Origin of the sequence: Halomonas sp. Y3, assembly GCF_024137965.1 — a bacterium.
Lineage (GTDB): Bacteria > Pseudomonadota > Gammaproteobacteria > Pseudomonadales > Halomonadaceae > Halomonas > Halomonas mongoliensis.
Map to the genome: position 1 here is coordinate 2,186,348 of NZ_CP099975.1, position 57,107 is coordinate 2,243,454.

Here is a 57,107-nt window from a genome sequence, read left to right on the forward strand (position 1 = left end):
AGGGTGTTGAGACCGTGGAAGTCACCCACCACCGCCTGGGCCGGGGCGAGTACCAGCAGCAGCCAGAGACACATGGAGAGCGCCTTGCGGTTGGCCTCCACGTCACGGCCGCGCAGCAGGAACCAGGCGCTGACGCCGGCCACCACGAAGCCACCGGTCAGGAAGGAGGCCATGCCCATATGGGTAAAGCGGTACCAGAAGGAGGGATTGAAGATCGCCTCGAACCAGGAGGTGATCATGAAGCTACCGTTTACCAGCTCCACACCGGCCGGGGTCTGCATCCAGCTGTTGGCCGAGAGGATCCAGAACGACGAGATAAAGGTGCCGGTGGCCACCATGATGGCGGCGAACAGATGCACCCCCTGAGGCACCTTGCCGCGACCGAACAGCAGCACGCCGAGGAAGGCCGCTTCCAGGAAGAAGGCGGTGAGCACTTCGTAGCTGAGCACCGGGCCCAGGAAGTTGGCTGTGGCCTGGGAGAAGTTGCTCCAGTTGGTCCCGAACTGGAAGGACATCACGATGCCCGACACGACCCCCATGCCGAAGACCACGGCGAAGATCTTGGTCCAGAACAGGGCCAGACGGTCCCAGGCGGGATTCTGGGTCTTGTAGAAAAGACCGTTGAGTAGCGCTATGTAGGATGCCAGCCCGATGGTGAACACCGGAAAGATGGCGTGGAAGGAGACCACGAAGGCAAACTGCAATCGTGATAGCAGGAGAGGATCCAGTTCCATGTCGCAAGCCTCATGACAGCGATGGACTCAGAGTCGTCTCAAGGGATGCGAAGGCACCTTGGGGTGCTTGCTTGTACCTCTGGCGCCGCCGAAGCCGCACCGTGACGCATTCCACCTGGACACCAGGGACAAGGTAAGACTAGCAGCCTGGGGGCCCTGCCCTGGGCACCGCGCTTGAAGCGCATATAGAACCAGCACTGCTAAGCTTATTCAACCTTGAGCGTTAGCTTACTATTAAGGACTGCCATGATCTCGAAAAGTTGATCCAAATCAGCGTGTCTCATTGTCGCAGGCCGCCTCAGGCGGCGGCGGTCAGCACCAGACGCACCAGCCAGGCGGTATAGGCCATGAACATCGCCAGCAGCACCGCCCCTTCCAGGCGATTGATGCGTCCCGGCCGGCCCCGCCAACCCATGGCGAAGAGCGCCAGCAGCAGGGTCATGGCGGCCATCAGGCTCCAGTCGCGCAGCAGCACCTCGGCGCCCACCTGGATGGGGTGAATCACCGCAGCGAGCCCCACCACCCCTAGGGTATTGAAGAGGTTGGAGCCCACCACGTTGCCCAGTACCAGGTCGTGCTCGCGACGGCGCAGGGCGCTGATGGAGGAGGCGAGTTCGGGCAGGGAGGTCCCCACTGCCACCACCGTGAGGCCGATCACCAGGTCGCTGACGCCGAGCCCCTGGGCGATGGCGACGGCGCCCCACACCAGGAGTCTCGAGCTCACCACCAGCAGCACCAGCCCCACCGCCGTCCAGGCGAGGCCCGCCCTGAGCGACAGGGGGTGCACCGCCAGACTCTCCTCGGTGTCGGCGCCCAGCGCATCGGCGCCGTCACGGCGGGCACGCCAGACGCTGGTGCCGATGAAGAGCGCCAGCAGCACCAGCAGCAGCGCCCCTTCCAGTCGCCCGATCAGGCCTCCCCACATCAGCAGCGCCGAGAGCAGGGTCGCTCCGCCCAGTATCGGCAACTCCCGACGCACCACCGTGGAGTGCACCGTCAGGGGCGAGATCAGCGCCACCAGGCCAAGGATCAGGCCGATATTGGCGATATTGGAGCCGTAGGCGTTGCCCAGCGCCAGGGCGGGGTTGCCCTGCCCCGCTGCCAGGGCCGACACCACCAGCTCCGGTGCCGAGGTGCCAAAGCCGATCACCAGCATGCCGATCAGCAGGGGCGACAGCCCCAGCCGCGCCGAGGTGGCCGCCGCACCGTCGACGAAGCGCTCGGCGCTCCATACCAGCAGGATCAGACCTGCCACCACCGCTACCGCAGGAAGCATCATGGGGTTGCCTCAGGAACATTCATCTGTGCATGTTTGTCTATGGTGCGCCGGTCGCCGACGTGTCACACTTCCGCCCATGCGCCGACGCACTCGGCCGGGAGTGTAGGCCTCTCGGCTGCCCCGGAAAAGACGGCCCACAGGAATCCACCGCCAGCAGGAGAGAGTGCCCCCTTGGCCCAGCGCCGCTTCCCGTTCATGGAGCACCTTCCTTCGCTCCCCCGCGAGGTACCGCGAGTCGACCTCACGCCCCCGGAATCCCGGGCGCGGCGGCGCCTGCGCGCCTGCCAGGAGTGTGACTGGGTCGTCGCCCTGCCCCCGCTGCGCGGCGGCGAGAAGGCCGACTGCCCCCGCTGCGGACACACCCTGGTCAAGCGCCATCAGCGCCCGGCCCAGCGCAGCATGGCGCTGGCGCTCTCGGCGCTGATTGCCCTGGCCGTGGCGCTCTCCTTTCCCTTTATCAGCTTCAGCGTGGGAGGCGTGGGGAATCGCATCGAGCTCTCCCAGACCGCCACCACCCTGATCGGCTTCCACCAGCCGGTGGTGGCCGGCGCCGTGATTCTCACCATCATCGTACTGCCGGCGGTCTATCTGCTCGGCGTCATCTGGCTGCAGCTGGGCCTGCTGCGCGATGACCCGCTGCCCGCCAGCCGCGCCATTGCCCGCTCCCTGGCCCAGCTCAATCCCTGGATGATGGCCGACGTCTTCATCATTGGCGCCCTGGTCAGCCTGATCAAGATTGCCGGCATGGCGCAGATCGAGCTGGGCGTCTCCTTCTGGGCCTTCTGCGCCTTCGCCCTGCTGCTGCTGTTCACCACCCAGTCCATCGACGCCGACTGGATGTGGTTCTCCCTGGCCGGCGAACCCCGGGCCCCGGAGGGCACCCGTACCGGCGACACCGCCGCCCCTCAGGGGCTCGCCGGCTGCACCACCTGCGGGCTGATCAACCGGCTTGACGGCGCCGGACGGGGCCGCTGCCGGCGCTGCGGCGACCGGCTGCGTTCGCGACTGCCCCACAGCCTGCAGCGTACCTGGGCCCTGCTTGCCGCCGCCGCCATCATGTACATTCCCGCCAACGTCTATCCGATCATGACCACCACCAGCCTGGGCCATACCAGCCCCTCCACCATCATCGGCGGGGTGGTGGAGCTGATCCAGATGGGCTCCTGGCCGGTGGCCGCGGTGATCTTCGTGGCCAGCGTGATCGTGCCGGTGGGCAAGCTGGGCGCCCTGGCCTGGCTCTGCCTGGTGGTCAACCGCAGCAGCGAACTCAATGCCACCAGCCGGACGCGACTCTACCGGGTCACCGAGTTCATCGGCCGCTGGTCGATGATCGATGTCTTCGTGGTGGCGATCCTGGTGGCCCTGATCCGCGCCGGCTCGCTGATGTCGATCACCCCGGGGCCCGCCGCCCTGGCCTTCGGGGCCGTGGTGGTGATCACCATGCTGGCCGCCATGACCTTCGACCCGCGGCTGATCTGGGACACCCCGCTGCCGCGCCGGGACGCCTCCCGAGACACCCCAGGAAACCACCCACAAGGAACTCCAGGATGAGCGATGCTCCCCGCGACGAGGCGCCGCCCGAACGCGACCTGCACCGCGCCAGGCCCTCCCCCCAGGCGCGTTTCTCACCGATCTGGATCGTGCCCATCGTGGCGATCCTGATCGGGGCCTGGCTGGTCTACGACAACTACCGCAGCCGCGGCCCCCAAGTGACCCTGGTGATGGCCAATGCCGAGGGCATCGAGGCCGGCAGCACCCTGATCAAGACCCGCAACGTCCAGGTGGGGCGCGTCGAACGGGTGCAGCTCTCCGACGACCTGGGCACCGCCGTCATCACCGCACGGATGAGCCCGGATACCGAGCCCATGCTGGTGGAGGACAGCCGCTTCTGGGTGGTCAAGCCCAGGGTGGGCCGGGAGGGCATCAGCGGCCTCGGCACCGTGCTCTCCGGTGCCTTCATCCAGCTGGAGCCCGGCAGCAGCGAGGCGGCCAGCCGCGAGTTCCAGGTCAGCGACAACCCCCCGGTGGCCCCGGCGGGCGCCGCCGGCCTGCGCGTCAACCTGGTCAGCCAGCTGGGCAACTCGCTGCGCATCGGCGACCCCGTCACCTACCAGGGCTATACGGTGGGCCGCGTGGAGGATGCTACCTTTGACCCCCAGAGCCGCCGCATGCAGCATCGGGTCTTTATCGAGGCCCCCTACGATATCCTGGTCACCGACAGCACCCGCTTCTGGTCGGCCAGCGGCATCGACCTGCGCCTGGACTCCGAGGGCTTCCGGGTCAACGTGGAGTCCTTCGAGGCGCTGCTGGGCGGCGGCGTCACCTTCGGCGTTCCCGAGGACCTGCCCCTGGGCAGCCGCGTCGAACCTGACGTGACCTTCAACCTCTACCCCGACGAGGACAGCGCCCGCCAGGGCACCTTCAACCGCTACCTGGAATACGTGCTGCTGGTGGACGACTCCGTGCGCGGCCTCTCCCGGGGTGCGCCGGTGGAGTTCCGCGGGGTGCGGGTCGGCACCGTGGCCGCCGTGCCCTGGAACTTCAGCGCGCCCCAGCCCGAGGGGCGCTCGGGCTTCTCGATCCCGGTACTGGTTCGCATCGAGCCCCAGCGCCTGGGGATCGAGAACCAGGACGTGAACCTCGAGGAGTGGCGGGAGCGCTTCGACCGCCTGTTCGGGTTCGGCCTGCGCGCCAGCCTGAAGAGCGGCAACCTGCTGACCGGCGCGCTCTTCGTGGACCTCAACTTCCACCGCGACCTGGCCGACACCTGGACGGCGGAGCGCTTCGCCGACAAGGCGGTCTTCCCGACCACCTCCGGCGGCTTCGCGCTGATCGAGGCCCAGGTCACCGACCTGCTGGCCAAGCTCAACGAGCTCGAGATCGAACCGCTGCTGGCGGGGCTCGATCGCAACCTGGCCGCCTCGGAGGCGATGCTCGGCGAGGTGCGCGAGCTGTCATCCTCGCTCACCACCCTGCTGCAGGACCCCGGCACCCGGGAGGTACCGACCAACCTCAATGCCACTCTGCTGGAGCTGCGCGAGACCCTGCAGGGACTCTCTCCCGGCTCGACCGCCTATCAGGAGCTGACAGGCGCCGTGGAGCGACTGGAGCGGCTGATGCGCGATATCCAGCCGGTGGCACGCACCCTCTCCGACAACCCCCGCGCCCTGCTCTTCGACAGCCTGCAGACCGAAGACCCCGTGCCCCGGGCGCCCCGCCGCAATCAAGGAGACCCACGATGACCAGGCAATGGAGGCTGGCCGCCCTGGCGGCCATGGTGGTGCTGGTGGCCGGCTGCGCCAGCTCGAGCCCGGCGCCGTCCCGCTACACCCTGCCCGAGGTGGCCGGCGCCAGCGCGGCCGGGGCCGAGGCCGAACGGCAGCTGCTGCTGCGCCCGCCCCGCCTGGCCCACTACCTGGACGTGGAGGGGCTGGTGATGCAGGTGGACGACATCACCCTGGTGGAGGCCCGCGGCCACCAGTGGGCCGAGGCCCTGGGGCGTCAGCTGGAGCGCGGCCTGCGGCTTCGCCTCGGCGAGCGCCTGCCCGACACCCGGGTGCTGCTGGACGAGGCCGGCGTGCGCGAGCCGGAGGCGCTGTCGCTGCGCCTGGAGATCGACCGCTTCCAGGGACGCCATGACGGCGTCGCCGTGATCGGCGGCCAGTGGCAGCTGCGCGACGGCACCGGTCGCCTGCTGGCCATGGAACGGCTCGCCATCGAGGCCGAACTGGACGACGACGGCTACCCGGCCCTGGTGCGCGCCCTGGGCCGCGGCTGGGACCGCACCGCCGATGAGCTCGCCGAGGCGATACGCCAGGCGCGCTGAGCGCAACAGGCAGAACGGCCGGGGCTGGACTATGGTCATCTCAGGCCCCCAGGGGCCTCTCCTTACCTACAGGGACGACACCATGCACGACGAACCGACCCGGGAGCTCGCCGAGCGCGAACTTCGCCACGCCATCGCCCTGGAGTATCGTGAGCCGGCCCGGCGCGCCCGCCGGGCCCTGCTGAGGGTGATGGCCACGGATACCCACGACCGGGAGGCCCTCGCCGAGCTCGAGATCGCTGACCAGGCGCTGGCGGAGCTCGCCAGCCTGGCCAGCCGGCATGACCTGGTCGCGCTGCCGATGCTGCCGGCCATTCGCCGCGGCGCCGACCGGCTGGCCTGCCAGCTCTATCAGGATGGCGCCTGCGACGACCTGGACGAAGACGCTCACGAGGCCTTCCTCAACCGCCACGCCCGCTCCCTGACCGAGCTGGACGGCATCGGCCCGGTGACGGCACGGCGCCTGTTCGCCCACGGCATCGCCGACCTCGAGCAGCTCAGGGCGCTGGGCCCCGACGCCCTCGACGAGGTCACCGGCCTCGGCGGCGCCACCCTGGCCCGCCTGCGCGAGAGTCTCGCGGCCGAGGCGAAGGCGAAGTAGCTGCGCCCGGCGCGCCGATCTGGCATAATGCTCCCACGCGGCAACCATCGAGTCCCTCCTGCCGCTCCTTACCCCCGAATTTCCTTCGCCCCGGCCCGGGACTGGCCACGCGCAGAGCGTGGCGTGGCCGCGGCGTTTCTGCGGAGACCGCATGACCTTTTCCGAACTCGGCCTGCGTGCCGAACTGCTGCGTGCCGTTGAGGCCCAGGGCTACACCACCCCGACCCCGATCCAGCGCCAGGCCATTCCCGCCGTGCTCAACGGCGGCGACCTGCTGGCCAGCGCCCAGACCGGCACCGGCAAGACCGCGGGCTTCACCCTGCCGATGCTGCAGCGCCTGGCCGACGGCAAGCGCCCCGGCAAGCGCCAGATCCGCGCCCTGGTGCTGACCCCGACCCGCGAGCTGGCCGCCCAGGTGGGCGAGAGCGTGGCCGACTACGGCCGCCACCTGACCCTGAAGAGCCACGTGATCTTCGGCGGCGTGGGCCAGCAGCCCCAGGTGGACGCCATCCGCCCCGGGCTCGACGTCCTCGTCGCCACCCCGGGTCGCCTGCTGGACCTCCAGCAGCAGAAGCACGTGGACCTCTCCCAGGTGGAGATCCTGGTGCTCGATGAAGCCGACCGCATGCTCGACATGGGCTTCATCCACGACATCAAGAAGATCCTGAAAGTGCTTCCCCCGAAGCGTCAGAACCTGCTCTTCTCGGCGACCTTCTCCGACGAGATCCAGGCCCTGGCCAACAAGCTGCTGGATCGTCCGGCGATGATCGAGGTGGCGCGTCGCAACACCACCGCCGAGCTCGTCGACCAGGCGATCTACCGGGTGGACCGCGAGAAGAAGCGCGAGCTGCTCGCCCACCTGATCACCGAGAACGACTGGCATCAGGTGCTGGTCTTCACCCGCACCAAGCACGGTGCCAACCGCCTGGCCGAGCAGCTCTCCAAGCAGGAGATTCCGGCCATGGCGATCCATGGCAACAAGAGCCAGTCGGCGCGCACCAAGGCGCTGGCCGCCTTCAAGAGCGGCGACCTGCAGGTGCTGGTGGCCACCGATATCGCCGCCCGCGGCCTGGACATCAGCGAGCTGCCCCACGTGGTCAACTTCGAGCTGCCCAACGTGGCCGAGGACTATGTGCACCGCATCGGCCGCACCGGTCGCGCCGGCAGCGAGGGGCAGGCGGTATCGCTGGTCTGCGTGGACGAGCACGGCCTGCTCAAGGGCATCGAGCGACTGATCAAGCGCGACCTGGAGAAGCGCATCGAGCCCGGCTTCGAACCCGACCCCAACGCCAAGCCCGAACCCATCGAGAACGGCCGCAACCGCCGTGGCGGCGGCGGTGGACGTGGCGGTCAAGGCAGAGGCAATGGCGCCCAGACCCGCGGTCAGGGCAGCGGCCAGCGACGCGATGATGAGCGAGGCCAGGCGCGGCGTCGCCGGCGCGGCGGTGGCAACAGTGGCGGCGGACGCCAACAGGCATAACGGACAGCTGAACACAGGGAGGAAACGGCGGTGAACAGGGAAGCAACGGCCGCGACGCACGAGAGGCGCACCCTTGCCATCTTCATCGGCCTGATGGTGCTGGTGGGGCTCAACCTGCGCCCCGCCCTCTCCAGCCTGGCGCCGGTGCTCACCCGCATCCAGCAGGATACCGGCCTCTCGGCGCTCTCAATAGGAGCGCTTACCACCCTTCCCGTGCTCTGCCTCGGGCTCTTCGCCCCCATGGCGCCCTGGCTCGCCAGGCGCCTGGGGCCGGAGCGCGCCCTGGCCGCGGGCCTTGGGCTGCTGGCCGGCGGCCTCGCCCTGCGCGGGCTACCGACGGTGCCGACGCTGTTCCTGGGCACCCTGATGGTGGGTGCCGCCATCGGCGTCGCCGGCACCCTGTTGCCGGCGCTGGTCAAGCGCGAGCTGCCCGCCGGCGCCGACCTGATGACCGGCGTCTACACCATGGCGCTCTGCCTGGGTGGCGCCTTGGGGGCCGGGCTCTCCATTCCGCTGAGCGAGTGGCTGGACGGCTGGCACCTGGGCCTGGCCAGCTGGGCGGCGCTCGCCTTCCTGGCGCTGGCAGCCTGGCTTGCGCTGGCCCCGCGCCGGGACGAGACCATGCTGCCCGGTGGCGGCGGCTCCATGCGTGCCGTGCTGGGCCAGCCCCTGGCCTGGCAGGTGATGCTCTTCATGGGGCTGCAGTCGTCGCTGGCCTATATCGTCTTCGGCTGGCTTCCCACCCTGCTGGTGGCCAGGGGCTACGGCGAGGCGGAGGCGGGCTGGATGATGGGCGCCTCGGTGATGGTGCAGCTGCCGGCGGCCCTGGCCGCTCCCTGGCTGGCGCGCCTGGGGCGTGACCAGCGCCCCGCCCTGCTCACGGTGCTGACGCTGATCGCCGCCGGGTTCTGGCTGCTGCTGGTGGGCCCCGCCTACCTGCGCTGGCTGGGCATCGTGCTGCTGGGCCTCGGCCAGGGGGGCGGCTTCAGCCTGGCGCTGACGCTGATCGTGCTGCGCTCGGGCAACTCGCGGCTGGCCGGCAAGCTCTCGGGGCTCGCCCAGGGGGGTGGCTACACCCTGGCCGCCCTGGGCCCCCTGGGGGTCGGCGTGATGCTGCAGCTGGGCCTGGGGCTCGGCACCATCACCGGCGCGCTGATGACGATCTGCGCCCTGGCCGGCCTCTTCGCCCTCTTCGCCGGACGCAACCGCCGTCTGGAGGTCGACGACGCCGGCCGCCTGATCACTCGCTGACGGGCCTGCTGCCCCGTGCTCCCTGCTCCGCATCCGTGCCGGGGCGGGGCACCGGCGCTAGACTGTGGCCATGAACACCGTCCCTGACGCCCTGGTGGCGCGCGGCCTGACCCGCCGCTACCGCATGGGCGAAGTCACCATCCAGGCGCTGCGCGGGGTCGACCTGACCCTCAAGCGCGGCGAGCTCGTGGTCATGCTGGGCGCCTCCGGCTCCGGCAAGTCCACCCTGCTCAACATTCTCGGCGGCCTCGACAGCCCCTCCGAGGGCGAGCTTCGCTACGTCAACCGCGAGGGCCAGGCCCATACCCTGAGCGGCGCCAGCCAGCGGGCACTGACCCGTTTTCGCCGCCATCACGTCGGCTTCGTCTTCCAGTTCTACAACCTCATCTCGAGCCTCACCGCCCGGGAGAACGTCGCCGTGGTCACCGAGATCGCCCGGACGCCCATGGCCCCCGAGGAGGCCCTGGCCCTGGTGGGCCTAGGGGAGCGCCTCGACCACTTCCCCTCCCAGCTCTCCGGCGGCGAGCAGCAGCGCGTGGCCATCGCCCGTGCGGTGGCCAAGCGCCCGGAGCTGCTGCTCTGCGACGAGCCCACCGGCGCCCTGGACTTTCGCACCGGCATCCGGGTGCTGGAGGTGCTCGAGCAGGTCAACCGCGACACCGGCACCACGGTGGCGATCATCACCCACAACGAGGTGATCGGCGACATGGCCGACCGGGTGATCCGCCTGCGCGACGGCCGGGTGGACGACATCCGGCACAACGCCGAGCGGCGCCCGGCCCGGGAGCTGCGCTGGTGAGTCTCCCATGCTGACCCTCGACCGCAAGTTCCTCCGCGACCTCTGGCGCCTCAAGGGTCAGGCCCTGGCCATCGCCGTGGTGATCGCCGGCGGGGTCATGACCCTGATCCTCTCGGTCACCACCCTGGAGGCACTCTCCGGCGCCCGGGACCGCTTCTACGCCAGCCACCACTTCGCCGAGGTGTTCGCCGACGTCAAGCGCGCGCCTCTCGGGGTCGCAGTCCGCGTGCAGGAGATCGAGGGAGTCAACCTGGTCGCCCCCCAGGTGCAGGCGGCGCTGCGCCTCTCGCTACCCGGCTTCGACGACCCCATCCGCGGGCTGGCCCAGTCGATCCCAGACGGCCGCCAGCCGACTCTCAACCGCCTGCATCTGGTGGCCGGCAGCCTGCCCGAGCCAGGCCGGGACGACCAGGTGGTGGTCTCCGACGCCTTCGCCGAGGCCCACGGCCTGACTCCCGGTGACGGCCTGGAGGCGATCATCGACGGCCGCCGGGTGGCGCTCAGGATCGCCGGCGTGGCGTCGAGCCCCGAGTTCCTCTACCAGGTGGCTCCCACCGACCTGATGCCCGACTACCGCCGCTACGCCGTGCTCTGGATGAACCAGCGCAGCCTGGCCAGCGCCTACGGCATGGAGGGCGCCTTCAACCGGCTCAGCCTCACCCTCCAGGCAGGCGCCAGCGTCGAGGCGGTGATCGACGCCCTGGACCTGGCGCTGGCTCGCTATGGGGGCACCGGTGCCTGGACCCGGGAGGAGCAGACCTCCCACCGCTTCCTGGAGGAGGAGCTCAACCAGCAGCGCATCCAGGCCACGGTGCTGCCGGCGATCTTCCTCTCGGTCTCGGCCTTCCTGCTCAGCGTGGTGATGGGGCGGCTGATCCAGACCCAGCGGGAGCAGGTCGCCGTGCTCAAGGCCTTCGGCTATGGCGATGGGGAGCTGGCCCGCCACTACGGCCTGCTCACCGCCGCCATCGTGCTGCTGGGCTGGGCCCTGGGCGTCGCGCTGGGCGCCTGGGCCGCCAGCGGACTGGCGACCCTCTACCGCGACTATTTTCGTTTCCCCGACATGCCGGTCAGGGTGCCCGCCTCGGCGCTGGCGCTCTCCCTGGCCATCGTGGCTGCTTCGGCCCTGATCGGTACCTGGCGAGCGGTATGGCGCGCCGTGAGCCGCCCGCCCGCCGAGGCGATGCGCCCACCCGCCCCGCAGCGCTTCCGGCGCAGCGCCCTGGAACGGGCGCTGCCCGCCGCCCTGCTCGGTCAGGAGGGACGCATCATCCTGCGCAACCTGGGCCGCCATCCCGCCAAGGCCGGCTTCTCCATCGCCGGCATCGCCCTCTCGGCGGGGCTGCTGATGGTGGGCGCCTACCAGCTCGATGCGGTGGAGACGATGATCGACCAGCAGTATCGCCAGGTGCTGCGCATGGACATGGAGCTCACCTTCGTGGACGCCACCCCGGCCCGGGCCGCCGGCGAGCTGCGCCACCTTCCCGGGGTGCTGGCCGTGGAGACCTGGCGCCGGGTGCCGGTGACCCTGAGCCATGGCCACCGGGAGGCGCGCACCTCCCTGCTGGGCATGGAGGCCGAGCCCCGGCTGCGCCAGGTGCTGGACGGCGACGGGCGCGCCCAGCGGCTCCCCGAGGAGGGCGTGCTGCTGACCCGCTACCTGGCCGACCAGCTGGGGGCGAAGGTCGGCGACGAGCTGCATGTCGCCGTCATGGAGGGGCAGCGGCGGCAGCTGACGCTGCCCCTGGCCGCCCTGGTGGACGAACCCCTGGGGGTCGGCGCCTACCTGACCCGCACCCAGCTCAATCGGGTGATGGGCGAAGGGAGCGCCATCAGCGGCGCCTGGCTGCTGGTCGACCCGGCCCGGAGGGAGGCTCTCAACGCCGCCCTCTGGGAGATGCCGGCGGTGGCCGCCATCGGGAGGCTCGACGAGGCCGAGCGGGGCATCCGCGACTACCTGGACGAGACCCTCCTGATCGCCGCCCTGATCTTCGTGGCCATCGCCACCTCCATCGGCTTCGGCGTGGTCTACAACAATGCCCGCATCGCCTTCGCCGAGCGCGCCCGGGAGCTCGCCACCCTGCAGGTACTGGGCTATACCCGGGCCGAGGTGGCGCGGATACTGCTCGGCGAGATCGCCCTGCTGACCCTGGCGGCCATCCCGCCGGGCTGGGCCATCGGCCTCCTGTTCAGCCGGCTGCTCAACCAGGCCTTCAGCAGCGATCTCTTCCGCATCCCCCTGGTGTTCACGCCCCAGGCCTTCGCCTTCGCCGCCAGCGGCGTCCTGGCCGCCTCGCTCCTAGTGAGCGTGATGGTGGTGATCCGACTGGGGCGCCTGGACAAGATCCGCGTGCTCAAGGCCGTGGAGTGACCAAAGGAGACCGCCCATGACCCTGCGACCCTGGCATCGACGCCTGTTCTGGAGCCTCGCCGGCCTGGCGCTGCTGGCCCTGCTCGCCTGGGCGCTGCGCCCCGCCCCGGTGCCGGTCAGCGTGGCCCGCGTCGCCACCGGGCCCTTCGTCGACTCGGTGATCGAGGAGGGGCGCACCCGGCTGCGCGACACCTGGAACGTCTCGGTCCCCGTGGCCGGCTACCTGCAGCGGGTCGCCCTGGAGGTGGGCGACGAGGTGGAGCAGGGCCAGGCGCTGTTCCGCCTGGAGCCGAGCCCGGCACCGGCCCTGGACCCCCGCGCGCGCCAGCAGGCCGAGGACACCCTGCAGGCCGCCGAGGCGCGCCTCCGGGCCGCCCGGGCCAACCTGGAGACGACACAAGCCGAGCGACGCTTCGCCGAGTCGGAGTACGAGCGCTATCGCCAGCTCCACCAGCGTAACCTGGTCTCCACCACGGAGCTGGAGCAGCATCGCAGCCAGCGCGACCGCCTGCGCGCCCTGGAGAGCGCGGCGGCGGCCGGCGTCGAGGCGGCCCGCTTCGAGGTGGAGAGCGCCCGAGCGGTGCTGGCGGTGGCCAGCGGCCAGCGGGACGCACTGGAGCACCCGGCGCTGACCATCCGCGCCCCCATCGCCGGGACGGTGCTGACCCGCTACCGCTGCTGCGAGGGCAGCGTGGCGGCCGGGGAGCCGATCCTCGAGCTCGGGAGCCTTCAGGCCCTGGAAGTTCAGGTGGATCTGCTCTCCATGGATGCGGTGCGGGTGCGCCCCGGCATGGCGGTGCATCTGACCGGCTGGGGCGGCGATGAGGTGCTGGCGGGGCGGGTTCGACGCATCGAGCCCAGCGGCTTCACCCGGGTCTCGGCGCTGGGGGTCGACGAGCAGCGAGTGCCGGTGATCATCGACTTCGAGGAGGGGCAGGAGCCCGCGGCCCTGGGGCTGGGCAGCGGCTTTCGGGTCGACGCCGAGTTCCTGGTCTGGCAGGCCGATGAGGTGCTGCAGCTGCCCACCAGCGCGCTGTTCCGCGCCGAGGGGGAGTGGGCGGTCTTTCGGGTCGAGGAGGGGCGCGCGGTGCGCGTGCCGGTCACGCCGGGGCGGCGCAGCGGCCTGGTCTCCGAGCTGCTCGACGGCCTCGGGGTGGGCGACGTCGTGATCACTCACCCCGGAGAGCGGGTGGCCGACGGCGTGCGGGTGCGCACCGAGGAGTGAACCTGGCAGACGCCGCCGGCGCCCCTTATCATGCCCTCTTCGACGGCACCCTTGCCGGCACCGCTATCGCCCCTACCGGCCCCTCGATTCCCTCGGAGCCCCCATGACCCAGGATACCGCTCTCTTTCCGTCACGCCCCCTGCTGGTGATCTATGCCGGGGGCACCCTCGGCATGCGGGAGAGCGCCTCCGGGCTGGTGCCGGGGGGCGATATCGAGGCGCGCCTGGCGCGGGCCCTGGCGGCCCTGCCACCGGCACACCACGCCGCGCTGCCCGCGTATGAGGTGCTCTCCCTCGGCGACCCCATCGACTCCAGCGCCGCCACCCCCCGTGAGTGGCAGCGGCTGGCCGGCGAGATCGCCGCACGCTTCCGGGAGCACGCCGGCATCGTGGTACTCCACGGCACCGACACCCTGGCCTGGACGGCAGCGAGCCTCGCCTACCAGCTCCAGGGACTGGACCGCCCGGTGGTCCTCACCGGCGCCATGCAGCCCCTGGAGGCCCCCGGCAGCGACGCCGCCGACAACCTGGCCCTGGCCCTGGCCTTCGCCGCCAACCCCGCCCTGCAGGAGGTGGCGATCGCCTTCGGCGGCAGGCTGCTGCGCGGCGTGCGGGCGCGCAAGTGGCAGACCCGCCGCGCCGACGCCTTCGCCAGCCCCAGCTATCCGCTGCTGGGCGAGCGGGTCGATGGCGACGCCGTGCTCTATCCCGGACGCGGCCTGGCGCAGCAGCAGCGCGGCGCTCCCCGCTTCGAGCTGCCGGACTACGCCCCGCTGGCCGACGGCGGCGTGGCACGCATCGTGCTGTGGCCGGGCATCGCCGCCCGCCAGCTAGCCGCCTGGCTCGACGACCCGCGGCTCAAGGGGGCCCTGCTGGAGGTGTGGGGCGGCGGCAATGTGCCCGCGAACCGGGAGCTGATCGGCGTGCTGGCCCGAGCCAGCGGCGAGGGCAAGCTGCTCGCGGCGCTCAGCCAGTGCCCCCACGGCGGCGTCGAGATCGGCCACTATGCGGCGGGCCAGGGGCTGGCGGCCGCCGGCGTGCTCTCGGCGGATGCCATGACGCCGGAAGCGGCACTGGCCAAGCTGGTGCACCTGCTGGCCCAGCCGCTCCCCGATGAGGAGCGCCGGCGGCGCTTCCTGACACCGCTGGCCGGGGAGCGCTGACGGCTTCCCGGGGAAGCGTTGACGGGGGTCATGCAGCGCCAGGCGCAAGCCGCTATGGTGGGGGTATTCCCACCACGCAAGGAGAGCCGCCATGGAGCATCCCGACCATCCCTTCACCGAACTGTTCGAGCAGCTGGGACTCGCTTCGGACCCCGAGTCGATCAAGCGCTTCATCGAACGCAACGGCCCCATTCCCGAGGAGATCGCCCTGCCCGACGCCTCCTGCTGGAACGAGGGTCAGGCCGACTTCCTGCGCGAAGCCATCGAGGAGGACGCCGACTGGGCCGAGGTGGTCGACCACCTGAACGCCTCGCTGCGCAAGGCATAGCGAGCGAGCGGCCAGGCTAGCCGTTGGCGGCCTGGCCGTTGGCCTCCACCCGGCGCCGTACCCAGGCGCCCACCAGCAGCAGCACGGTGAGCGCCAGCAGCGGCAGCACCACGCCGATGCTCAGCGCCTCCTCCTTCTCCACCGCCTCCAGCGCCCCATAGATGGCGCTGGCATAGACCGCCCACTTCACCCCCAGGCCGATGATCGCCGCCGCCAGGAAGGTCCCGAGCGGCAGGCGCAGCAGCCCCGCGGCGTAGTTCACCACCGAGTGGGGAAAGCCCGGCAGCACCCGTAGGGCGCACTGGGTCAGGAAGTCGCTGCGGGTCTCCAGCCGCCGCATGATCTTGCGGGTCAACCCCTTGGGGGTCCAGCGATCGCCGACCCGGGCCGACAGCCAGTAGGCGCCCAGGGCCCCCAGCACGCTGCCCACGATCAGCATGGGCGTGGCCGCCAGCGGCGTATAGAAGGGGGCGATCAGCCAGAGCCCGATGCTGCCGGGCAGCCCCAGGGCCAGGGTCACGGCCATCACCAGGATCACGGAGACGATCACCACCGGATGGTGGGAGGCCTCGTCCGCCCAGCGCTGCAGCTCGGCCAGGTCGGGGGAGTGCCAGATCCAGAGGTAGAGCGCCATCAGCACGACGCCCCCCACTGCCGCTACCCGCCAGGGCCAGCGCAGTGAACTATCGTTGAACATCGATTCGTTACTCGGGGCCAAATGACGATCATGTTGCCACGGCGGGGCCGGCAGGCGCCAGCAAAGACGACGCCGGCCCGATGGCGGGAGCGGAGCGCGATGCTGCCGGCCCCGGCGGCGGTCATCAGCCCTGGAGGTCGCGCATCAGCAGCGCGAACTCGATGCGCTCCGGTGCGATGGCCTCGCCGGGCACCGGGATCAGTACCACGTGGCCGGACCCCGGCGCCACCCCAACGGACTCCCCGCGCCGGTTCTCGATCTGCTCGAGCACGAAACGGCGGTTACCGCCGGGCAGCATCAGCTCCATGCCGTCCCCCACCTCGAAGCGGTTCTTGACGTCCACCTCCAGCACGCCGCGGTCCGGATCGTAGCCGATCACCTCGCCCACGAACTGCTGATGAACGCCCACCGAGTTGCCGCGCTCGTAGTTCTGGTACTCGTCGTGGACATGGCGCCGGTAGAAGCCCTCCGTGTAGCCGCGGTTGGCCAGATTGTCGAGCTCGTCCATCAGGCGCATGTCGAAGGGGCGACCGGCCACGGCGTCGTCGATGGCGCGGCGGTAGACCTGGGCAGTGCGGGCCACATAGTAGTGGGACTTGGTGCGCCCCTCGATCTTCAGGGAGGTGACGCCCATCTGGGCGAGCCGCGGCACGTGCTGAACGGCGCGCAGGTCCTTGGAGTTCATGATGTAGGTGCCGTGCTCGTCCTCGAAGATCGGCATCAGCTCGCCGGGCCGAGTGGCGTCCTCGATCAGGGCCGAGAGCTCGCCCTGCCCCTCCACCCCGCCGGCGGTGGCGGTGCTCTCAAAGCGGGTGCTGCCGCCGCCGGAGGCGATCAGCCCGCCGCCCTGGCCCGGCGTCCAGACGCCGCTGCCCGCGTGGGCCGCCGCGGAGTTGGCCGGCACCAGGTCGCCGGTCTCGTCATGGGCCGCCGCCACGGCGTTGTACTGCCAGCGGCAGGCGTTGGTGCAGGTGCCCTGGTTGGGGTCCCGGTGGTTGAAGTAGCCGGAGAGCAGGCAGCGCCCGGAGTAGGCGATGCAGAGCGCCCCGTGGACGAAGGTCTCGATCTCGAGGTCCGGGCACTCGGCGCGAATCTCGCCGATCTCCTCCAGCGATAGCTCCCGCGACAGGATGATGCGGCTGATGCCCTGCTGCTGCCAGAACCTGGCCGCCGCCCAGTTGACCACGTTGGACTGCACCGAGAGGTGGATCACCTGGTCGGGCCAGCGCTCGCGGATCATCATGATCAGGCCCGGGTCGGACATGATCAGCGCATCCGGGCCGGCCTCGATCACCGGCGCCATGTCGCGCAAATAGGTCTTCAGCTTGCTGTTATGGGGCGCGATGTTGGAGGCCACGTAGAACTGCTTGCCCCGCTCGCGGGCATAGGCGATGCCCCTGTGCAGGTTGTCGATCTTGAAGTCGTTGTTGCGCACCCGCAGGGAGTAGCGGGGCTGGCCGGCATAGACGGCGTCGGCGCCATAGGCGAAGGCGTAGCGCATGTTCTTGAACGTTCCCGCCGGGGAGAGCAGTTCGGGGGCTTGCATAGGGAGTCACCGTTGTCAGGACGATGGCGCCACGGGGGCGCTGGAAATTGAGGGGCGCATAGTATAGCAGCAACGAGCCCCCTGGCGTCCCGGCAGGTTTCCCGCTTACCCGGTGTCAAGTAGACTATGTCCCCTTCCGGACCGGACCCCGGAACGCCGCGCTGCGGCGCGACAAATTCTCCGACCAGAGCCTGAACATGACCCTTTCTGCTTCTTCCACGGCCGGCGCCCCCGCCACCGTGGTGATCTACTCCGGCGGCATGGACTCCTACACCGTGCTGCACCGCGCCCTGAGCGAGGGCCTCGAGGTCCACGCCCTCTCCTTCGACTATGGCCAGCGCCACGCCCGGGAGCTCGAGGTAGCCGAGCGCGTCTGCCGCGAACTCGGCGTGCCCCACCAGGTGGTGGATATCCGTGCCATCCACGGCCTGATCGACAACTCGGCGCTCACCGACAGCGCCCGCGAACTGCCCGAGGGGGACTACGGCGAGGAGAACCTGACGGCCACGGTGGTGCCCAACCGCAACATGATCCTGCTCTCGCTGGCCATCGCCAAGGCGGTGAATATCGGCGCCGGCCGGGTCGACTACGGCGCCCACGGCGGCGACCACGTGCTCTATCCGGACTGCCGGCCCGCGTTCGTCGAGGCGATGAACGCCGTGGCGGGCATCGCCAACTTCGAGGCGGTGGCGATCCACGCCCCCTACCTTCGCGCCAGCAAGGCGGAGATCCTCGCCGACGGCCTGGCCATGGGGCTCGACTACGGCAAGACCTGGACCTGCTACCGAGGAGGCGAACTGGCCTGCGGGCGCTGCGGCAGCTGTCGCGAGCGGCTGGCGGCCTTTGCCGCCAACGGGGCGACCGACCCCCTCGGCTATTCAGAGCGGCCCGCATCCGCCGCCGACGCGCCTCAGCCCCCGGCCGGAGAATCCTGATGTATCACGTCAAGGAGGCCTTCTACACCCTGCAGGGAGAAGGCGGCCAGGCGGGGCGCGCCAGCGTCTTCTGTCGCTTCTCGGGCTGCAACCTCTGGTCGGGCCGCGAACAGGACCGCGCCTCGGCGGCCTGCACCTTCTGCGATACCGATTTCCTCGGTACCGACGGCCAGAACGGCGGGCGCTTTGCCACCGCGGAGGCGCTGGCCGCGCACCTGACGGCACTCTGGCCGGATCAGGACGGCTCGAGTGTGAAGGGCGCCACGCCCTATGTGGTCTTCACCGGGGGTGAGCCGCTGCTGCAGCTCGATGAGGCCCTGATCCAGGCCATGCAGGCGCGGGGCTTCGAGGTCGCCGTGGAGACCAACGGCACCCTCCCCGCCCCGCCCGGCATCGACTGGCTCTGCGTCAGCCCCAAGGGGGCCAGCGCCCTGACCATCACCGCCGGCAACGAACTGAAGCTGGTCTATCCCCAGCCAGAGGCGCCGCCGGAACGCTTCGCCCGGCTCGACTTCGACCACTTCTTCCTGCAGCCCATGGATACCGGTGCCAGCGGACGCCGCACCAGACCGGCGGACGACGCCATCGCCGCCACCACGACCGACACCATGGCCGCGAGCGTCGCCTACTGCCTGGCCCACCCAGGGTGGCGCCTGTCGCTGCAGACCCACAAGATCACGGGGATCGACTGATGACGCTATTCGTCAACCGCCTTACCCACCTCGACGTCTCCCTCTGGTGTCCGCAACGCGGGCTCACCGGGGCCAGCTGGCAGGTGGACCTGGAGCTCGATGGCGAACTCGGCGAGGACGGCATGCTTTTCGACTTCGGCGAGGTCAAACCCTGGGTCAAGCAGCGCCTGGATGCCGGCGTGGACCACACCCTGCTGGTGCCGACCCGCGCGCCCGGCGTGGAGGTCGCGGAGTGCCAGGAGGGGCTCTCCATCCAGACACGGCTGCCCTGGTCCATGGAGGTCCGCGGCCCCCGCCAGGCCTTCACCCTGCTGCCCTGGGCGGAGATCTCCTCCGAACGGCTGGCCGAGCACCTGGCAGGGGAGCTGTCGCGACGCCTGCCGCCCAGGGTCAGCGCCCTGCGGCTGACCCTGCAGGAGGAGGCCATCGATGGCGCCGCCTATACCTACAGCCACGGCCTCAGGCACCATGCGGGCAACTGCCAGCGCATCGCCCACGGCCACCGTTCCCGCCTGCATATCTGGCAGGGCGGCAGCCGCCAGCCCGGTCTGGAGGCAGAGTGGGCCAGGCGCCTGGCGGACTGCTACCTGATCGACCGCCAGGACCTGGCCGAGGCGCCACCCGCCGGCGCTGCCGGTCCGCTGACGGCTCGCTACCGTGCGCCTCAGGGAAGCTTCGTGATTCGCCTGCCCGCCGAGCGCTGCCGGGTCCTTCCCACTCCCACCACCGTGGAGCATATCGCCGCCTGGCTGGCAGAGCAGATCAGTCGGGAAACCGGCGAGGCCACCCGGGTCCAGGCCTTCGAGGGGGTCGACAAGGGCGCCTTCGCCCGGGGGGAGCCATGAGAGGGGGAGCCATGAGCGCGTCGGGCGCAGCGGGGGAGCCATGAGCGCGTCGGGCGCAGCGGAGCAGCCGGCGGCCCTGGCCGAGGGCTGTCGCCCGGGGTGCGGGGCCTGCTGCATTGCGCCCTCCATCCACTCGCCAATCCCCGGAATGCCGGAAGGCAAGCCTGCCGGGGTGCGCTGCGTCCAGCTGGATGACGGAAACCTGTGTCGGCTGTTCGGCGACCCGTCTCGCCCGGCGCTCTGCGCGCGCTTCGGCTTCGACGAGGCCCTCTGCGGCAGCCACCGGGAGGAGGCCCTGGAGCGCATCGCGGCGCTGGAGCTGGCAACGCGCTGACGGGATCCAGGGAGCGTCGGCGCCGGGGAGAGTCAGGCGATGCGCCCCTGCTGCTGCAGGAGCTGAACCAGGTGGACCACCTGTTCGGCGGGCTGATGGTACTCCTGCATCAGCGCCTGAAGGCGCTCCTCGAAGCGCTGCTGACGCGCCGCTTCGCTCTCCTCATCGGCAGGCGGCGACGCCACCGGTGGGCCAACGGGAATCTTTGCCTGAGTCGCGGGATCATCGAGTCCACGCAGCGCCTCCGCAAAGGCGTCATCGAGTTCGCGGAACTTGCGCAGTTTCTCGCGCTCATCCATCGGCTTGCGGTGAGTCTGTTGTTTCATCAGTTACCGGTCGTTCATGGAAGGGGGCGTAAAAGCAATATCGGGATTATACCGCCATCCCCTTGAACGGCGAAGCTTTAGCCAATTTTTACATCTGCCACTGTGCTCCAGCGCGCAATGTGCGTTTCCAAACTTGCCTTTGCCAACGGTTAGCCTGCATAAAGAGAAGAAGGCTGGCGCCTGCCTGTTCTGGCACTACCCCCAGACGGCAACCCGCGCCGGCCCGGGAACCACCGCGCAAGGAAGGGGCCAGACAATGTTCAACGAGATGATGCGAGCAGAGATCTGGTTGCAGGAGACCCTCGAGAGCGGTCAAAGCATCGAGGAGTTGGCGGAGCGGCTGGGTTACTCCAGCTCCCAGATCAGGCGCCGCTTCCGCCAGTGCTTCGGGTTTTCGCCGAGCGGCTATCGCGAAAACCTGCGACTCGAGAAAGCCGCCAGACTGCTGGCCTACACGCCGCACAGCATTCGCGAGGTAGCAGAGGGCTGCGGCTACACCAACCACTCCGCCTTCAGCCGCGCCTTCCAGCGCCGCTACCGGCAGAGCCCACGGGAATATCGCAACGCCCACCAGGCCAGGGGGAAGCGGCCCAGGGCCGCAGGGCTCGGGGCCGTCCCCGATATCCGCACCCTGGCACCCTGTACGGCCGTGGTGACACGCTGCTATGTGCCGCCGATGCAGCTGGAGCCGCCCGAGGCCTGGCCTCGGGCGCTGTGGGAGGAGGCGCCTCCCCAGGGGGTGCCGGTCGATACCGCTGCCATTGCCCTGCTCCATGACACCGCCAGCGACTGCTGCCTGCCCAAGCTGGACCTGGGCGTGCTGATCGACCCCCTACAGGCCAGCGGCCTGGCCATGCCGCCGTCGCTGCGCCTGCTGACGCTTCCCGGCACCCGCTCCGCCTGCCTGCCACTACCCGAGGTCGATGCGCTGGCAACGACCCTGGAGAGCCTGCTCGCCGCCACCCTGCCCGAACTTGGCGAGCACTACAGCGGCGACGCCATTCGACTGGTCGCCGCGGCAGACGGCCTGCAGCTGCAGCTCCCCCTGGCCGGGTCCTAGGCGCTGCCCGAAAATCGGCTGTAACGACGACGGCGCCCCAAAGGGCGCCGTCATGCGTTCAGCCGAGGCACTGCCCCCGCCCTTACTCCTCGATGCGGACCAGCCAGGACTCCACGGTGTCGGAGCCGAACTCGTCCTTCCACGCCTTCAGGGTCTTCTGGTTGCCACCGCGAGTCTCGACGACTTCGCCAGTATTGGGGTTCTTGTAGATCTTCAGCTTGCGCTTGCGGCGTGTACCGGAGGGCGCGGAAGCCGCCTTGGGCGCCGCTGCGGCCGGCTTGGGGTCCAGCAGCGCCAGCACGTCGGCGGCGCTCTTGTCGAACTCCTTCATCAGCGCCTCAAGACGCTCCTTGAACTCGAGCTCAGCCTGGAGGCGCTGATCATTCTGCAACTTTTCCATATTGGCCTGGAGTTGCTTGAGCTGCTGTTCCATCTGCATGTATTCATTGAGCAGGGACATTGGCGTGATTCCTTCTTTCGGGATAACAAACGGGATGCGAAGAGCATTATCTATCGAAAGAGTTATATCTTGCAATAGTCTGGAGGAGACTTCTATTCACCGCAACTCGCGATCAAACTTGATTTACCCTCTAACCCCGGCGCCTCAACGCAACAAACCAAATAGTAGTGAAGAGATAACCCAACAAAAAACCGCCGCCCCGAAGGGCGGCGGTCTTGACGCTCGGAAAGACGCTTCCGATCAGTCCTGACCCATCTGCTGCTTGATCAGGTCGCCGATGGTGGTCGGACCACCGCTCTCGACGCTCTCTTCGCGCAGCTTCTTCAGGTTCTGGCGGGTCTCGTCCTGGTCCTTGGCCTTGACGGACAGGGCGATCTGGCGGTTCTTGCGGTCGACGCCGATGATCCGGGCCTCGACGCTGTCGCCTTCGTTCAGGACGTTGCGGGCGTCCTCGACGCGGTCGGCGCTGATCTCGGACGCCTTCAGCACGGCGACGACGTCGGTCGCCAGCTCGACCTGGGCCTGCTTGGCATCGACCTCGACCACGCGGCCGGTGACGATGGAGCCCTTGTCGTTGACCGCCAGGAACTCGGCGACCGGATCGGTATCCAGCTGCTTGATGCCCAGGGAGATGCGCTCGCGCTCCGGATCGATGGAGAGGATCACGGCCTCGGCCTCATCGCCCTTCTTGAAGGAGCGCACGGCCTCTTCGCCGGTCTCGGTCCAGGAGATGTCGGAGAGGTGCACCAGACCGTCGATGCCGCCTTCCAGACCGATGAAGATACCGAAGTCGGTGATCGACTTGATGGTACCGGCAACGCGGTCGCCCTTGTTGTACTGGGCGCTGAAGGTCTCCCAGGGGTTGGCGGTGCACTGCTTGATACCCAGGGAGATACGACGACGCTCCTCGTCGATATCCAGGACCATGACGTCCACATCGTCACCGACCTGAACCACCTTGGACGGATGGATGTTCTTGTTGGTCCAGTCCATCTCGGAGACGTGAACCAGACCCTCGACACCCTCTTCCAGCTCGGCGAAGCAGCCGTAGTCGGTGAGGTTGGTGACGCGGGCGTGCACCTTGGTGCCTTCCGGGTAACGATCCTTGATGTTGACCCAGGGATCCTCGCCCAGCTGCTTCAGACCCAGGGAGACGCGGTTGCGCTCGCGGTCGAACTTCAGCACCTTGACGTTGATCTCGTCGCCCACGGCCACGATCTCGCTCGGATGCTTGATGCGCTTCCAGGCCATGTCGGTGATGTGCAGCAGGCCGTCGACGCCGCCGAGGTCGACGAAGGCGCCGTAGTCGGTCAGGTTCTTGACGATACCGGTGATCTGCTGGCCTTCCTGCAGGGTAGCGAGCAGGGCCTCACGCTCGGCGCTGTTCTCGGCCTCGAGAACGGCACGACGAGAAACGACCACGTTGTTGCGCTTCGGGTCGAGCTTGATGACCTTGAAGTCGAGTTCCTTGTTCTCGAGGTGCGTGGTGTCGCGCACCGGACGCACGTCGACCAGGGAACCCGGGAGGAAGGCACGGATGGAGTCGACATCGACGGTGAAACCGCCCTTGACCTTGCCGTTGATCACGCCCTTGACGATCTCGTCCTTCTCGAAGGCGGCTTCCAGGACCTTCCACGCCTCGGCGCGCTTGGCCTTCTCGCGAGACAGGCGGGTCTCGCCGAAACCGTCCTCGACGGCCTCCAGAGCAACGTGAACTTCATCGCCGATGGCAATGTTCAGTTCGCCGTTGTCATCGCGGAACTGGGCCGCGGGGATCTGACCTTCGGACTTCAGGCCGGCATTGACGGTGACCCAGTCACCCTCGATGTCGACGACGGTAGCCGCGACGATGGCGCCCGGCTCCATGTTGATGTCCTGGAGAGATTGTTCAAACAGTTCAGCAAAGCTTTCGCTCATGGTGTTCCTACGTGATCAACGTTAGTGCGGTCATGCCGCTTCCTCCGCACCACCAGCGAGTGCGGGCCTTATTTACCATGCCCCCGGAGATGTTGGCGCTGGTTCGACCTGGCTCGGCTCTCGGCAATCGGTGCCGGGCCACGTCATCACATACTGCCGGGGACGCCGCAAGGGAGTGTCAGGTGGCGGGCGCCAGACCGCGTTCGGTCAGCAGCTCCGTCAGCCGATCCACCACTTCCGGTATCGTCAGGCACGTGGTGTCAAGCGTGATGGCATCATTGGCCGGCTTGAGCGGGGCCACGCTGCGCTGCATATCGCGTGCATCGCGCGCCTGAATCTCCTTGAGAAGACTCGATAGACTAGCATCCACGCCCGCCTCTCGCAACTGACGCTGGCGGCGACGCGCCCGCTCATCGGCACTGGCGGTCAGGAAGATCTTCAACGGCGCGTCGGTGAAAACCACGGTGCCCATGTCGCGGCCGTCGGCGACCAGGCCCGGCGGCTGACGGAAGTCCCGCTGGCGGTCCAGCAGGGCGTTGCGCACCGCCGGCAGCGCCGCTACCCGGGAGGCGGCGTCGCCCACCTGTTCGGTGCGAATCACCGTGGTCGCCTCCTCGCCTTCGAGCAGGATGCGAGTCGCCTCGCGCTCGGCCACGAAGACCACGTCGAGGCGGCGAGCCACCTCGGCCACGCCGGCCTCGTCCTCCAGGGCTACGCCGTGCTTGCCGGCGGCCAGGGCCGTCAGGCGATAGAGGGCGCCCGAGTCGAGCAGCTGCCAGCCCAGGCGCTCGGCGACCAGGCGACTGATGGTGCCCTTGCCTGCCCCGCCGGGGCCGTCGATGGTCAGCACCGGCGCCTCGCGGCCAGTCTGGTGGGTATCGCTCATGCGCCCTCCTCGGCCCGCTCCTCCTCGAGAGCCATCCCGACCCGGCGCGCCAGGTCGATAAAGCCCGGGAAGGAGGTCGCCACGTTGGCGCAGTCATCGATCACGATCTCGTCACCGGCGCGCAGGGCGGCAATGGCAAAGGACATGGCGATGCGATGATCCTCGAGGCTGTCGATGCGCCCGCCGCCGTAGTTTGGCCCCTCGGCATTGCCGCCCCCCACGATATCGATGCCGTCCGGATAGAGCCTGTGCTCGACGCCGATGGCGGCCAGGCCGTCGGCCATGGCCTGCAGGCGGTCGGACTCCTTGACCCGCAGCTCCTCGGCGCCGCGCAGGCGCGTGGTGCCCCGGGCATTGGCCGCGGCGATAAAGAGCGCCGGGAACTCGTCGATCGCCAGGGGCACCTGCTCAACCGGGATGTCGATGCCCTTGAGGGGCGCATAGCGGATATGCAGGTCCGCCACCGGCTCGCCGCCCACCTCGCGCTCGTTCTCGAGGCGCAGATCGGCCCCCATCAGCCTGAGAATATTGATCACCCCGATGCGGGTCGGGTTGATGCCGACATGCTCCAGCACCAGGTCGGCCCCAGGGGTGATCGCCGCCGCCACCAGGAAGAAGGTGGCCGAGGAGATATCCGAGGGCACATCGATGGGCGCGGCGGTGAGCCTGCCGCCGCCGGAGAGCCAGCAGGTATCGCCGTCGCGCTGGACCTCATAGCCGAAGCCGGCCAGCATGCGTTCGGTGTGGTCGCGGGTCGGCGCCGGCTCCCGCACCCGGGTCTCGCCCTCGGCGTAGAGCCCGGCCAGCAGCAGACAGGACTTCACCTGGGCGCTGGCCATGGGCATATCGTAGGTGATGCCCTTGAGCGCACGGCCGCCGTGGATGCGCAGCGGCGGGCGACCGCCCTCGGCGGTGTCGATCACCGCGCCCATCAGGCGCAGGGGGTCGGCCACCCGCCCCATGGGACGCTTGGTCAGGGAGGTGTCGCCGGTGAGCTCGGTATCGAAGGCCTGACCGGCCAGCAGCCCGGCGAAGAGGCGCATGGCGGTGCCGGCGTTACCCACGTAGAGGGGCCCCGAGGGCGCTTTCAGGCCGTGCATGCCCACCCCGTGGATGGTGACCCGGCCCTGGTGGGGGCCCTCGATGGCCACGCCCATCTCGCGGAAGGCCTGCAGGGTGGCCAGGCTGTCCTCCCCCTCCAGGAACCCCTTCACCTCGGTGACCCCTTCGGCCAGGGCCCCGAGCATGATGGAGCGGTGGGAGATCGACTTGTCGCCGGGCACGCGAATGCGCCCGGTCACGCTGCCGCCGGGGCTCACCCGATAGCGCAGCTTGCCTTGCTGTTGCATCTGATATTCCGCCTGATAGCTGGTCTTGTTGAGCAGGGATTCGAAGTAGTGGCGCGCGTGGCTGGCGCGATCGAAGGTGGCAAGCATGGCGTCACCGTCGCCGCCCTCCACGGCCCGGCGCAGCCGCGCCAGGCCCGCCTCGAAGTCATCCAGGGAGGCGAGCACCGCCTCGCGGTTGGCGATGAAGATATCCCGCCACATCACCGGGTCGCTGCCGGCGATGCGCGTGAAGTCGCGAAATCCCCCCGCGGCGTAGCGGAAGATCTCCAGCCGATCGTCCTGGCGCGCCAGGGTATCCACCAGGGAGAAAGCGAGCAGGTGCGGCAGGTGGCTGGTGCGGGCCAGCACCTGATCGTGGCGCTCGACGGCCATCTCCAGCACCTCGGCACCGCTCGCCTCCCAGATCGCACGCACCCGGGCCAGGGCCACGGGGTCGGTATCCGGCTCCGGGGTGAGAATCACCTTGTGGTTGACGTAGAGCTCGGGGTTGGCCGCCGCCACACCGCTCTTCTCGGAGCCGGCGATGGGATGCCCCAGCACCAGACGGGGCGGCACCCGGCCGAAGGCCTCCAGGGCGCAGTCGCGAATGGCGGCCTTGGTGCTGCCCACGTCGGTGATCACGACATCCGGCGCGGCACGGTCCAGGTGGCGGGCCAGCTCGACCATCACGCCGCGCATGGCTAGCACCGGCACCGCCAGCACGACCATCGAGGCTCCCTCGATGACCGAGGAGAGCTCGGTGGCACCGCCATCGATCAGGCCCATCTCCACTCCCCGAGCGATCTCGCCGGGGTACGGGTCGCAGGCGACGATCTCTTGTGCTGCCCCGAAGCCGGCGGAAGGCTCTTTACCCGCCCCGAAGCCGGCGGCGCCCTCTTTAGCCGCCCCGAAGCCGGCGGAAGGCTCTTTACCCGCCCCGAAGCCGGCGGCCCTAAGGGCGGCGGCCAGGGAGCCGCCGATCAGCCCAAGGCCGACGATCAGGATGCGCGGCTCGGAGACCGGCCGCTTTACTGTCGACGCCACGGCCTAGAGCACGCCGATCGGGTAGGAGCCCAGCACCTTCACCTCGGCGGCGCGCAGGCGCACCTCCTCCAGCACTGCGGCGACCCGGGGCTCGTCGCGGTGCCCCTTGAAGTCGATGAAGAAGACGTAGTTCCACACGCCGCTGCGCGACGGGCGCGTCTCCAGGCGGGTCATGTCGATCTGGTGGCGATGGAAGGGCTCCAGCAGGTCGTGCAGGGCGCCGGGCTGGTTGCGCATGGCCACCACGATGGAGGTCTTGTCCTCGCCGGACATGGGCACGTCCTGGTTGCCGATGATCAGGAAGCGCGTGGAGTTGTCCGGGCGATCCTCGATCTTCTCGGCCAGGCGGGTCAGGCCGTAGAGCTTGGCGGCCATGTCGCCGGCGATGGCCGCGCTGTGCCACTCGGTCTTGACCAGGCGCGCCGCCTCGGCGTTGGAGGAGACCGGCACCCGCTCCGCCTGGGGGTAGTGGGCGTCGAGCCACTTGCGGCACTGGGCGAAGGACTGGGGGTGGGAGTAGATCCGCGAGACCTTGTCCTGGCGGGTGGTCTCACTCACCAGCAGGTGGTGGTGGATGCGCAGCACCACCTCGCCGCAGATGCTCAGGCTGGAGTCCATGAAGGAGTCCAGGGTGTGGTTGATCACCCCTTCGGTGGAATTCTCCACCGGGACAACGCCGTAGTTGACGGCGCCGGCCTCCACCTCGCGGAACACCTCGTCGATGGCCGCCATGGGCAGGCTGATGGCGCTCTCGCCGAAGTGCTTGAGGGCCGCCTGCTGGGTGAAGGTGCCCTCGGGGCCCAGGTAGGCCACCTTGATGGGCTGCTCCAGGGCCAGGCAAGCGGACATGATCTCCCGGAAGAGCCGGGCGACCTCCTCGCTGTCCAGGGGACCCTTGTTGAGCGCCATGATACGCCGCAGCACCTGGGCCTCGCGCTCGGGCCGGTAGAAGACCGCATCGGCGTCCTCGGCGGTCTTGACCTGGGCCACCTGCTGGGCGCACTCGGCGCGCTCGCTGATCAGGCGCAGCAGCTCGCTGTCCAGGTTATCGATACGGTTGCGCAGCGCATCGAGATCGATGGGGGAATCGCTCATCCTCAGCCCCTTCTCTTTTCAAAGTCGCTCATGAAGTCCACCAGCGCGTCCACGGCGGCCTCCGGCACCGCATTGTAGAGGCTGGCACGCATGCCTCCCACGCTGCGGTGGCCCTGGAGGTTGAGCAGGCCGGTCTGCTCGGCCTCCGCCAGGAAGGCCTTGTCCAGGCGGTCGTCTGCCAGCACGAAGGGGACATTCATCCGCGAGCGGTTGGCTACCGCGATGGGGTTGGCGTAGAAGTCGCTCTCGTCGATGGCGGCGTAGAGCTTGGCCGCCTTGCGGGCGTTGATCGCTTCCATGGCGGCCAGCCCGCCGACGTCCTCCTTGAGCCACTCGAAGACCAGTCCGGCCAGGTACCAGCTGTAGGTGGCCGGCGTGTTGATCATGGAGCCCGCCTCGGCCAGGGCCTGGTAGCCGAAGAGCGACGGCATGTCGTCCCGGGCGCGGTCGAGCAGGTCGTCGCGGACGATCACCACCACCAGGCCGGCGGGGCCGATGTTCTTCTGGGCGCCGGCGTAGATGACGCCGAACCTGGAGACGTCCAGCGGAGCGGAGAGGATGGTCGAGGAAAGGTCGCAGACCAGCGGCGCCTCGCTGCCATCGGGCCGCACGGCCTCGGGAATATAATCGAAGGCCAGCCCGCCGATGGTCTCGTTGGCGGTGTAGTGCAGGTAGGCCGTGTCCTTGGCGAGCAGGATCTCCTCGGGGCGCGGCACCGCCGTGTGGCCATTGGCCTCGCTGCTGGCCGCCATATGGATATCACCGAAGAGGTGACGCGCCTCGGCAATGGCCTTCTTGCTCCAGATGCCGGTGTTCACGAAGCTGGCGCGTCCGCCGGGGCCGAGCAGGTTAAAGGGCACGGCGGCAAACTGCTGGGTGGCCCCGCCCTGGGTGAAGAGCACCTTGTAATTGGCCGGAATGGCCAGGAGCTCGCGCAGGTCCGCCTCGGCCTTCTCGGCGATGGCGACATACTCCGGCGAGCGGTGGCTCATCTCCATGACCGACAGGCCGCGGCCATGAAAATCGAGCATCTCGCGTTGCGCCCGCTCCAGCACGGCGGTGGGCAGCGCCGCCGGGCCAGCGCAGAAATTATGGTGGCGTGTCATCGGTGTTGTCTTCCTTTTCAATCCTCGGTGTCCGGCGCGGCGGCATCCTCACCGTCGTCGGCATCAAGTTCAGGGGCAGCGTCGCCCGGCGAAGCGTCGCCCGGCTCGTCGATCCGCACGGTCTTGACCAGCTTCTCGTCGTTGCCCAGGCGAATCAGCATCACGCCCTGAGTGTTGCGGGAGGTAATGGAAACCTCATCGACCCGAGTGCGCACCAGGGTGCCGCGGTCGGTGATCAGCATCATCTCGTCGCTGGAGTAGACCTGCATGGCCGCCACCAGGGCGCCGTTGCGCTCGCTGGTCTGCATGGCGATCACGCCCTGGCCGCCGCGGCCGCGCAGCGGGAACTCCTCCAGGCGAGTGCGCTTGCCGTAGCCGTTCTCGGAGGCGGTAAGAATATAGATCTGGCCACCATTGCCGGCCTCGACGGTGGCGCCCGGTGCCGCATCGCTCTCGGCCTCGTTCTCCGTCGCACTCTCCACATCGGCTTCGGCGTCAATCAGCTGGCTCTGCGGGATGATCAGGCTGATCACCTCGGCGCCGTCCAGCAGGCGCATGCCGCGCACACCGCGGGCGGTGCGGCCCATGGCGCGGACATTGCCCTCCTCGAAGCGGATCGCCTTGCCGTTGGAGGAGAGCAGCATGACGTGGTCGGAGCCGGAGGTGATGGCCGCACCGATCAGGCGGTCATCCTCTTCGATATCGATGGCGATCAGACCCACGCTGCGCGGCCGGGAGAACTGCTCCAGGCTGGTGCGCTTCACCGTGCCCTTGGCGGTGGCGAAGAAGATGTAGTGCTCGGGGTCGTAGTCGCGCACCGGCAGGATGGCGTTGATCGCCTCCCCCTCCTCCAGCGGCAGCATGTTGACCAGCGGCTTGCCGCGGGAACCGCGGCTCGCCGCCGGCATCTCGTAGACCTTGAGCCAGTAGACTTTGCCGCGGTTGGAGAAGAGCAGCACGGTGTCGTGGGTCGAGGCGACCAGCAGGTGCTCGATCACGTCCTCGTCCTTCATGGCCGTGGCCGACTTGCCGCGCCCGCCCCGGCGCTGGGCCTGGTAGTCGGAGAGCGGCTGGGTCTTGGCGTAGCCGGAGCGGGACACCGTGACCACCATGTCCTCCTCGGCGATCAGGTCCTCCATGGAGAGGTCGAGGTGGCTCGCCTGGATCTCGGTGCGACGGGGGTCGCCGAACTGGTCGCGCACGGCAACCAGCTCCTCGCGGATCACCTCGAGCAGGCGCTCGCTGGAAGCGAGAATCGCCATCAGCTCAGCGATCTTCTCGAGGATATTGAGATATTCGTCGAGCAGCTTCTCGGTCTCGAGGCCGGTCAGGCGGTGCAGGCGCAGCTCGAGGATGGCCTGAGCCTGGGCCGGCGAGAGGCGATATTCGCTGCCGGTGGTGTTGAGGCCGAAGCCCTCCTCCAGCTCCTCGGGCTTGCAGGAGGTGGCACCGGCGCGCTCGAGCATGGCGGTCACCTGCCCCGGCGGCCAGCTGCGGGCGAGCAGCTTCTGCTTGGCCTCGGCGGCGTTCGGCGAGGCCTTGATCAGCTCGATCACCTCGTCGATGTTGGAGATGGCGACGGTGAGACCCTCGAGGATATGGCCGCGCTCGCGAGCCTTCTTCAGCTCGAAGAGGGTGCGCCGTGTGACCACCTCGCGACGGTGGCGGATGAAGGCCTCGAGGATCTCCTTGAGGTTCATGATCTTCGGCTGGCCGTTCTCGATGGCCACCATGTTGATGCCGAAGACGGTCTGCAGCTGGGTCTGGGCAAAGAGGTTGTTGACCACCACCTCGCCCGACTCGCCGCGCTTGGTCTCGATCACCACACGCAGGCCATCCTTGTCGGACTCGTCGCGCAGCTCGGCGATGCCCTCGATCTTCTTGTCCTTGACCAGCTCGGCGATCTTCTCGATGAGCCGCGCCTTGTTCACCTGGTAGGGCAGCTCATTGATGATGATGTGGTCGCGGCCGCTCTTGTCGTCGTGCTCAATGGTGTGGCAGGCGCGCACATAGATGCGCCCGCGGCCGGTGCGGTAGGCCTCGAGGATGCCGGCACGGCCGTTGATGATGGCTCCGGTGGGGAAGTCCGGGCCCGGCACATGCTCCATCAGATCATCGACGGTCAGGGTGTAGTCGTCGATCAGCGCCAGGCAGGCGTTGATGACCTCGCCCATGTTATGGGGCGGGATATTGGTGGCCATGCCCACGGCGATGCCGGAGGAGCCGTTGATCAGCAGGTTGGGCACCTTGGTGGGCAGCACATCGGGGATGCGCTCGGTGCCGTCGTAGTTGTCGACCCAGTCGACGGTGTCCTTCTCGAGGTCGGCCAGCAGCTCGTGGGCCAGCCGGGCCATACGCACCTCGGTGTAACGCATGGCAGCGGCGCTGTCGCCGTCGATGGAGCCGAAGTTGCCCTGACCGTCCACCAGCACGTGGCGCATGGAGAAGTGCTGGGCCATGCGCACGATGGTGTCGTAGACGGCGCTGTCACCGTGGGGGTGGTACTTACCGATGACATCACCCACGACACGGGCGGACTTCTTGTAGGGCTTGTTCCAGTCGTTGCCGAGTTCGTGCATGGCGAACAGCACGCGGCGGTGAACCGGCTTGAGGCCATCGCGCACGTCGGGCAGCGCACGGCCGATGATCACGCTCATCGCGTAGTCGAGGTAAGACTGCTTCAGCTCGTCCTCGATGTTGACTGGCAGAATCTCTCTGGCGATGTCACCCATGGGTCGTCGAATCCTTTGCACTGCAAGAGGTTGGCCGCCCTCTCCGGCGTTGCCGCGGGCGCCATGATAGCGCACCATCATACCACCCCGGAGAGTGCAAAGGCAGCTGGGCTGCGCCCACCTATGCCATCACCAGGGGCTCCAGCTGCTCGCGAATCTCGCCCTCGATGGACAGCGCCTGATTGGTCGCCACGTCCAGCAGCACGAAGGTGAGGGTCGCTGCGCTCACCAGGGCGTCATCGCGGACCCGGACGATCTCCTGGGACATCTTCGCGCTGCGACCGCCCAGCGCCGAGAGCCGAGTGCGCACCTCGAGGTCATCGCCGGCCACCGCCGCCGCCCGGTAGTCGATATTGAGGTTGACGGCCACGAAGGCCACATCCCCTCGCATCAGGCGCCGTGCCAGGGCCGGGCGATCATCAAAGTAGCCCCAGCGCCCCTCCTCCAGGAACTCCAGGTAGCGGGCGTTGTTGACGTGGCCGTAGCCGTCGAGGTGATAGCCGCGCACCCGCAGGCGAGCGGTGGAGAGTCGGGAATCCATGCGGAAAACTCCTTGGCGAGTCGATGAAAGGCGCAGCCGGCGGCTGCGGCGAGCATCGGGGAATTCTGGCAACCGCAGGCCACAATTTCAAACAGCCGTTTCAACCCCGCAGGGCTATCGCAGTTGAGCGAACTGACGAATGAGGCTCAGCAGGTAGTCGTCATTCCAGCCAGCTTGCTTGCGCTTGCCTTTCATGGACCCTTTGGAAGGCTCCAGCTTGGCCACGTTGAGCGCCAGTCGGCGCAGCAGGGCCAGGTTCTCAGGGCCATGGCCCCGGCGGTTGCGGCTCTGGTCTTCCTGCATGGTGACGTCCAGCACCCAGTGGAGGCGATTCTCGATGCCCCAATGCTGGCGGGTCACTTCCACAAGCCGCTCCGGGGACACTACGTCACTCAGGAGATAGTAAGCGACATCTTCACTGACCTTGTCAGCCAGTTCCCGACGGCGAGTGATGCGCCCCACGGCCTTCAGGCCCGGCCACTGATGGGCGCATTGCAGCCAGTCAATATCGGTGATCACCGTTGCCTGGCGTGACTCGACACGGCCATGGCCGCTGTCAACGTGGGTCTCGCCGGCGCCTGCTGTCTCCATCATGAACTGAACGTCATCGAACAACGCCCTCTGGTTGTCTTTGACCGCCAGGGCATAGTGTCCGCCTTGCTCCGTAATCTGCTGGGACAGGGCCCGCTGGCAGTGCATGGCATCGGCGGTCACTGTGACGCCAGAGAGCGATAACAGCTTGAGCAGTTCTGGTACCGCTGTGATCTCGTTGGATTTTTCATCGACGGCGCGCTGACCCAGCACCAGGCGCTGGTCAGCCGCCCACAGGCTGACCAGGTGGAGAGGTGACTGGGAGGCGGCGCGGTCATAGGAGCGCCGCAGCGTCTTGCCGTCGACGGCCACGACCCCTTCCACCTGCTCGGCAAAACGAGACATGAAGGTAAGGAAATGATCGTGGAAGGCATCAGGGTCTAGGTGGCGGAAGATCCGGCTGAAGGTGTCATGGCTGGGGATGCCATGAGGCAGCGTCAGGAAGCGACGCAGGAAAGGTTCTTTGGACTGCCCGAACAGCGCCATATCTGAGCAGTCCTCAGCCCCACAGAGCACCGCGCATAGGGCGATGAACAGGACTTCATCCAGCTTGTGACGAGCGTTGGAGCCCCTGGGGTCGGGCAGATCAGAAAAGCAGCTGGTGACAGGTGCCATATCACTCCTTGGGCCGGCTCAGCAGAGATACCCGCCAGAATGCCTATGATGCTGGCGGCGTGTCTATGAACGACTGCTCATCTAACTGCGATAGCCCTGTTCAACCCCGCCTTGCGCTGGCACCCCCGCTCCCCTTCGGGGATAATAGTCGTCCTTTTTGCCCCGGGATTTGCTTCATGTGGTTCAAGCACTTGCACCTCTACCGCCTGCACGACGCGCCGACGCTGGACGCCGCCACCCTCGAGGAGGCCCTGGCCGAGCACGCCGCCCGCCCGCTGGGCAGCCAGGATCCGCGGCGCCTGGGCTGGACGGCACCGGCCGGTCGCGCCGGCACCGCCCGGCTCCATGAGCTGCAGGGCCAGCGCCTGCTCAGCGCCCTGCGCCAGGAGCGCCTGCTCCCCGCAGGCGTGGTGCGCGAGGAGACCGAGGAGCGCGTGGCCGAAGTCGAGGCCCGGGAGGGTCGCAAGCTGCGCCGCCAGGAGAAGATCACCCTCAAGGAGCAGGTGGTCGAGGAGCTGCTGCCCCGGGCCTTCGTGCGCAGCCAGAAGGTCGACCTCTGGTGGGACACCCGCCGCAAGCTGATTGGCATCAACGCCAGCTCCCGCACCCGCGCCGAGGAGATCCTCGACCTGCTGCGCGAGACCCTGGGCAGCCTCAAGGTGACGCCCCTGGCCAGCCAGACCCTGCCCATGCGCGCCATGACCCAGTGGCTCGTCGACCCCGCCTCGCGCCCCGCCGACCTGGTGCTGGGCGACCAGGTGGAGCTCAAGGCCAAGGGCGATGACGGCGTGCTGCGCGCCCGCCAGGTGGACCTGGACAGCGACGAGATCCAGCAGCTGCTGGAGAGCGGCCGCCAGGCCAGCAAGTTGGCCCTGGAAATCGAGGGGCGACTAAGCTTCGTGCTGCACGACGACCTGGCCCTGAAGTCGCTGCGCTTCGGCGACGCCCTGATCGACGAGGCCAACGCCGCCGACGACGGCGACGATGCCGTGCTGCGCCTGGAAACCGATTTCGTGCTGATGGCCGACGCCCTGGGCGAGAATATCGAACGCCTGATCGCCTGGCTGGGCGGCGAGGCCGGCACCGCAACCCCTGACCAATGAGCCCCATGACTCACCAGACTACCGACGCCCTGCCCGCCGACCCCTGGGCGGAGATTCGCCCCTACCGGGACGACGAGGTGGCCGAGGTGCTCGCACGCCTGGCCCACGACCCGGAGCTGCTCGACGCCCTCACCCGCTTCCGGCTGCCGCGGCTGTCGCGCTTCATGCCCAGCCTGTCACGGACCCTCGCCAGCCTCGCCATCCGCCGCGAGGTACGCGGCGTGGCCAGCGTCCAGGACTTCCAGATGCGCATCGCCTCCTACATGGCGCGCATGATCCGCACCACCACCGATGACTTCCGGGTCGAGGGGCTCGACGCCCTGGACGGCGACACCGCCTACCTCTTCATCGGCAACCACCGGGATATCTCCCTGGATCCGGCCTTCGTCAACTACGCCCTCTACCAGGCCGGCCGCAACACGGTGCGCATCGCCATCGGCGACAACCTGCTCAAGAAGCCCTATGTCACCGACCTGATGCGGCTCAACAAGAGCTTCATCGTGCCGCGCAGCGCCCGGGGCAAGCGCGCCATGCTGGCCGCCTACCAGCAGCTCTCGGGCTATATCCGCCACTCCATCACCGTGGACAACCACTCGATCTGGATGGCGCAACGGGAGGGGCGCGCCAAGGACGGCATCGACCGCACCGACCCGGCCATCATCAAGATGATGACCATGGCCCGCCGCGCCGAGCAGCGCGACGTCCCCATCGGCGAGGCGATCGCCGAACTGCGCCTGGTGCCGGTCTCGATCAGCTACGAGTACGATCCCTGCGATGTGCAGAAGGCGCGGGAGCTTCATGCCCTGCACACCAGCGGCAACTACGAGAAGAGCCAGTTCGAGGATATCCAGTCCATCGTCGCCGGCATCACCGGACACAAGGGCCGGGTGCGGCTCTGCGTCGGCACGCCGCTCACCGCCGACTTCGACAGTCCCGACGCCGCGGCCGCCGAGATCGACCGCCAGGTGCTGACCGGCTACCACCTCTTCCCGAGCCACTACCTGGCCCTGGAGGCCCTGGGCGATGCCCCGGAGCTGGTGGACCGCGCGGCGATCAGCGACGCCGACCGCGCCCGCTTCCAGGCGCGGCTGCAGCAGGTTCCGGCGGAGCTGCGCGACTGGTGGCTGGCCCAGTACGCCAACCCGGTACGCCACAAGGCCGGCTGCATCCCTTCCTGACAGCGAGGACGCCATGGCACACGCCCACGGCCATCACCACCTGCCTTCCGATCGCGGCGCCCAGACCCGGGAAGCCCACAAGGTCACCCTGATCGGGGCGGTGATCGACTTCGTGGTGGGCGTGGCGAAGATGGTGGCCGGCTTCATGGTCGGCTCCGCCGCCCTGGTGGCCGACGGCATCCACTCCTTCTCGGATATCCTCACCGACCTCTTCGTGCTGGCCGCCACCCACTTCGGCCGCCAGGAGCCCGACAGCAACCATCCCTATGGCCACGGCCGCATCGAGACCCTGGCCACCCTATGGCTCGGCGGCGTGCTGATCTTCGTGGCCGGCGGCATCGCCTGGGCAAGCCTCTGCCGACTCGTCTCCGGCGAGCCGATTCCCGCCCCGGGCCTCTGGGCCATCGGCATCGCCGTGATCGCCCTGGCCGCCAAGGAGTGGATCTTCCGCTACACCATGCGGGTCGCCAGAAGGGTCAACTCCCGCCTGCTGGAGGCCAACGCCTGGCACTCCCGCTCCGATGCCCTCTCCACCGTGGTGGTACTGGTGGGCCTGATCGCCGCCCAGTTCGGCGCCGGCTGGATGGATGCCGTGGCCGCCATTGTGGTGGGGGTGATGGTGGGCCAGGTGGGCGGCCGGCTGCTCTGGGAGTCGAGCCGCGAGCTGATCGACACCGCCCTGCCCGAGCAGGAGCGCCGCGAGATGCAGGCGGTGGCCGAGGAGGTGCCTGGCGTGCGCAGCGTACACGACCTGCGCACCCGCACCCTGGGCAGTCAGGCGGTGCTCGACCTGCATATCGTCGTGCCCCCTCGGGTCACCGTCTCCGAGGCCCATGAGATCGGCAACCAGGCGAGCCGCCGACTACGGGAAGCCTTCCCGACCCTGGCAGATGTGACCTTTCATATCGACCCCGAGGATGACGCCGGCGAGACCGAGCATAGCCTGCGCCCCGGCCTGCCCCTGCGCGGCGAGGTGGAGGACATGCTGGAGCGGACCTGGCAGGAGGTGCCCGCCTGGCAGGCCCGGGTCGCCCTGGACCTGCACTATCTCGACAACCAGGTGGATGTTTCCGTCTTCATCGACCAGCTGCCCGAAGGGCAGAGCCTGAGCCAGGCCGCCGACGAGCTACGCGATGCCTGTCGTGACCTTACCTGGGTTGGCCGCCTGCGTGTCTGGCAGGGTCCCGGCAAGGGGTGATCCCCTCTGCTGCCTGGCCCAAACGTGGTATCGTCACTTCACTGCCGCAGGGCAATCTAGACAAGGAGAAGGCCATGTCCTCATCGGAAATTCAGAAGACCCGGGTCATCAATGAGCTGCGCGGCTTCATCAGGAAGCTGCTGCAGGACCCGAAGATCCTCGAGCAGTCCCTCGATATCACCCGCCGCCACCTCGCCGAGGGCAGTCGGGGTGACCTCATGGCCCGGATTGCCAACGAGATCTCCGAAACCACCAGCGTGCATATCCCGGAGGATCCGGCGGAGCACTCCGAGGCGGACAAGCTCTTCCTGGAGCTGCTGCGCGAGGTGGTCAACGAGGAGCAGGCGCTCTACTGAGCCTGCTCAGCCCCCTGTCACGACGCCCGGCCCCGGCCGGGCGTCGGCGTTTCGGGAAGGCGCGCCCGACTTCTGGTAAACTGTAAGCAATTGTTTCTACAAATGCTTTACAGATTTCTAACGATGTACTACCTGCTCAAGCTGTTTCCCGAGATCACCATCAAGTCCCGCTCGGTGCGGCGCCACATGACCCGCTGCCTGACCGCCAACGTACGCAATACCCTGCGCCCCCTGGATCAGCGCATCCGCGTACGGGAGCACTGGGACTCCCTCCAGGTCGCCACTCCCGAAGGGCTGTCCGACGCGACTCGGACGGAGGTCCAGCAGCGCCTGGCCCGTATCCCGGGAATCCACGAGGTGCAGACGGTCGAGGAGGTCGGCTTTCGGGATCTCGACGATATCGCCAACCGGCTCACGCCGCTGTGGCAGGGCGAGATCGCCGGCCGCCGTTTCCGGGTCTCCGCCAAGAGGCGTGGCCAACACCCCTTCACCTCAGCCGATATGGAGCGCCACCTGGGGGCGCGGCTACTGGCGGCCGCGCCCGGCGCCAACGTCGACCTGCGTCACGCCGAGGTGGACGTACCGGTCCAGGTGATCGACGACCGGCTGCGCCTGATCCGCCGGCGCTGGCCGGGGCTCGGCGGCTATCCGCTGGGTCTGCAGGGCCAGGCCATGGCGCTGATCTCCGGCGGCTACGACTCGCCGGTGGCCGCCTGGCGCATGATTCGCCGCGGCATCAAGACCCACTTCCTTTTCTTCAACCTCGGCGGCCCGGAACATGAGCGCGGGGTGCGCGAGGTCACCCATCACCTCTGGCAGCGCTACAGCCTCTCCCATCGAGTCAGCTTCATCTCGGTGCCCTTCGAGCCGGTGGTCGCCGAGATCCTGCACAAGGTGCCGGATGGCGTCATGGGCGTGGTGCTCAAGCGCATGATGGTACGCGCCGCCTCGCGCATCGCCCGCCGCGCCCGAGTGCCGGCGCTGGTCACCGGCGACGCCATCGCCCAGGTCTCCAGCCAGACCCTCAGCAACCTCGCACTGATCGATGACGCCAGCGAGCTGCCGGTGCTGCGCCCCCTGCTCACCGACGACAAGCAGGAGATCATCCGCCAGGCCCGCGAGATCGACACCGCCCGCTTCGCCGAGACGATGCCCGAGTACTGCGGCGTCATCTCACGCCGCCCCAATACCCGGGCACGCCGCGACCAGATTGCCGAGGCCGAGGCGACCTTCGATTTCTCGGTGCTGGAGGCCGCCATCGAGGACGCCACGCTTACCCGCACCGATGCACTGGCTGACGCCCCGGCGCCCTCGCCCGCCTCCCCCGCCGAACTGCTGACCCTGGATAGCCGGGAGAGCCTCGCCGCCGCCGACCAGATCAGCGTGATCGATATCCGCGCCCCCCACGAGCGTGAGGAGGCCCCGCTCTCGCTGCCCGAGGTGCCACAGCTGGCGATACCCTTCTATGAGCTTCAGCAGCAGGCCGAATCCCTGCCCGATGATCGCCGCTACCTGCTCTACTGCGACCAGGGCGTGATGAGCCGCATGCAGGCGCTCCACCTGCATGATCGCGGCCTCACCCACTTCGGCATCTATCGAAACGCCGCCTCACGATAGTTACACTTCGCTACCCAAATTCCAGAACCCTTCTACGCTCATGGAAGAGGCCTCGCGCTTCACGAGGGCCCTGAGGGAGATGGCGTATGGGCAGTCAGGATTTGCGTTCGCCAGGCAGACGTCCTGACGAGGAGGAACCCCTCCTGGATCCGGGGTGGCCGCGCCCACCCGGAGCAGGCCTGGGCGTGACGCCGCCGAAGAAGCGGCGCCACCCGGGGCTCTGGCTGCTGCTGTTGCTGGCGCTGGTGGCAAGCGTACTGGCCACCCTGCTGGTGGCAGAGGCCCGCACCTCACGCTTCCAGTCCCAGGAGCTCTCGCGCTACGCCGCCCAGCTAGGCTGGAGCGTGATGCCCGGGCGCAGCGAACGGGTCCTCTTTCCCCGCTACGGCCCCTTCGACGAGCGTCTCGGCTACACCCGAATCCCGGCCTTCCAGTCCCGCCTGGTGGAGCGTGACTTTCACATCGAGCGTCAGGCGCGCTTCTCGCCGGCCCTGATGGAGTATGCCGGCCGCGGCTTCTACCCCCCCTACGCCGAGAAGACCCGCGCCGGACTCAGCCTGGAAAGCTGTACCGGCGAGACCCTCTACGCCTTCCGCCACCCCGGGCATCACTACCCCCATTTCGATGCCGTGCCGCCCCTGGTGCTGGAAATGCTGCTGTTTATCGAGAACCGTCAGCTGCTCGACGCCAGCGCACCCAACGCCAACCCCGCGGTGGACTGGCCGCGGTTTGCACGCGCCGCCCTCTCCCAGGTCACCCGCGCCCTGGAAGTCTCGGACCACTCCGCCGGGGGAAGCACCCTGGCCACCCAGATCGAGAAATACCGCCACTCGCCCGGAGGTCGCACCGACACCCCCGTGGAGAAGCTGCGCCAGATGGTCTCCGCCAGCGTGCGCGGCTATCGTCACGGCCCCGAGACCCTCACCGCCCGCCAGGATATCGCCCTGGACTACCTCAACAGCGTGCCCCTCGCCGCCGCCCCCGGCCACGGCGAGGTGCACGGCCTGACCGACGGGCTCTGGGTGTGGTTCGGCGCAGACCCCGACGAAACCAACCGCCTGCTGGTCCCCGGCTTCAGCGGCCCCGACGCACTGCCACGCCGGGGGCTGGCGCTGCGTCAGGTGCTGGCACTGATGATCGCCCAGCGCCGCCCCTCCTGGTACCTGCGGGGCGGCCAAGAGGCGCTGGAGCGCCTGACCGACAGCCACCTGCGGCTGCTCGCCAGCGAAGGGGTGGTTCCCGTCGAGCTCAGCGAGGCGGCCCTGGCCCAGCGCCTCGTTTTCCGCGACTTCCAGGCGGCGCCGGTGGCCCACCGCGTGCCCCGCGACAAGGGGCTGCAGGTGGCCCGCACCCGCCTGGCGGGCATGCTGGGCGTCTCCCTCCATGAACTGGACCGGCTCGATCTGAGAGCCCGCACCACTCTGCATCCCGACCTGCAGCGCGAGGCCACGGACTATCTCCACCGACTCGCCGACCCCGAGTTCGCCGCCGAAATCGGCCTGTTCGGGGAGCGGCTGCTCTCCCCGGAGAAGACCGCAGAGGTGCGTTACAGCTTTACGCTCTTCGAGCGCAGCGAAGAGGGCTTCCGGGTGCGCGTGCAGACCGACAACGGCGGCCAGCCCTTCGATATCAACGAGGGCAGCAAGCTGGAGCTGGGCTCCACCGCCAAGCTGCGCGTGCTGGCCACCTACCTGGAGATCATCGCCGAACTGCACGACCGCCACGCCGGGCTGCCCGCCGAGACCCTGCGGCAGATCCCGGTTGACCGCCAGGATCATCTCAGCCGCTGGGTGCTCGACCGCCTGATCGCCGAGCCCGGGTTGCCCCTGGCGTCCCTGCTCGATCAGGCCATGCAGCGCCGCTACTCGGCCAGCCCCCACGAGGCCTTCTTCACCGGCGGCGGCCGCCACACCTTCAGCAACTTCCGCCGGGAGGATAACGGCCGCCACCCCACCCTCGAAGAGGCGATGCGCGAGTCGCTGAACCTGCCCTTCATTCGCCTGATGCGCGACCTGGTGAACTACAGCATCCACCGAGACGAGAACCGGCGCCAGCTGATCGAGGATGACAGCGACCCCCGCCGCCTGGACTACCTGGCCAGCTTCGCCGACCGGGAGGGCCGCGTCTTCCTGCAGCGCTTCTGGCGCAAGTACCGGGCACTGCCGCCCGAGGAGCGCCTGGAGGCCTTTATCGGCGGGCTACGCCCGGACGCGCGCCGCCTGGCGGCGGTCTACCGCTATCTCTACCCAGAAGCAGACCCCATCGGCTTCACCGCTTTCATGGCCGAGCGGCTGGCCGGACGGGCCAGCTTTCAGCCCAGCGCCCTCTTCGAGCGCAGCGACCCGAGCGCCCTGACCCTCTCCGACCAGGGGCATATCGCCGGGGTCCACCCGCTGGAGCTCTGGCTGGTGGGCTTCCTCCAGGACCGGCCCGACGCCAGCTACGCCGACGCCGAAGCGGCCAGCCGCGAGGCGCGCCAGGAGGTCTACGGCTGGCTGCTGCGCACCCGCCACCGCAATGCCCGGGACGTGCGCATCCGCACCATGCTGGAGGTGGAGGCCTTCCTCGACCTGCATCAGCGCTGGGCCCGCCTGGGGTTTGCCTTCGACCACCTGGTGCCCTCCCTGGCCACGGCGATCGGCAGTTCGGGAGATCGCCCCGCGGCCCTGGCCGAGCTGATGGGCATCATCCTCAACGACGGCGTGCGCCTGCCCACCCTGCGCATCGACGAGGTCCACCTGGCCGAGGGCACTCCCTACGAGACTCGCCTCCTGCCCGATGACGCCGGCACCCACCGGGTGATGGCACCGGAGGTCGCCGCGGTGCTGCGCCACTCCCTGTCCCAGGTGGTAGAGGGCGGCACCGCGCGCCGGCTGCAGGGGAGCTTCCGACTGGACGATGACACCCCGCTGACCCTGGGCGGCAAGACCGGCACCGGCAACAACCGCTTCCAGACAGTGACTCGCTCCGGTCAGGTGGTACGCTCCGAGGCGCGCAACCGCACTGCCACCTTCGTGTTCTACCTGGGCGATGATCACTTCGGCACCCTCACCGCCTACGTGGCCGGCAGCGACGCCGACCGCTTCCGCTTTACCTCGGCCCTGCCGGTCCAGGTGCTCAAGGGCATGGAGCCGATCCTGCGCCCCTACCTCGCCCCCGGCGCCCGCACTCAGTGCCAGCCACCCCGCGACCCCGACATGCTGATGGCCAACTCCCGCAAGGAGAGCGACAGCTCGTGAGCCCCTGCGCGGGTGCAGCGCGAGCTCAAGACGGCTACAATCTGGCGTCTGATTTTCCCTGGGACTCAAGAGCCGATATGTCGACGAACGCCACGCGCAAGATCCTGGTCACCAGCGCCCTGCCCTACGCCAACGGCGCCATCCACCTCGGCCACCTGCTCGAATACATCCAGACCGATATCTGGGTGCGCTTCCAGAAGAGCCGCGGCCACGAGTGCCACTACGTGTGCGCCGACGACGCCCACGGCACCGCCATCATGCTGCGTGCCGAGCAGGAGGGCATCACCTCCGAGGCCCTGATCGACCGGGTCAGTCAGGAGCACCAGGCGGACTTCGCCACCTTCGGCGTGGCCTTCGACAACTACCACTCGACCCACTCCGACGAGAACCGCTACTTCAGCGAGCTGATCTACACCCGCCTGCGCGACAAGGGCCACATCGCCACCCGCGACATCGAGCAGATGTACGACCCGGTCAAGGGGCTCTTCCTGGCCGACCGCTTCATCAAGGGCACCTGCCCCAAGTGCAAGGCGGATGACCAGTACGGCGACAACTGCGAGGCCTGCGGCGCCACCTATACCCCGGCGGAGCTGATCGATCCGGTGTCGGCCATCTCCGGCGCCACCCCCGAGGTGCGAAGCTCCACCCACTACTTCTTCAAGCTGCCGGATTTCGCCGACTTCCTGCACGAGTGGATCAACGACGGTCACGTCCAGTCCCAGATCCGCAACAAGCTGATGGAGTGGTTCGAGGCCGGCTTCAACGAGTGGGATATCTCCCGGGACGCCCCCTACTTCGGCTTCGAGATTCCCGACGCCCCGGGGAAGTATTTCTACGTCTGGCTGGACGCCCCCATCGGCTACCTGGCCAGCTTCAAGAACCTCTGCGACCGCCAGGGCCTGGATTTCGACGCCTACTGGGGCAAGGACAGCGAGGCCGAGGTCTACCATTTCATCGGCAAGGATATCGTCTACTTCCACGCCCTGTTCTGGCCTGCCATGCTCCACGGCGCCGACTTCCGCACCCCCACCGCGGTCAACTGCCACGGCTTCGTGACGGTGAACGGGGCCAAGATGTCCAAGTCCCGCGGCACCTTCATCAAGGCCGCCACCTACGCAGACTTCCTGAACCCGGAGTACCTGCGCTACTACTTCGCCGCCAAGCTCACCTCTCGGGTGGACGACCTGGACCTCAACCTCGAGGACTTCGCCGCCCGGGTCAACAGCGACCTGGTGGGCAAGGTGGTCAATATCGCCAGCCGCTGCGCCGGCTTCGTCAAGAAGCTCTCCGGCGGCAGGCTCTCGGCCCACTGCGCCGAGCCTGAGATGGTGGCCCGCTTCATCGGTGCCGGCGACGAGATCGCCGAGTTCTACGAGGCTCGCGAGTTCGGCCGCGCCATGCGCAAGGTGATGGAGCTGGCGGATGAGGCCAACACCTATATCGCCGACGCCGAGCCCTGGGTGCTGGCCAAGCAGGAGGGCCGCGAGCAGGAGGTGCTCGACATCTGCTCGGTGGGCCTCAACCTCTTCCGTCAGCTGATGGTCTACCTGGCACCGGTGGTGCCGGCCATGGCCGAAGGCGCTCGCGACTTCCTGAAACTCGAGTCGCTGGACTGGGCAAGCCGCCACGCGGCGCTGCTGGATCACGAGATCGCCAAGTTCAAGCCCCTGATGACCCGCGTGGAGCGGGAGAAGATCGACGCCATGACGGCGGCGTCCAAGGAGGATCTGGTGGAAGAACAGAAGCTCAAGGAGACCCCCAAGGGGCCCCTGGCCGAGACGCCCATCGCCCCGGAGATCGCCTTCGATGACTTCATCAAGGTGGACCTGCGCATCGCGCGGATCGCCAAGGCGGAGTACGTCGAGGGCGCCGACAAGCTGCTCAAGCTGACCCTGGACCTGGGCGGCGAGACCCGCACGGTGTTCTCCGGCATTCGCAGCGCCTACGCCCCCGAGGCCCTGGAGGGACGGCTCACCGTGATGGTGGCCAACCTCGCCCCGCGCAAGATGCGCTTCGGCCTCTCCGAGGGGATGGTGCTGGCCTCGGCCAACGACGAGGGCATCTACCTGCTCTCGCCGGATGCCGGCGCCGAGCCCGGCCAGCGGGTGACCTGAGGCGTGAGCCAGCGCGAGCGGATCGCGGCCATCGACGCCCTGCTGCCCCAGACCCAGTGCGGCAAGTGCGGCTTCGATGGCTGCCTCCCCTACGCCGAGGCGATCGCCGCGGGCGAGCCCATCAACCGCTGCCCGCCGGGCGGCGAGGCGACCCTCGAGCGCCTGGCGGCGCTCACCGGCCGGCCGGTGGAGCCCCTGGTGGAGCCCGCCCAGCTGCCGCTGGCCGCAGTGATCCGCGAGGCCGAGTGCATCGGCTGCACCAAGTGCATCCAGGCCTGCCCGGTGGACGCCATCCTCGGCGCGGCCAAGCGCATGCATACGGTGATCACGGACGAGTGCACCGGCTGCGAGCTCTGCGTGGCCCCCTGCCCGGTGGACTGCATCGATCTGGTGCCCCACCCCGCCTGGCAGGCCGCCGAGAGCGAGACCGAGCGCGACGCCTACCTGGCCCAACGCGCAACGCTCGGGCGCAGCCGCCACCGCGCCCGCCAGGCGCGCCTGGCCCGAGAGGCCAAGGAGAAGCGCCTGGAGCGCCAGAAGCGTCTGATGCGCCAGCGCCGCCCCGGCGGTTCTGGCCCTGCCAGCGCAGGCCCGGCGGTGAAGCGACAGCGCCAGATGGCCTTGAAGGCCGCCGAGCAGGCCGTCAAGCGCGTGCAGCAGCAGCTGGAGAGCGCCCGGCGCCGCGGCGACGCCGACGCCGAGGCCACCGCCCAAGCTCAGCTCCCCGAAGCCGAGCGGCTGCTGGCAGAGGCCAGAAGCGCCCTGGAGCAGGCTGGCATAACCGAATGATCCGATGACACCACTCCGACACACCGCTTGGGGCTGATCCGGCGACAGGCCTGCGAGGAGGCGCTGTGAATACATCCCTGTACGCTACCGACGCCATCCCTGGCGTAGGACCTCCTCTTCGGCCTGTCCCCGGCGCCCCTCGCTTCTCATGCCACGGACAGCCATGAACGCCCAGAAACGCTTCGAGATCTTCGCGCGGCTGCGCGAGCACAACCCCGAGCCCACCACCGAGCTCAACTGGGAAACCCCCTTCGAGCTCCTCACCGCGGTGCTGCTCTCCGCCCAGGCCACCGACGTAGGCGTCAACAAGGCCACGGCCCGGCTCTTCCCCGTCGCCAACACCCCCCAGGCGATCATTGCGCTCGGCCTCGACGGGCTCAAGGAGCACATCAAGACCATCGGCCTCTTCAACACCAAGGCCGAGAACCTGATGAAGACCTGCCACCTGCTGATCGACAAGCACGGCGGCGAGGTCCCCGAGACCCGCGCCGCCCTGGAGGCGCTGCCCGGGGTGGGCCGCAAGACCGCCAACGTCATCCTCAACACCGCCTTCGGCCAGCCCACCATCGCCGTGGACACCCATATCTTCCGGGTCTCCAACCGCACCGGTATTGCCAAGGGCAAGGACGTGGTCGAGGTCGAGAAGAAGCTGCTGCGCCACGTGCCGAAGGAGTTTCGACAGGACGCCCACCACTGGCTGATCCTCCACGGCCGCTACACCTGCGTGGCGCGCAAGCCGCGCTGCGGCAGCTGCGTCATCGAGGACCTCTGCGAATTCAAGGAGAAGACAGAGCTGTAACGAGGCTTGCCCTTCAGTCGCAGCCGTATGCACCGAACGGCGGGTTGGCAGCCGCCGACGGCTGGGCGAGGATGGACGGACAACGACAAGAGCCCTTCCGGAGCCCCATGCCCACCCCACTCCACGACCGCCCCATCGCCGAGCGCATCGAGGCGCTGTTGGCCCTCTCCCGCCAGCACGCCGACACCTACTGCAGCCCCTCGGCCAGCCTGGCCCGGGAGCGCTACCTGGCCAGGCACCCCACCCGCCTGCTGGTGCTCAAGTGCATGGACGGACGCATCCATATCCCTCATGCCACCCGCACGCCGCTCGGCATCATCACCCCCTTCCGCAACCTCGGCGGCATCTTCGACCTGGGCTGGCCCTACCTGGGTGAGCTGGTGACCGAGGCGGTGGCGGAAGGGATCCGCGCGGGCCACGGGTCGCTGATGATGATCACCTACCACTTCTCCCGGGGGGAGCGTAGCCGAGGCTGCGCCGGCTTCGGCTGCGACGCCGGCGCCGCCCTGGCCCACGCCCGCGAGATCCGCGCCCAGGCCGAGCGGCTGTTCGGCACCGACCACCAGCACGTCTACCCCCTGGTGTGCGGCTTCGAGACCGACTCAGACGCCCTGATCCTCCACGGCGAGGGCGAGGCGACCCTGGACATCGGCACGCTCGCCCCCGACGACGCCGAGAGCCTCGACCGCCGGGTCGCCGCCCTCTGCCCGGACATGCCGGCCGACATCCGCCGCGACCTGCTGCCGCTACTCGAGGGGAACCTGGCCCATACGGCGAGCCTGCGCGGCGTGGCCCGCAAGCTCGATATCGAGCACCGCGAGTGGGTCATCTGCGTAGGGCGCGGCTTCGACTTCCTGCACCTGCCCAACACCGCGCTGATCATCGGCCCCTATGGCCCGAGCCTGGCCGAGCCCATCGGCACCGCCGCCGACATCATCGACGCCAACATGACCGCCGGGCGCATTCCCGATGACGGCCTCATGCTGCTCGCCTCCACCCCCTATCAGGCGGCCGGAGTGGACCGCGCCCGGGCCGAGCTCAAGTCGCGCTTTCTGGCCGACTTCGCCAGCCGGGTGATCCAGGAGCGCCACCCCTGGCTCGCCGAGCGCATGCATCGCCACACCGCCGTGGTGCACTGGCCCACCCGACGACTGGAGACGCTCGCCGACTAGAAGCCCTGTTCTTCCAGGCGTTCGGCCAGCTCTTCCAGGATCGCGATGCCCTGGACGTCGGTGGGCAGCCAGGGCAGCCGCGGGCGCGGCAGGTGGCCAAGCTCCTGATCGATGCGGGCCAGGTAGGTTGCCTCCTGCTCCCGGCGGGCGCGCAGGAACTCTCCGTCGGCATCCTCGGGAATCACCCGGTTGACCAGGGTGCCGGCCACCGGCACGTGCGCCTCCTCCAGGGTCGCCACGGCCCGCGCCGTCTCGAGGATCGGCAGCCGCTCCGGGGTCATCACGAACAGAAAGCCGGTCTCTTCGGCGTTCTCGATGCGCCGCCGTGCCTGGTGGAAGAGCCGCCGGCGCTCGATCAGGGTCTTCGCCACGTCGCGGGTCTTCTCGTCCAGATCGGCCAGCGGATCCTCCTTGGGGTCGTCGAAGGGGGTGGCAACGTCGCGGCCCCGCTTGGGCGTCAGGTGGGAGAGCACCTTGCCCAGCTCCTCCGACTTGCGATTGTGGGCCAGGAGGCCGTCGGTCCAGGCGGCCATCGCCTCGGGCAGGGTCAGCAGGCGCAGGGTGTGGCCGGTGGGCGCGGTGTCGAAGAGGATCAGGTCCCAGTCGGCCTCGTCATCGGTGATCAGCCGCGAGAGCCGCTCCAGCAGCGCCGCCTCCTGGGTGCCCGGCGACTGCCGAGTCAGTCGCATCTGCCGCTCCAGCTCCTTCATCATCTCCGGGGCGGCATAGCGGCGCATCTGTTCGGTGACCCGCGCCAGATGGGCCTCCACCTCGGCGTCGGGATCGATCTCCATGGCGTCCAGGTTGGGCAGCAGACGCCGGGGCGTGTCGCCAAGCTCGCGGTCGAAGACGTCGCCGAGGCTATGGGCCGGGTCGGTGGAGACCACCAGCACCTTCCTGCCCCGCCGCGCCGCCAGCACCGCCAGGGCCGCGGCCACGGTGGTCTTGCCGACCCCGCCCTTGCCGCCCACCCACAGCAGGCGTTTGTCGAGTAGCTCTTTCATAGTGGCCTCAGCAGCACTTGAAATGGTCCAGCGGCGAGCGCTCCATGCCCATGCGCCGGTGCCAGTCGTGGAAGCGCTCCAGCAGCAGCGGCTGCAGCTCCAGGGTGTAGTAGGCCGCCGGGTTGGGGACTCCCATCATCTCGGAGAATACCAGCAGCATGAAGAGGTCGTCCTCGTCTCGGCGGGCGCGGGCAATGGCGCCCCGATAGCGGGAGGAGTAGACCTCCTCCGCGAAGAAACGGGCCTGGCTCAGCCAGGCCCGCATCCGTTCGAGACGAGGATCATGACCGCGGTCATGATCATCGTTCATGAGTCACTCCTTTCACTTCTGCTCGGCGGCCATCTCGGCGCGGGAGCGCTTCAGCGTAGAGGCGCACTCCATGGCCACCATGATGGCGGCGATCAGCACCACGATATCCAGCACCAGCAGGAAGTAGTTGCCCTGCTCGAAGAAGGTACGCAGCTGGATCAGCAGCGCGGCGATGGTCATCACCAGCAGGAAGCAGAGCGGCACCAGGGTGTACCACATCGGGCGACGCAGGCGCACCAGCATCACGGTGATCACCAGCAGGGTCAGCCCCGCCAGCAGCTGGTTGGTGGTGCCGAACAGCGGCCAGATGATCAGACCGCCGGCCCCGTCGGCGCCGCCGGCGCCGAAGGCCAGCAGCAGGCAGCTGCCCACCGCCAGCAGGGTGGCGATGGCCGGCTTCTTCATCCACTGCTGGTTATAGATCTCGCCCCACTCCTGGAAGATGTAGCGCTGCAGGCGCAGGCCGGTATCCATGGTGGTGCCGGCGAACAGTGCCGCCATCACGGTGAGCAGGGTCGCCGCCGTGGCCTCCGGCAGGCCGACGCCGTTGTGAATGATAAAGGCGCCGCCCTCCACGAAGGCGTTGACGCCGCCCTGACCGAAGGCGGTGTACATCGCCTCCCAGTCGGCCAGGGTCGCAAAGCCGGCGGTGGCGGCGAGGATGGCGGCCAGCGCCAGCATGCCCTCGCCGATGGCGCCGAAGTAGCCGACGAAGCGGGCGTCGGTCTCGCGGTTGAGCTGCTTGGAGGTGGTGCCGGAGGAAACCAGGCCGTGGAAGCCGGAGATCGCCCCGCAGGCAATGGTCACGAAGAGCAGCGGCAAGAGTGACGGCGTACCGGCGGGCACGTTGTCGTTGAAGGCGGGCGCCACCATGCTCGGATTCATCAGCACGATGGCGCCGTAGAGCACGATCAGACCGATGAAGAGCTGCAGGCCGTTGATGTAGTCGCGGGGCTGGAGCAGCACCCAGACCGGCAGCAGCGAGGCGATGGCCGCATAGGCGAACAGGATCAGGATCCAGACCGCATTGCCGGAGAGACCGGCCACCTCGGCGGGCATCTGCAGCGGCACCGAGGGCCCGATCCCGATCAGGGCATAGAGGGCCACCACGCCGATGATGGAGACCATCGGCAGGCTGAGCATGCGGCGGTAGATCAGCTGGCCGATGATCAGCGCCACCAGGATGGCGCCCCACACCGGCACCACGGCACTGGAGAAGTTCATCATCAGGCCGGCGATCACCACGGCGAACACCGCGTTGACCATCAGCAGCACCAGGAAGATGACGATCATGAAGATGCTGCGGGCACGCTTGCCAACCACGTCGCCGGTCAGGGCGCCCACCGACTTGGCCTTGTTGCGCACGCTGGCCCAGATGGCGCCGAAGTCATGCACCCCGGCGAAGAAGATGGTGCCGAACACCACCCACAGGAAGGCGGGGACCCAGCCCCAGATCACGGCAATGGCCGGTCCCACGATGGGCGCGGCCCCGGCTACCGAGGTGAAGTGGTGGCCCCACAACACGAAGCGGTTGGTGGGGACGAAGTCGACGCCGTCTTCATACTCGTGGGCAGGCGTCTTGAAGTCGGGATCCAGCCGGTAGATCTTCTCGGCGATGAACTTCGAGTACAGGAAGTACCCGGCCGCCATCGCGGCAAGACCCAGGACCAGGATAACGATGGCACTCATGGCGCACTCCTAGGGTGGAACAGGGATGTGTGGGAGACGGCACCGCGCTGGCAGGCGGCACCGGGTCCAATGGTCTTACCTTGTATAGGCCAAGTCCATGACAAAGCGCGCCTCACTGTTCAACGCGTGACTAAAGTCGCAGAGCCAGCCGGCGGCGCCCCCCTCTAGGCTGGCAGCCAAACCAGACGCATCCAGCCACCCGCCCTCAGCCATCATACGAGACCACCATGCAGCATCTGCTTATCCCACTGGCCATGACCGCGGCCTTCGGCGCCTTCGTCGGCACCCTCTACCGTCTCTCCCGGCGGCCAGGCTACCAGCGCCCCCTGCTCTTTCCACTGGTGGGCGTGGCCGCCGGCATCATCGGCTTCGTCATCTACCGGCTGCTGGCCGGCACCACCGGCGCCCCGCTCTGGCTGCTGCCGCTGCTGGTGGTGGTCCAGGTCTGGCTCTGGCTGGGCCCCCTGGGCCCCGCTGCCCGGACATCCGGCCAGAATGGCGACACCGGACGCTGAGGCTCAGCCGGCCGAGAGGGAGAACTCGCCGATCCGCACCACGGTGCGCGCATAGGCGGGCCGCTCCCGGCAGGCCTCCAGAAACGCCTGCAGCCGCGGGCGGCCCTCGAGCCCTCCGCGCCCGGCCATGGCCAGCACCGCAAAACTCATCTGGATATCGGCAGCGCTGAAGGCCTCACCGGCAAACCAGGGGCCCGACGCCTCCAGCGACCGCTCCCAGAAGTCACGCAGGCGGCGAATCTCCGGGCCCAGGTACTGCTGCTCCACGCCTCGGGCGAAGAGCCGACCCAGCGGCCTGGCCAGCGCCGGCACCGGCGGCTGGCCGAGGCGCGAGAAGACCAGTCTCATCACCAGGGGCGGCATCCCCGAGCCCTCCGCATGGTGCAGCCAGAAGCGGTAGCGCTCCCACGCCTCGCTGCCGGCCGACGGTGCCAGGCGCCCCTCGGCGTCGTGGTGTTCTATCAGGTAGTCGATGATCGCCCCCGACTCGGCGATCACCCGCCCGCCCCGAGCCAGGTCGCGAATCACCGGCGCCTTGCCCAGGGGGTGCACCTCGCGCAGCGACTCGGGCGCCAGCAGGGTATGCGGATCCCGCTCATGGGTAATCAGCTCATAGGGGAGGCCCAGCTCCTCCAACAGCCAGACCACCCGCTGGGAACGGGAGTTGTCCAGATGATGCACCTCGATCATTTGCCTTCCTCGCAGTGGGTTCCTCCACGCACCCTAGCACGCCACGGGCGGGTCAACTCCTGCCAAGGTCGCCTTTGCGGCGCCTCGGCCGGCCACTAGACTGAGCAGCAACAACATGACAATGACAAATCAATGGAGAACGCCATGGCCAAGGTCCTGGTGGTGGACGATGAACCCAATATCGTCCTGTCCCTGGAGTTTCTGATGCAGCAGGCCGGCTTCGAGGTGGTCACCGCCGAGGATGGCGAGAGCGCCCTGGCGCGCGTCGCCGAGGGGGCACCCGATCTCGTGCTGCTCGACATCAGCCTGCCGGGTATCAGCGGCTTCGACGTGCTGGAGCGTCTGCGCGCCGACCCCGACCACGCCCGCCTGCCCATCATCATGCTGACGGCCCACGGCCGCGAGGTGGAGCGCGAGAAGGGACTGGCGCTGGGCGCCGACGACTACATCACCAAGCCCTTCTCCACCCAGGCGCTGGTTGAGAAGGTCAAGGCGCTGCTCGCCGAGGTCTCCTGATGGCAAAACGACTTCCCGGGCTGCCGCGACGCCAGCGGCTGATCGGCCTGTGGCTGCTGCTCAGCGGCGTCAGCATCTTCGGCGGCGCCACCTTTGCCCTCTGGCTCGACACCCTCTTCAAGCCTGAGGGGCTGGCCCGTCTGGCCCTCTGGCTGGGCTGCTTCTCCGGCGGCGGCACCATCTTTCTGGTGGGCCTGCTGCTGGAGCGCCAGCTGTTCACCCCGCTGCGCCACCTCCAGGTGCAGCTGGCGCGCCTGGTGGCCAACCCCGATGCCCGGGACGACTATCCGCCGGAGGGGTGGCTGCGCAGCCTGGGGCCGGACCTGGTGCGAGTGCGCGACGCCTGGCGGGCCGACCGCGGCCGGCTGGCCACCGCCCACGCCGAGGGGGCGCGCAGCGCGGCGCGCATTCGCCAGGAGCTCGAGACCCTGCTCCAGGTGCTCGACACCCCCCTGCTGCTCTGCGACCAGCACCGGCGGGTGCTGCTCTTCAACCAGGCCGCCGAGACGCTGTTCGAGGGGCACCACGGGCTGGGGCTGGGCAAGCGCCTCGAGGCCCTGCTCCCCGCTGCCAGCCTCCAGGACGCCCTTGGCCAGCTGCCCGGCGACGGCTCCCCCCGGGAGGTCCTGGTACCCTGCGACGAGCGCTGGCTGCGCGCCGTGCTGCGCCGGGTGCCGGGCAGCCACGGAGAGTCCCTGCTCACCCTGACCGACACCACGGCGGCCTGGACCAGCGAGATGGGCGCCCGGGCCGAGCTCCTCGACAGCCTGCCGCGGCTGCGCCGCCACAGCGCCAGCCTGACCAGCGCCGCCGACGCCCTCTCCACCCTGCGCGGCGCCTCCGGCGAGATGCGCGGACGCCTGGAGAAGGTGATCGACGAGGAGAGCCAGTCACTGGGACGCGATATCGAAGAGCTTGCCTCCCTGGTAGAGCGCATGCAGCACGAAGGTGAGCGACTGGTCCCGCTCTGGTCCAACGACCTCTGGGACGCCCTCAACGAACGCCTGGCGGAGCCCGCACCCAAGGTGGTCCCGGTGGGCATGCCCGCCTGGTTCAAGGGCGACGCCACCGCCCTGCTGGTGCTGCTCGGCTCGCTGCTCGAGGTGCTGCGCCCCCACCTGGATGGCAGGGAGCTGGAGGGTGAGGTGTGCCTGGGCAATCGCCGGGTCTACCTGGACCTAGTCTGGCGCGGCCAGCCCCTGGGCGAGCGCCAGCTCAACGAGTGGCAGCAGCAGCGCCTCGACGACCTTCCCCTGAGTCCCCGGGTCTCCGACGTGCTGCGCCAGCACGCCAGCGACGCCTGGAGCCTGGCCGATGCCGACGGCGAGCACGCCCGCCTGCGCCTGCCGCTGCCGGCCACCGAGCGGGTCGGCGCGCCGCGCCCAGCCACCGAGCCTCGCCCGGAGTTCCACGACTTCGGCATCGCCGAGCTGCCGCCGCCCGACGCCGAGCTGGCCGCGCGCCCGCTGCGCGCCCTGGAGGTGGTCGCCTTCGACACCGAAACCACCGGCCTGGAGCTGCGCCGCGGCGATACCGTGATCAGCATCGGCGCCTGCCGCGTGGTCAATGCCCGCCTGCTGGCCAGCGAGGTGTTCGACGTGCGCGTCGACCCCGGCAAGCCGATCCCGCCGGCCAGCACCGCCATCCACGGCATCACCGATGCCGACGTGGCGGGCGCGCCGCCCCTGCCGGTGGTGCTGCCGCGCTTCCGCGACTATGTGGGCGACGCCGTGATCCTGGCCCACAACGCCGCCTTCGACCTGCTCGCCCTGCAGCCGCCGGGGGCCGGCGTGACCCTCGACATGCCGGTGCTCGACACCCTGCTGATCTCACGGGCCCTGGATGCCAGCCTCGACGGCCACGACCTGGACAGCCTGGCCGACCGCTACGACCTCAGCTTCCCGCCGGGCACCCGCCACACCGCCCTGGGCGATGCCCGGGTGACCGCCGAGCTGTGGCTCTCCCTGCTGCCGAGGCTGGAGGCCCGGGGCATCGAGACCCTCGAGCAGGCGCTGGCCCTGCAGAACAGCGCCCTGACCAAGGAGGACGCCTGCGCCTCATGAGCCATGACGCCCCACGCAGCCGGAGGCCGGCATGAACACCCCTCGCCTGGGCGAGCGGCTCACCGCCCTGGTGCTGCTGGCCACCCTGCTCTTCACCCCGCCGCTGGTGCTGGTCTTCGACCGGCCCGAGGGGGGCCCTTCCTGGCTGCCGCTCTATCTGTTCGTGGCCTGGGGGGGGGTGATCGGCCTGGCCGCCTGGCTGCTCGAGCACCGCTCGAACGACTGAGGAGATAGCCACCATGCGCAGGGAGGCGAGATGAGAACCGATGCCGTGGTGTTGAGCGTCGCCTTCGGCTACCTGGCGCTGCTCTTCGTGATCGCCGCCTGGGGCGACCGCCGCGCCGAGCAGGGGCGCTCCCTGATCGGCTCCCCCACGGTCTATGCGCTCTCCATCGCCGTCTACTGCACCGCCTGGACCTTCTACGGCAGCGTGGGGCGGGCCGCCCAGTACGGCCCCAGCTTCCTGCTCATCTATCTGGGGCCGACCCTGGCGATGCTGATGGCTCCCTTCCTGATCCGCAAGATGGTGCGCATCGCCAGCGTGCAGCGGATCACCTCCATCGCCGACTTCATCAGCGCCCGCTACGGCAAGAGCTCGAGCCTCGGCGCCCTGGTGGCGCTGATCGCCCTGATCGGCATCACCCCCTATATCACCCTGCAGCTCAAGGCGATCACGGTGAGCCATGCGGTGCTGGTCAACTACCCCCAGGCGCCGGAGCTGAGCATCGCCGAGGAGGCCTTCTGGGTCGACAAGTCCTTCTGGGTGGCGCTGGTGCTGGCGGTCTTCATCATCCTCTTCGGCACCCGCCACCTGGACGCCAGCGAACGCCACGAGGGCATGGTAGCGGCCATCGCCTTCGAGTCGATGATCAAGCTGGTCGCCTTCCTGGCGGTGGGCCTGTTCGTGGTCTTCGGCCTCTTCCACGGCCCGGGGGACCTCTTCCGCCAGGTGGCGGCGACTCCCGAGCTGGTGGGTGCCATGGGGCTCGACGCCATTCCCGGCGGCGCCAGCGGCTGGATGGGCATGCTGGTGCTCGCCTTCCTGGCCTTCATCACCCTGCCCCGCCAGTTTCAGGTGCTGGTGGTGGAGAACGTCGACGAGCGCCATATCAAGCGCGCCACCTGGCTCTTCCCCCTCTACCTGCTGGCCATCAACCTCTTCGTGATCCCCATCGCCATGGCCGGCCTGCTGCTCTCCGCCGGCGACCCGGACAGCTATGTGCTGACCCTGCCGCTCTCGGCGGGCTTCGAAGGGCTGCCGCTGCTGGTCTTCATCGGCGGGCTCTCCGCCGCCACCAGCATGGTGATCGTGGAGACCATCGCGCTCTCCACCATGGTCAGCAACCAGCTGATCATGCCGCTGCTGCTGCGCTCCCGGCGCCTGCACCTGAGCAGCCGCGGCGAGCTGGCCGGCTGGCTGCTGGGCATACGCCGGGTCGCCATCGTGCTGATCCTGCTGCTGGGCTACCTCTACCACGCCCTGATCGGCGACTCCTACAGCCTGGTCACCATCGGCCTGGTCTCCTTCGCCGCCGCCTGCCAGTTCGCCCCCGCCATGCTGATCGGCATGTACTGGCGGGGGGCCAACGGCCGCGGCGCCGCCCTGGGGCTGATCGCCGGCACCCTGATCTGGGCCTGGACCCTGCTGCTCCCGGGCTTCGCCCAGTCGGGCTGGCTCGACGACGCCTTCCTCACCCAGGGCCCCTTCGGGATCGAATGGCTCAGGCCCTACGCCATGTTCGGCCTGGAGGGCTGGGACATCTACTCCCACTCCCTGCTCTGGAGCCTGACCGCCAACGTCGGCCTGCTGGTGGGCATCTCGCTGTTCAGCCGGCAGACCCCCCTGGAGCAGACTCAGGCGGCGCTGTTCACCGAGGCGATGCACCCGAGCCTGATGGAGACCTCCCTGTGGCACGGCCAGACCACCCGGGGGGAGCTGCGCGCCCTGCTCGACCGCTATCTGGGGGCCAACGCCACCGCCCGGGTCTTCACCGGCTACCCCGGGGAGGAGCCCACCAACGACCAGCCCGCCCCACCGGAGCTGATCGCCCGGGCCGAGCAGGCGCTCTCCGGCGCCCTGGGCAACGCCTCGGCGCGGGTGCTGATCAACTCGGTGGTGCGCGGCGAGGCCCTGGACCTGGAGTCGATCCTCAGCATCCTCGACACCACCTCCGAGACCCTGGAGGTCAACCGCCGCCTGGAGCAGAAGTCCGAGGAGCTGGCCCGGGCCAGCGAGGAGCTGCGCGCCGCCAACGAGCGCCTGCGTGAGCTGGATCGCCTCAAGGATGAGTTCGTGGCCATGGTCAGCCACGAGCTGAGAACGCCGCTGACCTCGATTCGCGCCTTCGCCGAGATCCTGCGCGACAGCGGCGACCTGCCCGAAGAGAAGCGGGTGCACTTCCTCAACGTGGTGGTCAAGGAGAGCCAGCGGCTCTCGCGGCTGATCGAGGAGATCCTCGACCTGGCCCGTCTGGAGAGCGGCCGGCTGACCCTCAACCCCCAGCAGCTGGACCTGGTGGAGCTGACCCGCCACAGCGTGGATGCGGTCCACCATATGCAGGAGGATCGCGGGGTGGCGCTGGAGGTACGGATCGAGGTGGAGACGGCGGCGGTGGTGGGCGACCCGGACCGCCTGGAGCAGGTGATCATCAACCTGCTCGATAACGCCGGCAAGTTCGCCGCCCCGGACGACCCCAGGGTGCTGCTGCGCCTGGCCCGCCACAAGAACCACTACCGCCTGTCGGTGGAGGACAACGGCCAGGGAATCGCCGAAGAGGAGCGCGAGCGGGTCTTCGAGAAGTTTCACCAGATCCAGCGCCTCGGCGAGACACCGGAGCAGACCCGGGGCCGGCCCCGGGGCAGCGGCCTGGGCCTGCCCATCAGCCGCGGCATCGTCGCCCACCTGGGCGGGCGCCTCTGGGTGGAGGACGCCCCCCACCTGGGCGGCGC

49 protein-coding genes (2 of these 49 running past the window's edge) are annotated in these 57,107 nt (G+C 68.8%); 31 read left to right on the forward strand and 18 right to left on the reverse strand.

The genetic code is table 11. The features are described 5' to 3' along the window. On the reverse strand, positions 1–734 hold the 5' portion of the coding sequence (locus NHL60_RS10450) for a cytochrome ubiquinol oxidase subunit I (RefSeq protein ID WP_253443043.1). Its footprint begins 679 nt before the window's first position; only the first 734 of its 1,413 coding nucleotides appear in the window; it begins with the start codon at positions 732–734; the stop codon falls past the left edge of the window. 298 nt (positions 735–1,032) lie between these two features. Next, complete coding sequence (locus NHL60_RS10455) at positions 1,033–2,013, reverse strand: calcium/sodium antiporter (protein WP_253443045.1); 981 nt, start codon at positions 2,011–2,013, stop codon at positions 1,033–1,035. 195 nt (positions 2,014–2,208) lie between these two features. On the opposite strand from NHL60_RS10455, the gene NHL60_RS10460 reads away from it, so the two are divergent. From NHL60_RS10460 to NHL60_RS10510, 11 genes are all read left to right on the forward strand, one after another. Beyond that, positions 2,209–3,564 carry a paraquat-inducible protein A gene (locus NHL60_RS10460; RefSeq protein WP_253452132.1) on the forward strand — a complete coding sequence of 452 codons (1,356 nt, stop codon included), beginning with the start codon at positions 2,209–2,211 and terminating at the stop codon, positions 3,562–3,564. Then, positions 3,561–5,255, forward strand: coding sequence for an intermembrane transport protein PqiB (gene pqiB / locus NHL60_RS10465; protein ID WP_253443047.1), 1,695 nt, complete (start codon positions 3,561–3,563; stop codon positions 5,253–5,255). The genes NHL60_RS10460 and pqiB overlap by 4 nt, the downstream gene beginning before the upstream one ends. After that, positions 5,252–5,839 carry a membrane integrity-associated transporter subunit PqiC gene (locus NHL60_RS10470; RefSeq protein ID WP_253443048.1) on the forward strand — a complete coding sequence of 196 codons (588 nt, stop codon included), beginning with the start codon at positions 5,252–5,254 and terminating at the stop codon, positions 5,837–5,839. The genes pqiB and NHL60_RS10470 overlap by 4 nt, the downstream gene beginning before the upstream one ends. 82 nt (positions 5,840–5,921) lie before the next feature. Further along, positions 5,922–6,440, forward strand: coding sequence for a helix-hairpin-helix domain-containing protein (locus NHL60_RS10475; RefSeq protein ID WP_253443049.1), 519 nt, complete (start codon positions 5,922–5,924; stop codon positions 6,438–6,440). 151 nt (positions 6,441–6,591) lie between these two features. Then, positions 6,592–7,920 (forward strand): DEAD/DEAH box helicase, encoded by a 1,329-nt coding sequence (locus NHL60_RS10480; RefSeq protein WP_253443051.1) that lies wholly within the window; start codon positions 6,592–6,594, stop codon positions 7,918–7,920. Between the two features lie 93 nt (positions 7,921–8,013). Further along, complete coding sequence (locus NHL60_RS10485; protein ID WP_253452135.1) at positions 8,014–9,171, forward strand: MFS transporter; 1,158 nt, start codon at positions 8,014–8,016, stop codon at positions 9,169–9,171. Positions 9,172–9,241: 70 nt separating this feature from the next. Beyond that, a complete protein-coding gene (locus NHL60_RS10490) occupies positions 9,242–9,970 on the forward strand; it encodes an ABC transporter ATP-binding protein (RefSeq protein WP_253443052.1) in 729 nt (242 codons plus the stop codon). Positions 9,971–9,977: 7 nt separating this feature from the next. Continuing rightward, complete coding sequence (locus NHL60_RS10495) at positions 9,978–12,341, forward strand: ABC transporter permease (protein ID WP_253443053.1); 2,364 nt, start codon at positions 9,978–9,980, stop codon at positions 12,339–12,341. Between the two features lie 16 nt (positions 12,342–12,357). Beyond that, on the forward strand, positions 12,358–13,566 hold the full coding sequence (locus NHL60_RS10500; protein WP_253443054.1) for an efflux RND transporter periplasmic adaptor subunit: 1,209 nt from the start codon (positions 12,358–12,360) through the stop codon (positions 13,564–13,566). Between the two features lie 103 nt (positions 13,567–13,669). After that, positions 13,670–14,728 carry an asparaginase gene (locus NHL60_RS10505; protein ID WP_253443055.1) on the forward strand — a complete coding sequence of 353 codons (1,059 nt, stop codon included), beginning with the start codon at positions 13,670–13,672 and terminating at the stop codon, positions 14,726–14,728. 91 nt (positions 14,729–14,819) lie between these two features. After that, the gene (locus tag NHL60_RS10510) at positions 14,820–15,056 is read left to right on the forward strand and encodes a DUF2789 domain-containing protein (protein WP_253443056.1); all 237 of its coding nucleotides are present in this window, start codon (positions 14,820–14,822) and stop codon (positions 15,054–15,056) included. A 16-nt stretch (positions 15,057–15,072) separates the two neighbouring features. Here the strand turns inward: NHL60_RS10510 and NHL60_RS10515 are convergent, their stop codons facing one another. Both NHL60_RS10515 and yegQ read right to left on the reverse strand, forming a co-directional pair. After that, positions 15,073–15,753 (reverse strand): TVP38/TMEM64 family protein, encoded by a 681-nt coding sequence (locus tag NHL60_RS10515; protein WP_253443057.1) that lies wholly within the window; start codon positions 15,751–15,753, stop codon positions 15,073–15,075. A 124-nt stretch (positions 15,754–15,877) separates the two neighbouring features. Next, positions 15,878–17,299, reverse strand: a complete 1,422-nt coding sequence (gene yegQ / locus NHL60_RS10520; protein WP_253443058.1) for a tRNA 5-hydroxyuridine modification protein YegQ — start codon at positions 17,297–17,299, stop codon at positions 15,878–15,880. 197 nt (positions 17,300–17,496) lie between these two features. On the opposite strand from yegQ, the gene queC reads away from it, so the two are divergent. The 4 genes from queC to NHL60_RS10540 are packed head-to-tail and all read left to right on the forward strand — an operon-like array spanning position 17,497 to position 20,105. After that, entirely contained in the window at positions 17,497–18,234 is a 738-nt protein-coding gene (gene queC / locus NHL60_RS10525; protein WP_253443059.1) for a 7-cyano-7-deazaguanine synthase QueC, read from the forward strand. Next, the gene (gene queE / locus NHL60_RS10530) at positions 18,234–18,926 is read left to right on the forward strand and encodes a 7-carboxy-7-deazaguanine synthase (protein ID WP_253443060.1); all 693 of its coding nucleotides are present in this window, start codon (positions 18,234–18,236) and stop codon (positions 18,924–18,926) included. The genes queC and queE overlap by 1 nt, the downstream gene beginning before the upstream one ends. Continuing rightward, positions 18,926–19,771, forward strand: a complete 846-nt coding sequence (locus NHL60_RS10535; RefSeq protein WP_253443062.1) for a 6-carboxytetrahydropterin synthase — start codon at positions 18,926–18,928, stop codon at positions 19,769–19,771. Before queE ends, NHL60_RS10535 begins: the two co-directional genes overlap by 1 nt. Positions 19,772–19,811: 40 nt before the next feature. Then, on the forward strand, positions 19,812–20,105 hold the full coding sequence (locus NHL60_RS10540) for a YkgJ family cysteine cluster protein (protein WP_253443064.1): 294 nt from the start codon (positions 19,812–19,814) through the stop codon (positions 20,103–20,105). A 32-nt stretch (positions 20,106–20,137) separates the two neighbouring features. On the opposite strand, the gene NHL60_RS10545 is transcribed toward NHL60_RS10540, so the two are convergent. Then, on the reverse strand, positions 20,138–20,431 hold the full coding sequence (locus tag NHL60_RS10545) for a hypothetical protein (protein WP_253443066.1): 294 nt from the start codon (positions 20,429–20,431) through the stop codon (positions 20,138–20,140). Between the two features lie 256 nt (positions 20,432–20,687). On the opposite strand from NHL60_RS10545, the gene NHL60_RS10550 reads away from it, so the two are divergent. Continuing rightward, positions 20,688–21,491 (forward strand): AraC family transcriptional regulator, encoded by an 804-nt coding sequence (locus NHL60_RS10550; protein ID WP_253443068.1) that lies wholly within the window; start codon positions 20,688–20,690, stop codon positions 21,489–21,491. A gap of 82 nt (positions 21,492–21,573) precedes the next feature. Here NHL60_RS10550 and NHL60_RS10555 read toward each other — a convergent pair whose 3' ends face one another. From NHL60_RS10555 to NHL60_RS10595, 9 genes are all read right to left on the reverse strand, one after another. Continuing rightward, positions 21,574–21,951 (reverse strand): histone-like nucleoid-structuring protein, MvaT/MvaU family, encoded by a 378-nt coding sequence (locus NHL60_RS10555; RefSeq protein WP_253443075.1) that lies wholly within the window; start codon positions 21,949–21,951, stop codon positions 21,574–21,576. Between the two features lie 240 nt (positions 21,952–22,191). Next, positions 22,192–23,868 carry a 30S ribosomal protein S1 gene (gene rpsA / locus NHL60_RS10560; RefSeq protein WP_253443077.1) on the reverse strand — a complete coding sequence of 559 codons (1,677 nt, stop codon included), beginning with the start codon at positions 23,866–23,868 and terminating at the stop codon, positions 22,192–22,194. A gap of 178 nt (positions 23,869–24,046) precedes the next feature. Continuing rightward, on the reverse strand, positions 24,047–24,754 hold the full coding sequence (cmk, locus tag NHL60_RS10565) for a (d)CMP kinase (RefSeq protein ID WP_253443080.1): 708 nt from the start codon (positions 24,752–24,754) through the stop codon (positions 24,047–24,049). Further along, the gene (locus NHL60_RS10570) at positions 24,751–27,126 is read right to left on the reverse strand and encodes a bifunctional prephenate dehydrogenase/3-phosphoshikimate 1-carboxyvinyltransferase (protein WP_253443082.1); all 2,376 of its coding nucleotides are present in this window, start codon (positions 27,124–27,126) and stop codon (positions 24,751–24,753) included. Before NHL60_RS10570 ends, cmk begins: the two co-directional genes overlap by 4 nt. A 3-nt stretch (positions 27,127–27,129) precedes the next feature. Then, positions 27,130–28,221, reverse strand: coding sequence for a prephenate dehydratase (pheA, locus tag NHL60_RS10575; protein WP_253443090.1), 1,092 nt, complete (start codon positions 28,219–28,221; stop codon positions 27,130–27,132). A 2-nt stretch (positions 28,222–28,223) separates the two neighbouring features. After that, positions 28,224–29,327, reverse strand: coding sequence for a 3-phosphoserine/phosphohydroxythreonine transaminase (gene serC, locus NHL60_RS10580; protein ID WP_253443092.1), 1,104 nt, complete (start codon positions 29,325–29,327; stop codon positions 28,224–28,226). Positions 29,328–29,344: 17 nt separating this feature from the next. Beyond that, positions 29,345–32,059: a DNA gyrase subunit A gene (gene gyrA, locus NHL60_RS10585; RefSeq protein WP_253443094.1), complete on the reverse strand. Its 2,715-nt coding sequence runs from the start codon at positions 32,057–32,059 to the stop codon at positions 29,345–29,347. Between the two features lie 121 nt (positions 32,060–32,180). Further along, complete coding sequence (locus tag NHL60_RS10590; protein ID WP_253443095.1) at positions 32,181–32,600, reverse strand: thioesterase family protein; 420 nt, start codon at positions 32,598–32,600, stop codon at positions 32,181–32,183. 114 nt (positions 32,601–32,714) lie between these two features. Continuing rightward, positions 32,715–33,806: an ISAs1 family transposase gene (locus NHL60_RS10595; protein WP_253443097.1), complete on the reverse strand. Its 1,092-nt coding sequence runs from the start codon at positions 33,804–33,806 to the stop codon at positions 32,715–32,717. 176 nt (positions 33,807–33,982) lie between these two features. Between NHL60_RS10595 and NHL60_RS10600 the strand changes: the two genes are divergently transcribed. From NHL60_RS10600 to NHL60_RS10645, 10 genes are all read left to right on the forward strand, one after another. Next, complete coding sequence (locus NHL60_RS10600; protein WP_253443099.1) at positions 33,983–34,909, forward strand: recombination-associated protein RdgC; 927 nt, start codon at positions 33,983–33,985, stop codon at positions 34,907–34,909. Positions 34,910–34,914: 5 nt separating this feature from the next. Then, entirely contained in the window at positions 34,915–36,087 is a 1,173-nt protein-coding gene (locus NHL60_RS10605) for a 1-acyl-sn-glycerol-3-phosphate acyltransferase (RefSeq protein ID WP_253443101.1), read from the forward strand. A 13-nt stretch (positions 36,088–36,100) separates the two neighbouring features. Then, positions 36,101–37,285 (forward strand): cation diffusion facilitator family transporter, encoded by a 1,185-nt coding sequence (locus NHL60_RS10610; protein WP_253443103.1) that lies wholly within the window; start codon positions 36,101–36,103, stop codon positions 37,283–37,285. 74 nt (positions 37,286–37,359) lie between these two features. Beyond that, complete coding sequence (locus tag NHL60_RS10615) at positions 37,360–37,641, forward strand: hypothetical protein (RefSeq protein WP_253443104.1); 282 nt, start codon at positions 37,360–37,362, stop codon at positions 37,639–37,641. A 123-nt stretch (positions 37,642–37,764) separates the two neighbouring features. Next, entirely contained in the window at positions 37,765–39,258 is a 1,494-nt protein-coding gene (thiI, locus tag NHL60_RS10620) for a tRNA uracil 4-sulfurtransferase ThiI (RefSeq protein ID WP_253443105.1), read from the forward strand. 185 nt (positions 39,259–39,443) lie between these two features. Beyond that, positions 39,444–42,497, forward strand: a complete 3,054-nt coding sequence (locus NHL60_RS10625; RefSeq protein ID WP_253443106.1) for a transglycosylase domain-containing protein — start codon at positions 39,444–39,446, stop codon at positions 42,495–42,497. Positions 42,498–42,574: 77 nt separating this feature from the next. Next, positions 42,575–44,611 carry a methionine--tRNA ligase gene (gene metG / locus NHL60_RS10630; RefSeq protein ID WP_253443107.1) on the forward strand — a complete coding sequence of 679 codons (2,037 nt, stop codon included), beginning with the start codon at positions 42,575–42,577 and terminating at the stop codon, positions 44,609–44,611. Positions 44,612–44,614: 3 nt separating this feature from the next. Further along, positions 44,615–45,400 (forward strand): RnfABCDGE type electron transport complex subunit B, encoded by a 786-nt coding sequence (locus NHL60_RS10635; RefSeq protein WP_253443108.1) that lies wholly within the window; start codon positions 44,615–44,617, stop codon positions 45,398–45,400. A 163-nt stretch (positions 45,401–45,563) separates the two neighbouring features. Then, on the forward strand, positions 45,564–46,199 hold the full coding sequence (nth, locus tag NHL60_RS10640) for an endonuclease III (RefSeq protein ID WP_253443109.1): 636 nt from the start codon (positions 45,564–45,566) through the stop codon (positions 46,197–46,199). Positions 46,200–46,306: 107 nt separating this feature from the next. Then, positions 46,307–47,371: a carboxysome shell carbonic anhydrase gene (locus tag NHL60_RS10645; RefSeq protein WP_253443110.1), complete on the forward strand. Its 1,065-nt coding sequence runs from the start codon at positions 46,307–46,309 to the stop codon at positions 47,369–47,371. Here the strand turns inward: NHL60_RS10645 and NHL60_RS10650 are convergent. From NHL60_RS10650 to NHL60_RS10660, 3 genes are read right to left on the reverse strand one after another with little or no spacing between them, the layout of a single operon-like run. After that, the gene (locus NHL60_RS10650; RefSeq protein ID WP_253443112.1) at positions 47,368–48,375 is read right to left on the reverse strand and encodes an ArsA family ATPase; all 1,008 of its coding nucleotides are present in this window, start codon (positions 48,373–48,375) and stop codon (positions 47,368–47,370) included. The genes NHL60_RS10645 and NHL60_RS10650 overlap by 4 nt on opposite strands. 7 nt (positions 48,376–48,382) lie before the next feature. After that, entirely contained in the window at positions 48,383–48,685 is a 303-nt protein-coding gene (locus NHL60_RS10655; RefSeq protein WP_253443113.1) for a cory-CC-star protein, read from the reverse strand. 12 nt (positions 48,686–48,697) lie between these two features. Then, entirely contained in the window at positions 48,698–50,374 is a 1,677-nt protein-coding gene (locus NHL60_RS10660) for a carbon starvation protein A (RefSeq protein WP_253443115.1), read from the reverse strand. A 227-nt stretch (positions 50,375–50,601) separates the two neighbouring features. On the opposite strand from NHL60_RS10660, the gene NHL60_RS10665 reads away from it, so the two are divergent. Next, positions 50,602–50,889, forward strand: coding sequence for a hypothetical protein (locus NHL60_RS10665; RefSeq protein WP_253443117.1), 288 nt, complete (start codon positions 50,602–50,604; stop codon positions 50,887–50,889). A 3-nt stretch (positions 50,890–50,892) separates the two neighbouring features. Here the strand turns inward: NHL60_RS10665 and NHL60_RS10670 are convergent, their stop codons facing one another. Continuing rightward, a complete protein-coding gene (locus NHL60_RS10670; RefSeq protein ID WP_253443119.1) occupies positions 50,893–51,579 on the reverse strand; it encodes a glutathione S-transferase in 687 nt (228 codons plus the stop codon). Between the two features lie 144 nt (positions 51,580–51,723). On the opposite strand from NHL60_RS10670, the gene NHL60_RS10675 reads away from it, so the two are divergent. The 4 genes in view from NHL60_RS10675 to NHL60_RS10690 are tightly spaced (at most 31 nt apart) and all read left to right on the forward strand, a layout consistent with a single transcriptional unit that may run on beyond the window. Continuing rightward, a complete protein-coding gene (locus NHL60_RS10675) occupies positions 51,724–52,095 on the forward strand; it encodes a response regulator transcription factor (RefSeq protein ID WP_253443121.1) in 372 nt (123 codons plus the stop codon). Then, the gene (locus NHL60_RS10680; RefSeq protein WP_253443123.1) at positions 52,095–54,158 is read left to right on the forward strand and encodes a 3'-5' exonuclease; all 2,064 of its coding nucleotides are present in this window, start codon (positions 52,095–52,097) and stop codon (positions 54,156–54,158) included. The genes NHL60_RS10675 and NHL60_RS10680 overlap by 1 nt, the downstream gene beginning before the upstream one ends. A 31-nt stretch (positions 54,159–54,189) precedes the next feature. Continuing rightward, entirely contained in the window at positions 54,190–54,384 is a 195-nt protein-coding gene (locus NHL60_RS10685; protein ID WP_253443125.1) for a hypothetical protein, read from the forward strand. 30 nt (positions 54,385–54,414) lie between these two features. Next, a protein-coding gene (locus NHL60_RS10690; protein ID WP_253443127.1) for a sensor histidine kinase crosses the window boundary here: on the forward strand, positions 54,415–57,107 show its 5' portion. The gene runs 70 nt beyond the window's last position; the window shows 2,693 of its 2,763 coding nt (coding positions 1–2,693); it begins with the start codon at positions 54,415–54,417; its stop codon lies beyond the right edge, outside the window.

Bases quoted from the DNA above. Each gene is read 5' to 3' on its own strand.
- queE (WP_253443060.1), top strand. From the start codon at position 18,234: ATGTATCACGTCAAGGAGGCCTTCTACACCCTGCAGGGAGAAGGCGGC.
- NHL60_RS10670 (WP_253443119.1), bottom strand. From the start codon at position 51,579: ATGATCGAGGTGCATCATCTGGACAACTCCCGTTCCCAGCGGGTGGTC.
- NHL60_RS10665 (WP_253443117.1), top strand. From the start codon at position 50,602: ATGCAGCATCTGCTTATCCCACTGGCCATGACCGCGGCCTTCGGCGCC.
- NHL60_RS10600 (WP_253443099.1), top strand. From the start codon at position 33,983: ATGTGGTTCAAGCACTTGCACCTCTACCGCCTGCACGACGCGCCGACG.
- NHL60_RS10535 (WP_253443062.1), top strand. From the start codon at position 18,926: ATGACGCTATTCGTCAACCGCCTTACCCACCTCGACGTCTCCCTCTGG.
- NHL60_RS10590 (WP_253443095.1), bottom strand. From the start codon at position 32,600: ATGGATTCCCGACTCTCCACCGCTCGCCTGCGGGTGCGCGGCTATCAC.
- gyrA (WP_253443094.1), bottom strand. From the start codon at position 32,059: ATGGGTGACATCGCCAGAGAGATTCTGCCAGTCAACATCGAGGACGAG.
- NHL60_RS10460 (WP_253452132.1), top strand. From the start codon at position 2,209: ATGGAGCACCTTCCTTCGCTCCCCCGCGAGGTACCGCGAGTCGACCTC.
- queC (WP_253443059.1), top strand. From the start codon at position 17,497: ATGACCCTTTCTGCTTCTTCCACGGCCGGCGCCCCCGCCACCGTGGTG.
- cmk (WP_253443080.1), bottom strand. From the start codon at position 24,754: ATGAGCGATACCCACCAGACTGGCCGCGAGGCGCCGGTGCTGACCATC.
- NHL60_RS10470 (WP_253443048.1), top strand. From the start codon at position 5,252: ATGACCAGGCAATGGAGGCTGGCCGCCCTGGCGGCCATGGTGGTGCTG.
- serC (WP_253443092.1), bottom strand. From the start codon at position 29,327: ATGACACGCCACCATAATTTCTGCGCTGGCCCGGCGGCGCTGCCCACC.
- NHL60_RS10650 (WP_253443112.1), bottom strand. From the start codon at position 48,375: ATGAAAGAGCTACTCGACAAACGCCTGCTGTGGGTGGGCGGCAAGGGC.
- NHL60_RS10485 (WP_253452135.1), top strand. From the start codon at position 8,014: ATGGTGCTGGTGGGGCTCAACCTGCGCCCCGCCCTCTCCAGCCTGGCG.
- NHL60_RS10455 (WP_253443045.1), bottom strand. From the start codon at position 2,013: ATGATGCTTCCTGCGGTAGCGGTGGTGGCAGGTCTGATCCTGCTGGTA.
- rpsA (WP_253443077.1), bottom strand. From the start codon at position 23,868: ATGAGCGAAAGCTTTGCTGAACTGTTTGAACAATCTCTCCAGGACATC.
- NHL60_RS10540 (WP_253443064.1), top strand. From the start codon at position 19,812: ATGAGCGCGTCGGGCGCAGCGGAGCAGCCGGCGGCCCTGGCCGAGGGC.
- NHL60_RS10500 (WP_253443054.1), top strand. From the start codon at position 12,358: ATGACCCTGCGACCCTGGCATCGACGCCTGTTCTGGAGCCTCGCCGGC.
- NHL60_RS10685 (WP_253443125.1), top strand. From the start codon at position 54,190: ATGAACACCCCTCGCCTGGGCGAGCGGCTCACCGCCCTGGTGCTGCTG.
- NHL60_RS10675 (WP_253443121.1), top strand. From the start codon at position 51,724: ATGGCCAAGGTCCTGGTGGTGGACGATGAACCCAATATCGTCCTGTCC.
- NHL60_RS10550 (WP_253443068.1), top strand. From the start codon at position 20,688: ATGTTCAACGAGATGATGCGAGCAGAGATCTGGTTGCAGGAGACCCTC.
- thiI (WP_253443105.1), top strand. From the start codon at position 37,765: ATGTACTACCTGCTCAAGCTGTTTCCCGAGATCACCATCAAGTCCCGC.
- NHL60_RS10615 (WP_253443104.1), top strand. From the start codon at position 37,360: ATGTCCTCATCGGAAATTCAGAAGACCCGGGTCATCAATGAGCTGCGC.
- NHL60_RS10490 (WP_253443052.1), top strand. From the start codon at position 9,242: ATGAACACCGTCCCTGACGCCCTGGTGGCGCGCGGCCTGACCCGCCGC.
- NHL60_RS10655 (WP_253443113.1), bottom strand. From the start codon at position 48,685: ATGAACGATGATCATGACCGCGGTCATGATCCTCGTCTCGAACGGATG.
- pqiB (WP_253443047.1), top strand. From the start codon at position 3,561: ATGAGCGATGCTCCCCGCGACGAGGCGCCGCCCGAACGCGACCTGCAC.
- NHL60_RS10595 (WP_253443097.1), bottom strand. From the start codon at position 33,806: ATGGCACCTGTCACCAGCTGCTTTTCTGATCTGCCCGACCCCAGGGGC.
- NHL60_RS10475 (WP_253443049.1), top strand. From the start codon at position 5,922: ATGCACGACGAACCGACCCGGGAGCTCGCCGAGCGCGAACTTCGCCAC.
- NHL60_RS10610 (WP_253443103.1), top strand. From the start codon at position 36,101: ATGGCACACGCCCACGGCCATCACCACCTGCCTTCCGATCGCGGCGCC.
- nth (WP_253443109.1), top strand. From the start codon at position 45,564: ATGAACGCCCAGAAACGCTTCGAGATCTTCGCGCGGCTGCGCGAGCAC.
- NHL60_RS10555 (WP_253443075.1), bottom strand. From the start codon at position 21,951: ATGTCCCTGCTCAATGAATACATGCAGATGGAACAGCAGCTCAAGCAA.
- NHL60_RS10680 (WP_253443123.1), top strand. From the start codon at position 52,095: ATGGCAAAACGACTTCCCGGGCTGCCGCGACGCCAGCGGCTGATCGGC.
- metG (WP_253443107.1), top strand. From the start codon at position 42,575: ATGTCGACGAACGCCACGCGCAAGATCCTGGTCACCAGCGCCCTGCCC.
- NHL60_RS10495 (WP_253443053.1), top strand. From the start codon at position 9,978: ATGCTGACCCTCGACCGCAAGTTCCTCCGCGACCTCTGGCGCCTCAAG.
- NHL60_RS10645 (WP_253443110.1), top strand. From the start codon at position 46,307: ATGCCCACCCCACTCCACGACCGCCCCATCGCCGAGCGCATCGAGGCG.
- NHL60_RS10505 (WP_253443055.1), top strand. From the start codon at position 13,670: ATGACCCAGGATACCGCTCTCTTTCCGTCACGCCCCCTGCTGGTGATC.
- yegQ (WP_253443058.1), bottom strand. From the start codon at position 17,299: ATGCAAGCCCCCGAACTGCTCTCCCCGGCGGGAACGTTCAAGAACATG.
- pheA (WP_253443090.1), bottom strand. From the start codon at position 28,221: ATGAGCGATTCCCCCATCGATCTCGATGCGCTGCGCAACCGTATCGAT.
- NHL60_RS10515 (WP_253443057.1), bottom strand. From the start codon at position 15,753: ATGTTCAACGATAGTTCACTGCGCTGGCCCTGGCGGGTAGCGGCAGTG.
- NHL60_RS10660 (WP_253443115.1), bottom strand. From the start codon at position 50,374: ATGAGTGCCATCGTTATCCTGGTCCTGGGTCTTGCCGCGATGGCGGCC.
- NHL60_RS10510 (WP_253443056.1), top strand. From the start codon at position 14,820: ATGGAGCATCCCGACCATCCCTTCACCGAACTGTTCGAGCAGCTGGGA.
- NHL60_RS10605 (WP_253443101.1), top strand. From the start codon at position 34,915: ATGACTCACCAGACTACCGACGCCCTGCCCGCCGACCCCTGGGCGGAG.
- NHL60_RS10480 (WP_253443051.1), top strand. From the start codon at position 6,592: ATGACCTTTTCCGAACTCGGCCTGCGTGCCGAACTGCTGCGTGCCGTT.
- NHL60_RS10545 (WP_253443066.1), bottom strand. From the start codon at position 20,431: ATGAAACAACAGACTCACCGCAAGCCGATGGATGAGCGCGAGAAACTG.